General features: G+C 63.3%; 53 protein-coding genes, 1 other RNA gene and 1 pseudogene (2 of these 55 cut by a window edge). 37 read left to right on the top strand and 18 right to left on the bottom strand.

Going from position 1 to position 56,712, the window contains the following annotated elements:
* Positions 1 to 709, bottom strand: partial view of an amino acid deaminase gene (locus IHE30_RS01070; RefSeq protein WP_337688120.1) — the 5' portion only. Its footprint begins 575 nt before the window's first position; 709 of the gene's 1,284 nt are visible here — the first part of the coding sequence; it begins with the start codon at positions 707 to 709; its stop codon lies off the left edge, out of view.
* 136 nt (positions 710 to 845) lie between these two features.
* On the opposite strand from IHE30_RS01070, the gene IHE30_RS01065 reads away from it, so the two are divergent.
* From IHE30_RS01065 to IHE30_RS01055, 3 genes are read left to right on the top strand one after another with little or no spacing between them, the layout of a single operon-like run.
* On the top strand, positions 846 to 1,730 hold the full coding sequence (locus tag IHE30_RS01065) for a MurR/RpiR family transcriptional regulator (protein ID WP_337688119.1): 885 nt from the start codon (positions 846 to 848) through the stop codon (positions 1,728 to 1,730).
* Between the two features lie 3 nt (positions 1,731 to 1,733).
* Positions 1,734 to 3,212, top strand: coding sequence for an N-acyl-D-amino-acid deacylase family protein (locus IHE30_RS01060; protein WP_337688116.1), 1,479 nt, complete (start codon positions 1,734 to 1,736; stop codon positions 3,210 to 3,212).
* A gap of 47 nt (positions 3,213 to 3,259) precedes the next feature.
* Positions 3,260 to 3,646: a RidA family protein gene (locus IHE30_RS01055; protein WP_337688115.1), complete on the top strand. Its 387-nt coding sequence runs from the start codon at positions 3,260 to 3,262 to the stop codon at positions 3,644 to 3,646.
* 103 nt (positions 3,647 to 3,749) lie between these two features.
* Here IHE30_RS01055 and IHE30_RS01050 read toward each other — a convergent pair whose 3' ends face one another.
* Genes IHE30_RS01050 through ilvA form a run of 3 tightly spaced genes read right to left on the bottom strand, consistent with a single transcriptional unit; the run spans position 3,750 to position 6,663 of the window.
* On the bottom strand, positions 3,750 to 4,295 hold the full coding sequence (locus IHE30_RS01050) for a YaeQ family protein (protein ID WP_337688113.1): 546 nt from the start codon (positions 4,293 to 4,295) through the stop codon (positions 3,750 to 3,752).
* Positions 4,296 to 4,300: 5 nt separating this feature from the next.
* On the bottom strand, positions 4,301 to 5,125 hold the full coding sequence (gene queF, locus IHE30_RS01045) for an NADPH-dependent 7-cyano-7-deazaguanine reductase QueF (protein ID WP_337688112.1): 825 nt from the start codon (positions 5,123 to 5,125) through the stop codon (positions 4,301 to 4,303).
* Positions 5,126 to 5,139: 14 nt separating this feature from the next.
* Positions 5,140 to 6,663, bottom strand: coding sequence for a threonine ammonia-lyase, biosynthetic (ilvA, locus tag IHE30_RS01040; protein ID WP_337688111.1), 1,524 nt, complete (start codon positions 6,661 to 6,663; stop codon positions 5,140 to 5,142).
* 331 nt (positions 6,664 to 6,994) lie between these two features.
* On the opposite strand from ilvA, the gene IHE30_RS01035 reads away from it, so the two are divergent.
* From IHE30_RS01035 to IHE30_RS00950, 18 genes are all read left to right on the top strand, one after another.
* Positions 6,995 to 8,497 (top strand): beta-1,3-glucanase family protein, encoded by a 1,503-nt coding sequence (locus tag IHE30_RS01035; protein WP_337688110.1) that lies wholly within the window; start codon positions 6,995 to 6,997, stop codon positions 8,495 to 8,497.
* 366 nt (positions 8,498 to 8,863) lie between these two features.
* Positions 8,864 to 12,937, top strand: a complete 4,074-nt coding sequence (locus tag IHE30_RS01030; RefSeq protein ID WP_337688109.1) for an FAD/FMN-binding oxidoreductase — start codon at positions 8,864 to 8,866, stop codon at positions 12,935 to 12,937.
* Complete coding sequence (locus tag IHE30_RS01025; protein ID WP_337688108.1) at positions 12,934 to 13,413, top strand: HIT family protein; 480 nt, start codon at positions 12,934 to 12,936, stop codon at positions 13,411 to 13,413. The genes IHE30_RS01030 and IHE30_RS01025 overlap by 4 nt, the downstream gene beginning before the upstream one ends.
* An 18-nt stretch (positions 13,414 to 13,431) precedes the next feature.
* Positions 13,432 to 13,848 (top strand): DUF971 domain-containing protein, encoded by a 417-nt coding sequence (locus IHE30_RS01020; RefSeq protein ID WP_337688107.1) that lies wholly within the window; start codon positions 13,432 to 13,434, stop codon positions 13,846 to 13,848.
* Positions 13,849 to 13,907: 59 nt separating this feature from the next.
* Entirely contained in the window at positions 13,908 to 14,639 is a 732-nt protein-coding gene (gene ubiE / locus IHE30_RS01015) for a bifunctional demethylmenaquinone methyltransferase/2-methoxy-6-polyprenyl-1,4-benzoquinol methylase UbiE (protein ID WP_337688106.1), read from the top strand.
* 94 nt (positions 14,640 to 14,733) lie between these two features.
* Positions 14,734 to 15,708, top strand: coding sequence for a Tim44 domain-containing protein (locus IHE30_RS01010; protein ID WP_337688376.1), 975 nt, complete (start codon positions 14,734 to 14,736; stop codon positions 15,706 to 15,708).
* Positions 15,709 to 15,811: 103 nt separating this feature from the next.
* Positions 15,812 to 16,573 carry a ubiquinone biosynthesis accessory factor UbiJ gene (locus tag IHE30_RS01005; protein WP_337688104.1) on the top strand — a complete coding sequence of 254 codons (762 nt, stop codon included), beginning with the start codon at positions 15,812 to 15,814 and terminating at the stop codon, positions 16,571 to 16,573.
* An 11-nt stretch (positions 16,574 to 16,584) separates the two neighbouring features.
* The gene (gene ubiB / locus IHE30_RS01000; RefSeq protein WP_337688102.1) at positions 16,585 to 18,162 is read left to right on the top strand and encodes a ubiquinone biosynthesis regulatory protein kinase UbiB; all 1,578 of its coding nucleotides are present in this window, start codon (positions 16,585 to 16,587) and stop codon (positions 18,160 to 18,162) included.
* Between the two features lie 158 nt (positions 18,163 to 18,320).
* Positions 18,321 to 18,689: an FmdB family zinc ribbon protein gene (locus IHE30_RS00995; protein ID WP_337688099.1), complete on the top strand. Its 369-nt coding sequence runs from the start codon at positions 18,321 to 18,323 to the stop codon at positions 18,687 to 18,689.
* Between the two features lie 10 nt (positions 18,690 to 18,699).
* On the top strand, positions 18,700 to 19,368 hold the full coding sequence (locus tag IHE30_RS00990; RefSeq protein ID WP_337688097.1) for a DUF502 domain-containing protein: 669 nt from the start codon (positions 18,700 to 18,702) through the stop codon (positions 19,366 to 19,368).
* Positions 19,369 to 19,446: 78 nt separating this feature from the next.
* Positions 19,447 to 21,249 (top strand): aspartate--tRNA ligase, encoded by a 1,803-nt coding sequence (gene aspS, locus IHE30_RS00985; RefSeq protein WP_337688096.1) that lies wholly within the window; start codon positions 19,447 to 19,449, stop codon positions 21,247 to 21,249.
* A 24-nt stretch (positions 21,250 to 21,273) separates the two neighbouring features.
* On the top strand, positions 21,274 to 21,744 hold the full coding sequence (gene nudB / locus IHE30_RS00980; protein ID WP_337688094.1) for a dihydroneopterin triphosphate diphosphatase: 471 nt from the start codon (positions 21,274 to 21,276) through the stop codon (positions 21,742 to 21,744).
* Positions 21,745 to 21,757: 13 nt separating this feature from the next.
* Positions 21,758 to 23,098: a phospholipase D-like domain-containing protein gene (locus IHE30_RS00975; RefSeq protein WP_443193563.1), complete on the top strand. Its 1,341-nt coding sequence runs from the start codon at positions 21,758 to 21,760 to the stop codon at positions 23,096 to 23,098.
* A 374-nt stretch (positions 23,099 to 23,472) separates the two neighbouring features.
* A complete protein-coding gene (locus tag IHE30_RS00970; protein WP_337688373.1) occupies positions 23,473 to 24,075 on the top strand; it encodes a TetR/AcrR family transcriptional regulator in 603 nt (200 codons plus the stop codon).
* Between the two features lie 55 nt (positions 24,076 to 24,130).
* A complete protein-coding gene (locus IHE30_RS00965; protein WP_337688092.1) occupies positions 24,131 to 25,918 on the top strand; it encodes an acyl-CoA dehydrogenase C-terminal domain-containing protein in 1,788 nt (595 codons plus the stop codon).
* Between the two features lie 47 nt (positions 25,919 to 25,965).
* Complete coding sequence (locus IHE30_RS00960) at positions 25,966 to 28,404, top strand: 3-hydroxyacyl-CoA dehydrogenase/enoyl-CoA hydratase family protein (protein ID WP_337688090.1); 2,439 nt, start codon at positions 25,966 to 25,968, stop codon at positions 28,402 to 28,404.
* Positions 28,405 to 28,428: 24 nt separating this feature from the next.
* Positions 28,429 to 29,628 carry an acetyl-CoA C-acyltransferase gene (locus tag IHE30_RS00955; RefSeq protein ID WP_337688088.1) on the top strand — a complete coding sequence of 400 codons (1,200 nt, stop codon included), beginning with the start codon at positions 28,429 to 28,431 and terminating at the stop codon, positions 29,626 to 29,628.
* Positions 29,629 to 29,787: 159 nt separating this feature from the next.
* Positions 29,788 to 30,552: an enoyl-CoA hydratase gene (locus IHE30_RS00950; RefSeq protein ID WP_337688085.1), complete on the top strand. Its 765-nt coding sequence runs from the start codon at positions 29,788 to 29,790 to the stop codon at positions 30,550 to 30,552.
* Positions 30,553 to 30,631: 79 nt separating this feature from the next.
* Here IHE30_RS00950 and fdhD read toward each other — a convergent pair whose 3' ends face one another.
* A complete protein-coding gene (fdhD, locus tag IHE30_RS00945; protein ID WP_337688083.1) occupies positions 30,632 to 31,639 on the bottom strand; it encodes a formate dehydrogenase accessory sulfurtransferase FdhD in 1,008 nt (335 codons plus the stop codon).
* A 126-nt stretch (positions 31,640 to 31,765) separates the two neighbouring features.
* On the opposite strand from fdhD, the gene IHE30_RS00940 reads away from it, so the two are divergent.
* The gene (locus tag IHE30_RS00940) at positions 31,766 to 32,239 is read left to right on the top strand and encodes a nitrate reductase associated protein (protein ID WP_337688372.1); all 474 of its coding nucleotides are present in this window, start codon (positions 31,766 to 31,768) and stop codon (positions 32,237 to 32,239) included.
* A 49-nt stretch (positions 32,240 to 32,288) separates the two neighbouring features.
* Here IHE30_RS00940 and IHE30_RS00935 read toward each other — a convergent pair whose 3' ends face one another.
* Complete coding sequence (locus IHE30_RS00935; protein ID WP_337688081.1) at positions 32,289 to 32,690, bottom strand: acyl-CoA thioesterase; 402 nt, start codon at positions 32,688 to 32,690, stop codon at positions 32,289 to 32,291.
* Between IHE30_RS00935 and IHE30_RS00930 the strand changes: the two genes are divergently transcribed.
* The 7 genes from IHE30_RS00930 to IHE30_RS00900 all read left to right on the top strand — a co-directional run bounded on the left by IHE30_RS00930 (position 32,689) and on the right by IHE30_RS00900 (position 39,013).
* Positions 32,689 to 32,925, top strand: coding sequence for a hypothetical protein (locus IHE30_RS00930; RefSeq protein WP_337688079.1), 237 nt, complete (start codon positions 32,689 to 32,691; stop codon positions 32,923 to 32,925). The genes IHE30_RS00935 and IHE30_RS00930 overlap by 2 nt on opposite strands.
* Positions 32,926 to 33,046: 121 nt before the next feature.
* Entirely contained in the window at positions 33,047 to 33,997 is a 951-nt protein-coding gene (locus IHE30_RS00925; protein WP_337688077.1) for a LysR family transcriptional regulator, read from the top strand.
* Between the two features lie 314 nt (positions 33,998 to 34,311).
* Complete coding sequence (locus tag IHE30_RS00920) at positions 34,312 to 35,631, top strand: Glu/Leu/Phe/Val family dehydrogenase (protein WP_337688075.1); 1,320 nt, start codon at positions 34,312 to 34,314, stop codon at positions 35,629 to 35,631.
* Between the two features lie 250 nt (positions 35,632 to 35,881).
* Positions 35,882 to 36,775 (top strand): glutamate/aspartate ABC transporter substrate-binding protein, encoded by an 894-nt coding sequence (locus tag IHE30_RS00915; RefSeq protein ID WP_337688074.1) that lies wholly within the window; start codon positions 35,882 to 35,884, stop codon positions 36,773 to 36,775.
* Between the two features lie 98 nt (positions 36,776 to 36,873).
* Positions 36,874 to 37,614, top strand: a complete 741-nt coding sequence (locus IHE30_RS00910; RefSeq protein ID WP_337688072.1) for an amino acid ABC transporter permease — start codon at positions 36,874 to 36,876, stop codon at positions 37,612 to 37,614.
* Positions 37,614 to 38,291: a glutamate/aspartate ABC transporter permease GltK gene (gene gltK / locus IHE30_RS00905; RefSeq protein WP_337688070.1), complete on the top strand. Its 678-nt coding sequence runs from the start codon at positions 37,614 to 37,616 to the stop codon at positions 38,289 to 38,291. The genes IHE30_RS00910 and gltK overlap by 1 nt, the downstream gene beginning before the upstream one ends.
* A complete protein-coding gene (locus tag IHE30_RS00900; protein ID WP_337688067.1) occupies positions 38,288 to 39,013 on the top strand; it encodes an amino acid ABC transporter ATP-binding protein in 726 nt (241 codons plus the stop codon). Before gltK ends, IHE30_RS00900 begins: the two co-directional genes overlap by 4 nt.
* A gap of 64 nt (positions 39,014 to 39,077) precedes the next feature.
* Here the strand turns inward: IHE30_RS00900 and IHE30_RS00895 are convergent, their stop codons facing one another.
* Complete coding sequence (locus IHE30_RS00895) at positions 39,078 to 40,160, bottom strand: hypothetical protein (protein ID WP_337688065.1); 1,083 nt, start codon at positions 40,158 to 40,160, stop codon at positions 39,078 to 39,080.
* A 470-nt stretch (positions 40,161 to 40,630) separates the two neighbouring features.
* A pseudogene (locus IHE30_RS00890) lies at positions 40,631 to 40,771 on the bottom strand (class II glutamine amidotransferase); the annotation flags it as partial.
* Positions 40,772 to 40,955: 184 nt separating this feature from the next.
* Between IHE30_RS00890 and pyrC the strand changes: the two are divergent.
* From pyrC to rnpB, 3 genes are all read left to right on the top strand, one after another.
* Positions 40,956 to 42,056, top strand: a complete 1,101-nt coding sequence (gene pyrC, locus IHE30_RS00885) for a dihydroorotase (protein WP_337688370.1) — start codon at positions 40,956 to 40,958, stop codon at positions 42,054 to 42,056.
* 14 nt (positions 42,057 to 42,070) lie between these two features.
* Positions 42,071 to 42,970 carry a DUF3025 domain-containing protein gene (locus IHE30_RS00880; protein ID WP_337688064.1) on the top strand — a complete coding sequence of 300 codons (900 nt, stop codon included), beginning with the start codon at positions 42,071 to 42,073 and terminating at the stop codon, positions 42,968 to 42,970.
* A gap of 14 nt (positions 42,971 to 42,984) precedes the next feature.
* Positions 42,985 to 43,391: RNase P RNA component class A (gene rnpB / locus IHE30_RS00875), an RNA gene on the top strand.
* 16 nt (positions 43,392 to 43,407) lie between these two features.
* On the opposite strand, the gene IHE30_RS00870 is transcribed toward rnpB, so the two are convergent.
* Positions 43,408 to 43,830, bottom strand: coding sequence for an OsmC family protein (locus IHE30_RS00870; RefSeq protein ID WP_337688369.1), 423 nt, complete (start codon positions 43,828 to 43,830; stop codon positions 43,408 to 43,410).
* Between the two features lie 638 nt (positions 43,831 to 44,468).
* Here IHE30_RS00870 and rplM point away from each other — a divergent pair.
* The 3 genes from rplM (at position 44,469) to erpA (ending at position 45,876) form a co-directional block, all read left to right on the top strand.
* Positions 44,469 to 44,897, top strand: coding sequence for a 50S ribosomal protein L13 (rplM, locus tag IHE30_RS00865; protein ID WP_013436283.1), 429 nt, complete (start codon positions 44,469 to 44,471; stop codon positions 44,895 to 44,897).
* 12 nt (positions 44,898 to 44,909) lie between these two features.
* A complete protein-coding gene (gene rpsI / locus IHE30_RS00860) occupies positions 44,910 to 45,302 on the top strand; it encodes a 30S ribosomal protein S9 (RefSeq protein WP_013436282.1) in 393 nt (130 codons plus the stop codon).
* Between the two features lie 208 nt (positions 45,303 to 45,510).
* Positions 45,511 to 45,876 carry an iron-sulfur cluster insertion protein ErpA gene (gene erpA, locus IHE30_RS00855; RefSeq protein ID WP_041753846.1) on the top strand — a complete coding sequence of 122 codons (366 nt, stop codon included), beginning with the start codon at positions 45,511 to 45,513 and terminating at the stop codon, positions 45,874 to 45,876.
* Positions 45,877 to 46,028: 152 nt separating this feature from the next.
* Here erpA and IHE30_RS00850 read toward each other — a convergent pair whose 3' ends face one another.
* Together IHE30_RS00850 and IHE30_RS00845 are read right to left on the bottom strand one after the other, a co-directional pair.
* Entirely contained in the window at positions 46,029 to 47,198 is a 1,170-nt protein-coding gene (locus IHE30_RS00850; RefSeq protein WP_337688367.1) for an anhydro-N-acetylmuramic acid kinase, read from the bottom strand.
* Positions 47,199 to 47,391: 193 nt separating this feature from the next.
* Positions 47,392 to 48,645 (bottom strand): M23 family metallopeptidase, encoded by a 1,254-nt coding sequence (locus tag IHE30_RS00845; RefSeq protein WP_337688058.1) that lies wholly within the window; start codon positions 48,643 to 48,645, stop codon positions 47,392 to 47,394.
* 138 nt (positions 48,646 to 48,783) lie between these two features.
* On the opposite strand from IHE30_RS00845, the gene tyrS reads away from it, so the two are divergent.
* Positions 48,784 to 50,028: a tyrosine--tRNA ligase gene (tyrS, locus tag IHE30_RS00840; RefSeq protein ID WP_337688366.1), complete on the top strand. Its 1,245-nt coding sequence runs from the start codon at positions 48,784 to 48,786 to the stop codon at positions 50,026 to 50,028.
* Between the two features lie 46 nt (positions 50,029 to 50,074).
* Positions 50,075 to 50,536, top strand: coding sequence for a D-aminoacyl-tRNA deacylase (dtd, locus tag IHE30_RS00835; protein ID WP_337688057.1), 462 nt, complete (start codon positions 50,075 to 50,077; stop codon positions 50,534 to 50,536).
* 130 nt (positions 50,537 to 50,666) lie between these two features.
* Here dtd and ruvB read toward each other — a convergent pair whose 3' ends face one another.
* From ruvB to IHE30_RS00800, 7 genes are all read right to left on the bottom strand, one after another.
* Complete coding sequence (gene ruvB, locus IHE30_RS00830; protein WP_337688055.1) at positions 50,667 to 51,728, bottom strand: Holliday junction branch migration DNA helicase RuvB; 1,062 nt, start codon at positions 51,726 to 51,728, stop codon at positions 50,667 to 50,669.
* A 64-nt stretch (positions 51,729 to 51,792) separates the two neighbouring features.
* Complete coding sequence (gene ruvA, locus IHE30_RS00825; RefSeq protein ID WP_337688053.1) at positions 51,793 to 52,374, bottom strand: Holliday junction branch migration protein RuvA; 582 nt, start codon at positions 52,372 to 52,374, stop codon at positions 51,793 to 51,795.
* A 61-nt stretch (positions 52,375 to 52,435) separates the two neighbouring features.
* Positions 52,436 to 52,978: a crossover junction endodeoxyribonuclease RuvC gene (ruvC, locus tag IHE30_RS00820; protein ID WP_337688051.1), complete on the bottom strand. Its 543-nt coding sequence runs from the start codon at positions 52,976 to 52,978 to the stop codon at positions 52,436 to 52,438.
* Between the two features lie 105 nt (positions 52,979 to 53,083).
* Positions 53,084 to 54,649 carry a bifunctional phosphoribosylaminoimidazolecarboxamide formyltransferase/IMP cyclohydrolase gene (gene purH, locus IHE30_RS00815; RefSeq protein ID WP_337688050.1) on the bottom strand — a complete coding sequence of 522 codons (1,566 nt, stop codon included), beginning with the start codon at positions 54,647 to 54,649 and terminating at the stop codon, positions 53,084 to 53,086.
* A gap of 68 nt (positions 54,650 to 54,717) precedes the next feature.
* On the bottom strand, positions 54,718 to 54,951 hold the full coding sequence (locus IHE30_RS00810; RefSeq protein ID WP_013436270.1) for a Fis family transcriptional regulator: 234 nt from the start codon (positions 54,949 to 54,951) through the stop codon (positions 54,718 to 54,720).
* Positions 54,948 to 56,012, bottom strand: a complete 1,065-nt coding sequence (gene dusB / locus IHE30_RS00805; protein ID WP_337688048.1) for a tRNA dihydrouridine synthase DusB — start codon at positions 56,010 to 56,012, stop codon at positions 54,948 to 54,950. The genes IHE30_RS00810 and dusB overlap by 4 nt, the downstream gene beginning before the upstream one ends.
* A gap of 147 nt (positions 56,013 to 56,159) precedes the next feature.
* Positions 56,160 to 56,712 carry the 3' end of a UbiH/UbiF/VisC/COQ6 family ubiquinone biosynthesis hydroxylase gene (locus IHE30_RS00800; RefSeq protein ID WP_337688047.1) on the bottom strand. It continues 728 nt past the right edge of the window, so only the last 553 of its 1,281 coding nucleotides appear in the window; its start codon lies off the right edge, out of view — the gene reads right to left on this strand; its stop codon occupies positions 56,160 to 56,162.

Raw genomic sequence — 56,712 nt, 5'->3', positions numbered from 1 at the left:
GCTGCGTCAGCAGTTCGCGCGCGAGCGTGACCGCTTCACGCAGCAGCGTGCGCACGGCGGATTCATCGGATAGTACGCCCTCATAGAGTCCGATGCCCGCTAACGCCAGGCTGGTGGGCCACCTTGCCAATGCGGCGAGCACCGCATCGCGCTGTGCAGCGTCGCGCACGCCAGTGCGTCCGCCCGCCACGCCAAGCTCTATCAGCACGTTCAGCGGACGGCGCGCATGCTGGAAAAACGCGCCGAGTTGGTCGACGCCCTCGGCCGAGTCGACTAGGCAGTAGAACTCGAAGTCCGGATCGGTCAGCAACTCGGCAATGATCGCCATGTTGCGCTTGCCCACCAACTGGTTGGCCATCAATACCCGGGCGACGCCGCCATGATAGGCGGCGCGCGTCTGATGGGCGGTGGCCAGCGTGATACCCCATGCGCCGCCGTCCAACTGCATGCGGAACAACTGTGGCGCCATCGTCGTCTTGCCGTGCGGCGCGAGCTTCACCTGATATTGATCGACGAATTGCTGCATCCAAGCGAGGTTGTGCCGGACGCGTTCACGGTACAGCACCGCCGCCGGCAAGCTGACGTCTTCGGCCAACAGGTTCCACGCCAGTCGCGCCGCGTCGCGCAGCGGCACACTCGCGCTTGACAGCACGCCCAATCCCTTGGACAACGGGTCGATCGTCGCTTGCAGATAATTTGTAACTTTCATCGGGATACGGGCTCCGTGGGTGGCGTTATCACGATCGGGGTGCTGGCAACGATAAGCCAAAAATACGGGGGTTGACCTGGATAGTGTACAAAAAGTACGATGAGAGCGACATGTTAATTAGTAACAAGCCATCGCGATGAGCCAAACCGAGCCGCCGGTATTCGATGTCGTTGCGCGGATCGCCCAGCGCCTGCCCGCGTTGCGCGACGCCGAGCGCAAGGTCGCGGCCCTGATTTTGGATGACCTGTGCGGCTCGACGCGGGCCAGCATCGGCGAGTTGGCCCGGCGCGCCGGCGTCAGCGTTGCGACGGTGACGCGCTTTGCGAGAGCTGTCGGCTGCCGCGACGTTCGCGAGTTGAAGTGGCGACTGGCCTCGGCCGGTGCCGTGGGCGAGCGCTTCTTATGCGAAAGGCGCGGTGGCGCGCACGGCTCGCTCGCGGCACGTATTTTTGACGAGATCCGCGCCACATTGGTGGCCAATGTCCCGTTGCTGGATGCTGCACCGGTGGCACAGGCGGTCGATGCGTTGCTGGCTGCGCGCATGATCTATGTGTTCGGCATGGGCGGCGGCTCCACCGTGCTCGCCGACGAGTTGCGCTTCAGGCTGGTGCGGCTAGGGCGGCCTGTTGCTACCTACCAGGATGCAGCGTTGCAGCGGATGGTGGCCAGCACGCTGTCGGCCGATACGGCGGTGGTGGCGCTGTCGGCGACGGGGCAATTGCCCGAGATCGTTGCCAGCTGCCAGATCGCGCGCGAGTATGGCGCCAGCGTGGTGGCGATCACCGCGCCCGCGTCGCCGCTGGCCGGTATGGCACAGACAGTGATACCGCTGATCGCGCAAGAAACCGATTTCATTTACAAGCCGTCGGCGTCGCGCTACGCGATGATGATGGCTTTGGACGTGCTCGTCACCGAGCTGGCCGTGCGGCAAAGCGATGTGAGCCGCGAACTATTGCGGCGTACTAAGTATGCGCTCGACATGCATCGCGGCGGTAGCGAGCGGCAACCTCTGGGAGACTGAACCATGCACTCACGTCCCGAAGCGGCCGATACGTTGATCATTGGCGCACAGCTATATGACGGCACGGGCGCCGCGCCGCTGCCGCGCGACGTCGCGTTGCGCGACGGCCGCATTGTCGCAATCGGTCGCTTGACGAATTGGCTGGCTGAGGACGTGGTCGATGCCGGCGGTCATGCGCTTGCGCCGGGTTTTATCGATGTGCATGCGCATGACGATACGCATGTGATCGAGGCGCCGCACATGTTGCCCAAGCTATCGCAGGGCATCACGACGGTCATCGTAGGCAACTGCGGGATCAGCGCATCGCCGGTGGTGCTGCGCGGGGAGCCGCCCGATCCGATGAATCTGCTGGGCAAGCGCGATGCGTTTGTCTATCCGCGCTTTGCCGACTATGTGGACGCGGTGAACGCGGCCCGGCCTGCTGTCAATGTCGCCGCGCTCGTCGGTCATACTGCGTTGCGCAGCAATCAGATGGATCGTCTCGACCGCGCCGCCACGCGCGACGAAATCGACGCGATGCGCGTACAACTGAGCGAGGCGCTCGCCGCAGGAGCGCTTGGCCTTAGCACGGGGCTGGCCTATGGCTCGGCGGTGTGCGCACCGACCGACGAGGTGATGGCGTTGGCCGAGCCGCTGGCAGCCGCGCGCGCCGTGTACACGACACACATGCGCACCGAATTCGACGCGATCCTGGACGCGATGGACGAGGCGTACCGGATCGGCCGGCACGCACGCGTGCCAGTCGTGATTTCGCACCTAAAGTGCGCGGGGCCGTCGAACTGGGGGCGCAGTACCGAGGTGCTCGCGTCGCTGAACCGCGCCCGCGCGTGCCAGCCGGTTGGCTGCGACTGCTATCCGTACAGCCGCAGCTCGTCCACGCTGGACGTGAAACAGGCAAGTGGTGACATCGACATCACGATCACCTGGTCGGCGCCACACCCGGAGGCAGCCGGCAAGCTGCTTAGGCAAATCGCCGCGCAGTGGGGCGTGTCCGATGCGCAGGCGGCGCAGCGCCTGCAGCCGGCCGGCGCCGTGTACCACAACATGAGCGATGAGGACGTGCGGCGAATCCTGTCGCATCCCGCGACGATGGTCGGCTCGGACGGCCTGCCGAATGATCCGCTACCGCATCCGCGGTTGTGGGGCGCGTTTGCGCGGGTGCTCGGCCATTATGTCCGGCACGAGCGACTGCTGCCGCTTGAGGAAGCGATCCGCAAGATGACGAGCCTGTCTGCGCGGCGCTTTGGGCTGGATCGGCGCGGCGAGATCCGTGTCGGCTATCACGCCGATCTCGTGCTCTTCGACCCGGAGACCGTGCGCGATGTCGCGAGCTTCGACGAGCCACGTCGGCCGGCGCAAGGCATCGATGCCGTGTGGGTCAATGGCGTGCTTGCGTATCGCGACGGCACGCCGAGCGGTGCACGCGCCGGGGGCTTTGTCGCGCGCGGCCAGCCCGCTGGCTACGACGCCGAGCCGTATTGATTGTCGCGCGCAACCCATTAATCCGCAGCCATTGAGGAGCAATTGCAATGAAACGATACGGAATTGAAGGCGGCCAGGGAACCGGCGGCCAGCGCATGCCGTTTGCCCGGGCCGTCGAGGCGGACGGTTGGCTCTATGTGTCCGGCCAGACCCCGATGGACAACGGGGAGGTCATCAACGGCGGCATCGTCGAGCAATCGCACAAGGCGATCCAGAACCTGCTCGCGATTTTGCAGGAGGCTGGCTATGGCACCGAGCACGTCGTGCGTTGCAGCGTATGGCTGGACGATCCGCGCGACTTTGCATCGTTCAACAAGGTGTTTCGCGAGTATTTCGGCGAGCACCCGCCAGCGCGCGCGTGCGTCGTCTCGAGCATGGTGATCGACTGCCGGGTCGAGATCGACTGCGTCGCATACAAGACGCCCGGCCGGTGACCGCAGGCGCCGGCAAGGCTCCGCCACGGGACCCGGTATCCGGCGCGCGCAACGATGCGTCGCGGCCCGGCTCAGTGCCGCCGCTTGCTACAGACTGCGTGTCTTAGGCGGGCAGCCAGCGCGCCATCTCGGCCTGTACCGGCTGATGGACAGCGCTGCCCAGCCATGCGTCGCCGTCCTGGACCGTGCATTGCAGCCGCATTGTGCGCTCGGCCAGCGTTGCGAGTGCCGGTGCGACGCCTTCAGCGAGGCTCAATACGGTGACATTGCGCAGTCGCGCGACCTTGCCCTGGATCGCGTCCCACCAGATCCGGGACGTGCGTCCAGCATATGCCAGCACAACCACATCGTCTGCCCGCGCGCTCGCTTTGGCGATGCGCCGCTCGTCCGGCTGGCCGACTTCGATCCATCGTTGCACTGCGCCAGTCAAGTCCTTTTGCCACAGGTCCGGCTCGTCGGTATCGGACAGCCCCTTGCAAAACTCGAGCCGTTCGTGCGCATACAGCGCGAACGCCAGCAGGCGCACCATCATCCGTTCATCGGTTTCGGACGGATGTCGGGCCAGCGTCAGCGAATGGTCCGCATAGTAATGACGGTCCATGTCGGCGATCTGCAGCTCGGCTTTGTAGATCGTTGATTTGAGCGCCATCGGTCTTATTGGCGCGCGGTTCGCGCGTTGTCCGGCAACGGCAGGTTGAAATTGGTGCGCCACGGGTTGATGTCCAACCCGCCGCGTCGCGTATAGCGTGCGTAGACCGCCAGTTTGATCGGCTTGCACACGCGTTGGAGGTCGATGAAGATGCGCTCCACGCATTGCTCGTGAAACCCGGTGTGGTTGCGGTACGACACGATGTAGCGCAACAGGCCGGCGTGGTCGATTGGCGGGCCGACGTACCGGATCTGGATGCTGCCCCAATCCGGCTGCCCGGTCACCGGGCAATTGGACTTGAGCAGATTCGAACACACCGTTTCATCGACCGGCGCCTGGCGAGTGTCCGCGCTCAGCAGTGACGGGTCGGGCGTATAGATATCCGTGTCTAAGTCCAACCGGTCCAGCGACGTTCCCGCAAGCTCGTCCAGCACCAGCGTCGCGAACTCAGCCGGCGGCGTGAGCCGTACCGACACGTTCGCGCCCACGCACGCGCAGACGTCGCGGTGGATTGTCTCGCGCAACGTGTCGATCGACGCAATACGCGTCTGCGCGAACGATCCCAGGTACAACTTGAACGATTTAGATTCAATAATGTTGGGCGATTCCGCCGGCACGTGGAACGTGGCCAGCGCGATCTGTGGCTTGCCGCGCTCGTTTAGCCAGGATAGCTCGTACGCGTTCCAGATATCGGTGCCGAAGAACGGTAGCACTGCCGGCACGCCGATCGCGTCGCGGCTTTGCCGGCGCTCGATCGGAAACAGCAGCGTCGGGTCATACTGCTGGGCATAGCCCACCGGCTTGCCCAAAAAGGATTGGTCGGGTGTCATGTTGCGGCTTGGGCTTAAGCGAGGAATAATTGATACGCCGGGTTGGCCGTTTCGTCCCAATGAGGATACCCCAGCACCGCCAGGAACTGCTGGAACTGGGCATCTTCGTTTATCGGCACTTGCAGGCCTACCAGGATCGAGCTGTAGTCGGCGCCGCCATTGCGGTAATGAAACAGGCTGATATTCCAGTCGGGCGCCATCGACGACAGGAACTTCATCAGCGCGCCCGGACGCTCTGGGAACGCGAAACGGTATAGGCGCTCATCGCGGGCTAGCGGTGAGTGGCCGCCGACCATGTACCGCACGTGCTGCTTGGACAACTCGTCGTTGGTCAGGTTGACGATGGCAAAGCCATGCTTCTCGAAGGTCTGGGCAATCAGCTGCGACTCGTCGCGACGCTGGATCTGCACGCCGACGAAAATGTGCGCCTGTTCAGCGTCGGCGACCCGATAGTTGAACTCGGTGACGTTGCGCGCGCCGATCAACTCGCAGAAGCGCCTGAAGCTGCCGCGCTCCTCAGGGATGGTCGCCGCGAACACCGCTTCGCGTGCCTCGCCCACCTCGGCGCGTTCCGCAACGAAACGCATCCGGTCGAAGTTCATGTTCGCGCCCGAGGTGATCGCGACAAACGTGCGGCCCTCCAGCTTTTCGCGCTCGGCATAGACTTTGGCACCGGCCACGGCCAGCGCGCCGGCCGGCTCCAACACGCTGCGCGTGTCCTGAAAAACGTCCTTGATCGCCGCGCACAGCGCGTCGGTATCCACGGTCACGAAACCGTCGACGTATTGCTGCACGAGCCGAAACGTCTCTTCGCCGACGAGCTTGACCGCCGTGCCGTCGCTGAACAAGCCGACTTCGCTGAGCGTGACGCGCTCGCCTTTTGCAATCGAGCGCGCCATCGCGCATGAATCGTCGGTTTGTACGCCGATAATCTTGATCTCCGGGCGAAGCGCCTTGACATATGCCGCGACGCCGGCGATTAGGCCACCGCCGCCGATCGGCACGAAGATCGCGTCGATCGGCCCCTGATGCTGGCGCAGGATTTCCATTGCGACGGTGCCCTGGCCGGCGATCACGTCCGGATCGTCGAACGGATGGATAAATGTCAGCCCGTGCTGCTGCTGGATCTGAAGCGCATGCGTGTAGGTATCAGAATACGATTCGCCGTGCAGCACGACCTCCACCGTCGGGCCACCGTGTGCGCGCACCGCATCAATCTTGACCTGCGGTGCTGTAACCGGCATTGCGATGACCGCCTTGCAGCCGAGCCGGGCCGCCGAATAGGCGACCCCTTGTGCATGGTTGCCGGCCGACGCGGTCACCACGCCGCGCGCTAGGGCGTCGCGTGGCAATTGCGCCATCCTGTTGTATGCGCCGCGCAACTTAAACGAGAAGACGGGCTGGTTGTCCTCGCGCTTCAGATAAATCGCATTCTGAACGCGAGCCGACAGATTGCGTGCGTGTTCGAGTTCAGTTTCCCGCGCCACGTCGTAGACCCGGGCGGTCAGGATTTTCTTTAGATAATCGGGCGAGGGCATGGCAGTTCTGCAAATGGCGTGGATTGAAAATGGCGGGAAAAAAACCAATCATAGCGCCATCCGGCGTGGCGTTCGTGCGTCGGCGTGCATTGAGTGTCGCAACGGCCGATTGGAGCGCCGTGACGTGGCTTCGTGCCAATGCGCCGTTACTTGATCGGACAATGTCGAGCGCACAGCCGCAATGGGCTAGCGTGGCGCGGCCCGAATGCACTACAAGATGCAGGTGGCGCGGCGGGCCGCATCCGGCGGCGCGGCCGCCCGGAATGCACCAATATCACGGGGTCGAATGTTTTTTTCCTTCAGAGGACAGCGTCGGAAAACCAGCACTCGGATGGGTAGCGCGACTGGCCGCGTCGATCGCAAGCGCCGTTCCGTCATGAGGCTCGGTGCGCTAGCCGCGTCGGTTGGCGTGGGTGTCGCCACGACCGCGCTGGTCGGTGGCAATACGCGCTTTGGTGGCTCGGGCAGCGGCGGGAACGCCCGCTTGCCGGTATCAATCAAAGACGCGGCGCACGACACGGGCACCGCATCGATGACCACGGTGCTGCTGGTGTTTCCCGACCATTTTTCGTTTCGGCCCGATGAGATATTCGTTGCCGTGCTGGGCCACGCGCCATGGGCGCCAGACGTATTCGGCTATGTTGACCCGGTGCACGGCACGTTTCATCCGACGGGAAACGCAGCCGATTTCCAGCTCGACAGCGCGACGATGACGTTCAGCGTGGCGGCATTGCGGCGCCACGGCGGCCAGCCACTGACGCTGACCATCCCACCACTGGCCAGCGGCCGCGTGTATTTCGCGTTCGGACGCGGATTTGACGCGATGCCGTCATTCGGCGCGGGCGGGCCATCCAATGGCGCGGACAATCCAGTGCTGTATGACAAGTTCGAGCTGCATACCGCCGATCACCCGAACTTCCACCTGACCAATGACGATTTCTGGTCCGTGCCCTTCACGATCTCAGCCATCGACGCGAACACTGGGACTCGGCGCGTGGTAGGTTATCCACACCGGCGCGCCGACATGATCGCCGCGTTCGATTCGATACCGGTGCCCGACGAGGCGGAGCCGTTCGGCAACCCGAGCATCTTCAAGGCGCTGCGGGTGAGCGCGAGCGATGGCCGGCTCACGCGGATACTGTCGCCCAAGCAGGCCAGGTTCGCCGACTGGGGGGGAGATGATGCCACGCGGCTGGCCGCGGCGCAGCGCTTCACGCACTTCTGGGATCGTTACGTGAACGAGTTGTGCTGGCGGCCGAATCGCCGCTTTTCCTTCTACGGCAAAGATCTGGCCGACAGGCAGGTGTTCTACGGCCGCGTCGAGCCCGACGGTATGACGCTGTCACTGTTCACCGATGCGGCGTACACAGTGCCGTACCGCGTTCCGACGCTGCCGCGGCCCAGCGCGCGCTGGGGGCAGCCTGACTATTCCCCGGCCGGTGGCGATCCGTCGCTGTTTCATAATACGGATTCGTCTGCTGGCCCGATTGACTGGGGATTCCTGCTGGCGGGCAATGGCGGTGCACAGACCGGCGACGGCGCGCATTGGGCCAGCGATCCAGCGGCAATCGCCATCGCGATGTCGATCTGTCGTGGCGTCATGCACTTGGACGATGGTTGCGTGTCATGGATCGATCCGGCGCGGTTCTACAACGGCACGGGCAATGGCATGGGTACGCCGCGCATGCCGATCTTCTGGTACGCGAAGTTGCTGCACGCGTTTGGCATCGATGCCCGGGCGTACGCGTTCTCCTACGATGACGTGTACGGGGCCGATCCGGCCGTATATTTTGGCGGTCGTCCCGAGTTGATCGTGCAATTCGGCCAGATGTGAGGCATCCGGTGCGGCCGCCCGCACTGACAACGCGCCGCCTGCGGTTGCAGTACAATCCGGGTCTGAAATCAGGATCGAACAATGCATTGGCAGACCCGAACCGCTTTTTCGACCGTTGAGCCGCGCTGCAACTGGCCTGCGCCGTTGGCCATCGATCGGCTCGCGCGTAGCTCGCGATCGTGCCGCTGCCGGTGACACCGGCGAAGCCTCGCGCCGTCCATGCTGGTCCACAGGACCTCGTGGCGACAGAACAGGCGCCCGTCAGGCTTCCCACCCCCAGACCTTGCAGACAACAGCGCGTCACCGCGCCGTCGGCGTTTAAGTCCCGCGACAGCCTGGACGCGCCGGCCAACTGAATGGCAGAACATGAACGCACCTCAAGCCTTCGATCCTCATGGCGCGGCTGCCGCCGTCGCGCTGGATACCGAGCCGCGCTTGCGCGAGATTCCCTACAATTACACGTCGTTTTCCGACCGTGAGATCGTCATCCGCCTGCTTGGCGACGATGCGTGGCCCACGCTGGACGAGTTGCGTGCCGAGCGGCGCACCGGACGTTCGGCACGGATGCTGTACGAAGTACTCGGCGACATCTGGGTTGTGCGCCGCAATCCGTACTTGCAGGACGATCTGTTGGACAACCCGAAGCGCCGCGCGATGTTGATCGACGCGCTGAACCATCGGCTCAACGAGATCGATAAGCGCCGGCATGCCGATCTGCGTGAGCGCGGCAACGACGCGGGCCATGAACGCGCGGCCCGGGTCGGCTCGCTGGTCACGGCCGCGCGCGGCGCGGTGGACGCGTTCGCGGCGCAGTTCGAGCAGATCGCCGCGCTGCGACGTCGTGCGACGCGCGAGCTGCGGCGCTGGACCGAAAAAGACAACATCCGCTTCGACGGGCTCGCGCGCGTGTCGCATGTGACCGATGCGACCGATTGGCGCGTCGAGTATCCGTTCGTTGTGCTGACGCCGGACACCGAAGCGGAAATCGCTGGCTTGGTGAAGGCGTGCTTTGAATTGGGCCTGACGGTGATTCCGCGCGGCGGCGGCACGGGCTATACCGGTGGAGCGGTGCCGCTGACACCGTTTTCCGCCGTCATCAATACTGAGAAGCTCGAGCAACTTGGCCCGGTCGAGCTGACCGAACTGCCAGGCGTGCCAGGCAAGGTCGCGACGATCTTCTCTGGAGCCGGCGTCGTAACGCGGCGCGTCACGCAGGCCGCCGAACAGGCCGGGTATGTGTTTGCCGTGGATCCGACCTCGCTCGACGCATCGTGCATCGGCGGTAACATCGCGATGAACGCCGGCGGCAAGAAGGCCGTGCTGTGGGGGACTGCGCTGGACAATCTCGCGTGGTGGCGGATGGTCGATCCGGATGGCAACTGGCTCGAGGTCACGCGCGTCGGCCATAACTTGGGCAAGATCCACGACGTACCGAGCGCCACTTTCGAGCTGCGCTGGTATGACGGCAGCGCGGCGCCCGGCGAAAAACTGCTGCGCAGCGAGACGCTGACCATCGAGGGCCGGCGCTTTCGCAAGGCGGGTCTGGGCAAGGATGTGACCGACAAGTTCCTCGCGGGTCTGCCCGGCGTGCAGAAAGAAGGCTGCGACGGACTGATCACATCGGCGCGTTGGGTGCTGCACAAGATGCCGGCTCATACGCGCACCGTCTGCTTGGAGTTCTTCGGCCAGGCGCGCGATGCGATCCCGAGCATCGTCGAGATCAAGGCGTTCCTGTTCGCGACTGCGAAGGCGGGCGGCGCCATCCTGGCCGGGCTGGAGCACTTGGACGAGCGCTATCTGCGCGCCGTCGGCTACGCGACCAAGTCCAAGCGCAACATATTGCCGAAAATGGTGTTGATCGGCGACATCGTCGGTGACGATGCGGACCGGGTCGCCGAGGCGACATCGGAAGTCGTGCGCATGGCCAACGGCAAGAGCGGCGAGGGGTTTGTTGCGGTCTCGGCCGAGGCGCGCAAGCGCTTCTGGCTGGACCGGTCACGCACGGCGGCGATCGCCAAGCATACCAACGCGTTCAAGATCAACGAAGACGTCGTGATTCCGCTGAACCGGATGGGCGAGTACACCGACGGCATCGAGCGGATCAACATCGAGCTATCGCTGAAGAACAAGCTGCAACTGGTGGATGCGCTCGAGGCGTTCTTCGCCGCGGGCAATCTGCCGCTGGGCAAGAGCGATGACGCGAACGAGATTCCCAGCGCGGAGTGGCTGGAGGACCGGGTCGCGCAGGCGCTGGCGTTGCTGCGCCAGGTCCGCGCCCGTTGGCAGTATGTGCGCGACCATCTCGACGTGCCGCTCGCGCAGGCGCGCCAGCGGCTGCTCGAGCTGGGCTGCGAGGCGTTGGCCGAAAAATTTGCGGACCGGCTCGATGTGCAGCCCGACGCGAGTGTGTTCGATCTCGCGCAGGATCGCACGATCCGGATCTCGTGGAAGCGGGAGATCCGCGCCGAATTGCGGCAGATCTTCAACGGGGGGGCGTTCAAGCCGATCCTGGACGAGGCGCAGGCAGTACACAAGCGGGTGCTGCGCGGCCGCGTATTCGTCGCATTGCACATGCATGCCGGCGATGGCAACGTGCATACGAATATCCCGGTGAACTCGGATAACTACGCGATGCTGCAAGACGCGCACAAGGCCGTGGCGCGGATTATGGCACTGGCCCGATCACTGGATGGCGTGATCTCTGGCGAGCACGGCATCGGCATTACGAAGCTGGAGTTCCTGACCGACGCGGAGATCGCCGAATTTCGCGCGTATAAGCAGAAGATTGACCCGCAAGGCCGCTTCAACAAGGGCAAGCTGCTGGATGGCGCGGATCTGCGCAATGCGTATACGCCGAGTTTCGGGTTAATGGGCTACGAGTCGCTGATCATGCAGCAGTCCGATATCGGCGCGATCGCCGATTCGGTCAAGGATTGCCTGCGCTGCGGCAAATGCAAGCCGGTGTGCGCGACGCACGTGCCGCGCGCGAACCTACTGTATAGCCCGCGCAACAAGATCCTGGCGACCTCGCTGCTGATCGAGGCGTTCCTGTACGAGGAGCAGACGCGGCGCGGCGTGTCGATCAAGCATTGGGACGAGTTCAATGACGTCGCGGACCACTGCACCGTATGCCATAAGTGCGTGACGCCGTGCCCGGTCAAGATCGACTTCGGCGACGTGACGATGAACATGCGCAACCTGCTGCGCAAGATGGGCAAGAAACACTTCAATCCCGGGCAGGCTGTGGGCATGTTCTTCCTGAACGCGACCCATCCACAGACGATCCATGCCGCGCGCGTGGTGATGATGGACATCGGCTATAAGGTGCAGCGCGTGGCCAGTGACGTGCTCAAGGCGCTCGGACGCAAGCAGACGCAGCGCCCGCCGGCGACCACAGGCCGCCCCAGGGCGGTCGAACAGGTGATCCACTTCGTGAACAAGAAGATGCCGGGCAATCTGCCGAAGAAGACGGCGCGCGCGTTGCTCGATATCGAGGACAACAAGGTGGTGCCGATCATCCGCAATCCGAAGACCACAACCGTGGACACGGAGGCGGTGTTTTACTTCCCCGGTTGCGGCTCGGAACGTTTGTTCTCGCAGGTCGGGTTGGCCACGCAGGCGATGCTGTGGGAGGCTGGCGTGCAGACCGTGCTGCCACCAGGATACCTGTGCTGTGGCTACCCGCAACGCGGTGCCGGGCAGTACGACAAGGCCGAGAAGATCGTCACGGACAACCGCGTGCTGTTCCACCGGGTGGCGAACACGTTGAACTATCTGGACATCAAGACGGTCGTCGTCTCGTGCGGGACCTGCTACGACCAGCTCGCCGGCTATGAATTCGACAAGATATTCCCCGGCTGCCGCATCATTGATATTCATGAGTTCCTGTTGGAGAAGGGACTCAAGCTGGATGGCGTGTCCGGAGTGCGCTATATGTATCACGACCCGTGCCATACGCCGATCAAGACCGTGGACCCGGTGAAGCTGGTCAACGAACTGGTCGGTAGCCAGAAGCAGGGCTACCAGATTGAGAAGAACGATCGCTGCTGCGGCGAATCGGGCACACTCGCGGTCACGCGTCCGGACGTGTCCACGCAAGTGCGCTTTCGCAAGGAGGAGGAAATCCGCAAGGGGGCGGCCAGATTGCGCGGCATTCCGATTGCGGCAGCGCCACTCGGCACCGGCGCGCCAGCCGATGTGCTCGCCGGGCCCGTAACGGGCGGTGGTGCGCACGCGCCGCGCGCCGCGTTCGACGGCGATGTGAAGATCCTGACCAGCTGCCCGTCATGCCTGCAGGGATTGTCACGCTATAACGAAGATGCCGACATCGAGGCGGACTACATCGTTGTGGAGATGGCGCGCCATATGCTCGGTGAGAACTGGATGGCCGACTATGTGCAACGGGCGAACAGCGGCGGCATTGAACGGGTGCTCGTATGAACGTGGACACGACTGGGTCAGCCGATGCCGCGTCGCACGACGCTGCATCGTGCGTGTTTTGCGCGCGGCAGGAAGGTGCCGTATGGTGGAGCGATGCATGGCTGCGGGTAATCGAGGCGCGCGATGAGCCGGACTATCCGGGATTTTGCCGGCTCGTGTGGAACACGCACGTCACTGAGTTCGGCGAGCTGTCGGATGGCGAGCGTGAGCACCTGATGCGTGCGCTGGCCGCGGTCGAGCGGGCATTGCGCGCGACGTTGCATCCGGACAAGATTAATATCGCGAGCCTGGGCAACATGGTCGCTCACCAGCACTGGCACGTGATCCCGCGCTTTGCCGACGATCCGCACTTTCCGGCACCCGTGTGGGCCGCCCGGCGCCGCGAGCCGTGCGCGCGGCGGCATGCCGAACGCGTTGCGGCGGCGGCAGGCGTCGGTGCCGCGGTGCGCGACGCGTTGCAGCGCGAATTGGGCTGAACCGAAACGGAGTCGTCGATGGCAGGTTTGTCTCCCGATACGCCGGTGCCGACCGGCGTCGTTGTTCATTCGGCATCGCGCGTGCTGGAGCTGCGCTATGCGGACGGTGCATGCTATAGGCTGCCTTTTGAGTACCTGCGGGTGTGGTCCCCCTCGGCCGAGGTGCGCGGGCACGGCCCGGGCCAGGAAACGCTGCAGACCGGCAAGCGCGACGTGACGATCGTGTCAATTGAGCCAGTCGGCCACTACGCGTTGCAGCCGACGTTCTCCGACGGGCACAATTCCGGCATCTATTCGTGGGATCTGCTGTACGATCTCGCGACCCGGCAGGCCGAATACTGGCAAGCCTATCTTGACAAGCTGGCGGCCGCCGGCGTGGACCGCGACGCGCCGATGGGCGAGACGTCGCACGCGCGCGACGGCCACCGCCATTGACTCCTCTACATGCATTACTGCGGCGCATGCCGCGCTCTTTCACGCAAGGAACCGCCGCCATGACGAAGACCCATTTCGGTTATCAGACCGTCGATGAGAGCGAGAAGGCGCATAAGGTCGCCGGAGTGTTTCATTCCGTGGCCTCTCGCTATGATGTGATGAACGACCTGATGTCGGGCGGACTGCACCGCGTGTGGAAGGCCTTCACCATTGCTCAGGCCGGGGTGCGTCCGGGCTACCGCGTGCTGGATCTGGCTGGCGGCACGGGCGATCTGGCCAAGGCGTTTGCCCGACAGGCCGGACCGTCCGGGCAGGTATGGCATACCGACATCAACGAGTCGATGCTGCGCGTGGGACGCGACCGCTTGCTCGATCAGGGTGTCATCACGCCGACGCTATTGTGCGATGCGGAAAAAATTCCGTTTCCTGACCATTACTTTGACGTAGTGAGTGTCGCGTTCGGGCTGCGCAACATGACCCGCAAGGAAGTCGCGCTTGCCGAGATGCGCCGCGTGCTCAAGCCGGGCGGCCGGCTGTTGGTACTGGAATTCTCCAAAGTGTGGCAACCGCTGAAAAAATTCTACGATGTGTATTCATTCAAGGTGCTGCCGTGGCTCGGCGAGAAAGTGGCGCGCGATCCCGACAGCTATCGGTACCTGGCCGAGTCGATTCGGCTGCACCCGGATCAGGACACGTTGAAAACGATGATGGAACAAGCTGGACTAGACGCCGTCAAATATTACAATCTGTCAGGTGGCGTCGTTGCACTGCATGCCGCCACTAAATACTAGCGACCGTCCAGGAGATCAGATGTCGGCCCAGTCACGTTTTTCCAGTCATTCCTCCCATGTGCCCTCTACCGGCGCAACGCGGCTCGTCAAGCGCATGAGCCGTCGGTTCGGCGCGATTGCGGCAGCCGGCCTGTTGGCCGTCGGCTCGCTCAGCGCATTCGATGCCGACGCAAAGCGCATGGGCGGCGGCCGCTCGATCGGCAAGCAGTCGCAGATCACGCGACAGGCGACGCCGCCCGCGCAGCCGAACGCGCCGCGGCAGGGCACGCCGTCGCAGGGCGCGCAGGCGGCCCGCGGGCAAACCCCGACGCCCGCGGCGGCCCAGCCCAAGCGTAATTGGATGGGGCCACTCGCGGGATTGGCCGCCGGCTTTGGGCTGGCGGCGTTGTTGTCCCATTTTGGGCTCGGTGGTGCGTTGGCCAGCGTACTGAGCAACGTGATCCTAATTGCCCTAGTTGCGCTCGTCGGGTTGTGGTTGTTCCGCAAGTTCACGAATCGCCATGCACGGCCTGCTGCCGCTTATGCGCACGGTGGCGGCTTCGAGTCGCCGTCTGGCGCGTCACTGCGGCAATATGACGCATCGGCCGCCACACCGTCGCAGGTGCCCGCCGCCGGCAGCCTAGGCCAGGCGGGTGTCGTGCCCGATGGTCGGGCCCACATTGCCGCGGATTCCAGTGTACTGGACGTCCCCGCGGTGCCAGCCGGCTTTGACACCGATGCATTCATGCGCCAGGCCAAGGTGGCGTTCGTGCGGCTGCAGGCGGCCTGGGACGCCGGCAATCTCGACGACATCCGCGAGTTCACGACGCCCGAAATGTTTGCCGAGATTAAGCTGGACTTCGATTCGCGCCACGGTGAAAACCGCACCGACGTGGTGCAGTTGAATGCCGATCTGGTCGGTGTCGAGGACCGGGGTGGCAGCGAGTACGTGGCGTCGGTGCGCTTCCATGGTCTGTTGCGCGAGACCCAGGGTGCTGCGGCCGAGCCGTTCGCCGAAATGTGGAACTTGAGCCGCAACGTGCGTAGCGGCGAAGGCTGGATGCTGGCCGGCATCCAGCAACTGTCCTAACGATTCGGCTGCGCGGAATCGGGCGGCGCAGGCAAGCGCCGCAACGGACGTTACAATAACAGCCCGCGCGAGCGCCGCTTGCGCGGGCTTTCTTTCTGCCCCGATGACCATTGCCGCCAAGTCCTTCGTTGCCGTTGTCAACCATTTACTGATCCGCGAAACGTGGGCGCGCGAGCGCCTGCTCCCGTACGCGGGGAAAACCGCGCGGTTGGTGTTGCCTCCGGTCGTGCTCGAGTTGGCCGTGCAGGGCGATGGCACGGTCGCCGTGCTGCAGCGCTCGACCGCCGGCGCCGCTGCGCCGGCACCGGCGCCTGGCGGGTCGCGCAACGTGCGGACCGAGGCGCCGCACGCGGCGCGGGACGACGCGTCGACGCCGCACGTGCCCATGCCCCCGCCGGTCGACGTGACGATCACGGTGCCGCCGTCGGCGTTATCCTTGTTCGCTGCCGGTGGGCAGGCGGCGATCCTGAAGCACGTGCGGATCGAGGGTGACGCGGAATTCGCGGCGACGATCGCAAAGCTCGCGGAGCATTTGCGCTGGGATGCCGAAGAAGATCTCGCGCGTCTGGTCGGTGATGTGCCCGCGCACCGCATTGCGTCGGTGGCGCGGGCCGTCTCGGCCTACGCGCGCCGCGCTGGGCGGAGCTGGGTCGGTTCGCTGACCGAATACCTGCTGGACGAGGATCCGCAACTGGTCCGACACGTACGATTCGAGCAATTCAGCGATGAGCTTGCGCGTGCGCGCGACATGCTTGCCCGAGTCGAGAAGCGCATCGAGCGCGTCGAACGCGGCGTCGCGACGCGCCCGAGCGGCGCCACGTTATCCCCGGGGGCACACTCCCGTTCGGCTGACGACCTGCACTAATCCGGCCGCCCATGCGAATCCTACGCTTTTTCAAAATACTATTTACAGTCTATCGCTTCGGGCTCGACGAGGTGATGCTGGGGCACATTGCCGACTGGCGCGTGAAGCTGCTGGTGCGCGTGATGACGTTCGGCCGTCCGATCCGGATTCCGCGCGCGCAGCGGTTGCGCCTGGCGCTGGAAAGCCTCGGGCCAATCTTCGTGAAGTTCGGCCAGGTCCTGTCCACCCGGCGCGACCTGTTGCCGGTGGATATTGCGACCGAGCTGGCGAAGCTGCAGGACCAGGTTCCACCATTCGATTCTGCGGTGGCGATCGCGTTGATCGAGAAGTCGCTGGGCAAGCCGGTCGATGCGCTGTTCGACGAGTTTGAGCGGGTGCCGGTGGCCAGCGCTTCGATCGCGCAGGTGCACTTCGCGCGCTTGAGGAGCGGCGCGCACGCCGGCAAGCCCGTGGCGATCAAGGTGCTGCGCCCAGGTATGCTGCCGGTGATCGACTCCGATCTCGCGCTGTTGCGCGACATCGCGCGCTGGACCGAGCGGCTGTGGGCTGACGGCAAGCGGCTGCGGCCCCGCGAGGTGGTCGCGGAGTTCGACAAGTACCTGCACGACGAGTTGGATCTGATGCGTGAAGCGGCGAATGCGAGTCAGCTGCGCCGCAACTTTGCCGGACTGGATCTGCTGTTGGTGCCAGAGATGTACTGGGAATATTGCACATCGACGGTGATTGTGATGGAGCGGATGATTGGCGTGCCGATCAGCCAGGTGGACACGCTGCGCTTGGCCGGCGTCGACATCCCGAAGTTGGCGCGCCAAGGCGTGGAAATCTTCTTCACACAGGTGTTTCGCGACGGGTTCTTCCATGCGGACATGCACCCCGGCAACATCCAGGTGAGCTTGGACCCGGACCATTTCGGCCGTTATATCGCGCTGGACTTCGGGATCATCGGCGCGTTATCGGATTTCGACAAGAACTATCTGGCGCAGAATTTCCTTGCGTTTTTCAAACGCGACTACCACCGGGTCGCGACGTTGCACCTGGAATCCGGATGGGTGCCGCCGCACACGCGGGTCGAGGAGCTGGAGAGCGCGATCCGTGCGGTGTGTGAGCCGTACTTTGACCGCGCACTGAAGGACATTTCGCTCGGGCAGGTGCTGATGCGACTGTTTTCGACGTCGCGGCGCTTCAACGTCGAGATCCAGCCGCAATTGGTGCTGCTGCAAAAGACGATGCTGAACGTCGAAGGCCTGGGTCGCGCGCTTGATCCGGAACTCGATCTGTGGAAGACGGCCAAGCCGTATCTCGAGCGCTGGATGAACGACCAGATTGGTTGGCGCGGTTGGGTCGAACGGCTAAAGATCGAATCGCCGCAGTGGAGCAAGACGCTGCCGCAGGTACCGCGCCTGGTCCATCATTTGCTGTCTCGACATCATGATCAGCCGCCGCGTGCGACCGAGGATCTAATGCGGCGAATACTGGCCGAGCAGCGACGGACCAACCGTTTGCTGCAAGGGCTGCTGGTATTTGGGGTGGGGGTCGGCGCCGGCACGTTGCTGGCCCACTTCTGGTTGGCGTCCGTAGGCGGCTGCTGAGCCCGTCGTTCGAGTGGGTGGACGAGCGCCCGGTCAGCGGCTCGCTGTCGGTGTTCGGTCAGCATGAGCGCTGGATGAGCTGGCGCCAGCGTGCGTAAGACGCGACCATTTCCGGCTATAATTCAAGGCTTTGCGAGATCCTTGAGGGGGATAGGGCGATGCCGATCTATGCATATCGTTGCGAGTCCTGCGGCTTTGAGAAAGACGTGTTGCAAAAACTCAGCGATGCACCGCTGAGCCAGTGTCCCGAGTGCGGCCGCGAGACGTTCCGCAAGCAGGTCACCGCGGCGGGGTTCCAGTTGAAGGGCTCCGGCTGGTACGTGACCGATTTCCGTGGCGGCAGTAAGCCGGGCGGCAATAATCAGTCCGGAGGTGGGGAAGGCGACGCGAAGGCGGCGCCCGTCGCGAAGGAGGCGGGCAGCGCGGACGGCGCGGCTAGTGCTGGTGCATCCACCGCCGGTGCGGCCACCGCGCCGGCTGCGACAGGTAGCGCGGCGCCGTCGTCCAACGCGGGCACGTCTGCCTGAGCATCGATCCATGAAAATCAAGACGACCAAGAAGAAGCTGAAGAACGTATTCCTGACCGGGCTGCTGGTGCTTGTGCCGCTGGCGATCACCCTGTGGGTGCTGGGGCTGATCATCGGCACGATGGACCAGACGCTGCTGTTGCTGCCTGAGGCGTGGCAGCCGGAGCGCGTGTTCGGCTTCCGTCTGCCCGGCCTGGGTGCGGTGCTGACGCTTGCGTTCGTTTTCGTGGTCGGCCTCTTGACTCAAAACTTGATCGGGCAGACGCTCGTCAACTGGTGGGAAAAGCTGCTGGCCCATATTCCCGTCGTGGGTCCGTTGTACACGAGTGTCAAGCAGGTGTCTGATACGCTGTTGTCATCCAGCGGCAATGCGTTTCGCAAGGCGTTGCTAATTGAATATCCGCGCAAGGGCTCGTACACGATTGGTTTTCTGACCGGGATCCCGGGCGGCGACGTTGCCAACCACTTGAATGGCGAACATGTCAGCGTCTATGTGCCAACCACGCCGAACCCCACGTCGGGCTTCTTCCTCATGGTGCCGAAAAACGAGGTGGTGGAGCTGGACATGACGGTGGACGCCGCGCTGAAGTACATCGTGTCAATGGGCGTGGTGGCCCCGGTCGCGTCGCCGGTGCCGGCCGTCGCGCCGTCACGCCGCCCCATCGAGCCGCTGCTCTGATTATTGCGGGCGTAGCCCGCGCGCCGGCATGAGGCCGGTCGCGCCGCCGCCCATCTTTACGAACGAAAGACGAACATCATGTCGATGAGATCTGAATATTGTGGTCGGGTGACTGAAAAACTGCTGGGCCAATCGGTGTCGCTTTGCGGCTGGGTGCATCGGCGCCGCGACCATGGCGGTGTCATCTTCATCGACTTGCGCGACTGCGAGGGATTGGTGCAAGTGGTGTGCGACCCGGACCGGGCGGACATGTTCAAGACCGCCGAAGGGGTGCGGCATGAGTTTTGTGTGCGTGTGGTCGGCATCGTGCGGGCGCGCCCGGAAGGCACCCTCAACGCGAACCTGACCAGTGGCCAGATCGAGGTGTTGTGCCATGAGCTGACGGTACTCAACGTATCGGTGACGCCACCGTTCCAACTGGACGATGAGAACCTGTCGGAGACCACGCGTCTGACGCATCGCGTGCTGGACCTGCGCCGGCCGCAGATGCAGTACAACCTGCGCCTGCGCTACCGTGTCGCGATGGAGTCGCGCAAGTACCTGGACGAGCAGGGGTTCATCGACATCGAGACGCCGATGCTCACGAAGAGCACGCCGGAAGGCGCACGCGACTACCTGGTGCCGTCGCGCGTGAACGCAGGGATGTTCTTCGCGTTGCCGCAGTCGCCGCAGCTGTTCAAGCAACTGCTGATGGTGGCCAACTTTGACCGGTATTATCAAATCACGAAATGCTTCCGCGACGAGGACCTGCGTGCGGATCGGCAGCCGGAGTTCACGCAGATCGACTGCGAGACGTCGTTCCTAAACGAGCAGGAGATCCGCGACCTATTCGAGGCGATGATTCGCCATGTGTTCAAGGCGACGATCGACGTCGAGCTTGCCGATCCATTCCCGGTCATGCAGCATGCGGAAGCGATGCGCCGCTTCGGCTCGGACAAGCCCGACCTGCGCGTGAAGCTAGAATTCACTGAGTTGACCGACGTGATGAAGGACGTCGATTTCAAGGTGTTCAGCACGCCGGCGAACACGAAGGACGGCCGTGTGGCTGCACTGCGCGTGCCCAACGGAGCGGAGCTGACGCGTGGCGATATCGACGGCTATACGGACTTCGTGCGCATCTATGGCGCAAAGGGTTTGGCGTGGATCAAGGTCAACGAGGTGGCCAAGGGGCGCGATGGCTTGCAAAGCCCGATCGTGAAGAACTTGCATGAGGCGTGCATTGCGGCGATTCTCGAGCGCACCGGCGCGCAGGACGGCGACATCATTTTCTTCGGCGCGGATCGCGCCAAGGTGGTCAACGACAGTCTCGGCGCGCTGCGGCTGAAAATCGGCCACTCGGCATTCGGCCATGGTGCCGGACTGGTCGAGCAGGGTTGGAAGCCGCTGTGGGTCATCGATTTCCCAATGTTCGAGTACGACGACGAGGACAATCGCTGGGTTGCCGCGCATCACCCGTTCACCAGCCCGAAGGACGAACACCTCGAATATTTGGAGGTCGATCCAGGGCGGTGCCTTGCAAAAGCGTACGACATGGTACTCAACGGCTGGGAAATTGGCGGCGGTTCGGTGCGGATCCATCGCGAAGACGTGCAAAGCAAGGTGTTCCGCGCGTTGAAGATCGGTCCGGAGGAGGCGCGTGCGAAGTTTGGCTTCTTGCTCGACGCGTTGCAATACGGCGCGCCGCCGCACGGTGGCATTGCATTCGGCCTGGATCGGATCGTCACAATGATGGCCGGCGCGGATTCGATTCGCGACGTGATCGCGTTCCCGAAGACCCAGCGTGCGCAGTGCCTGCTCACGCAAGCGCCGAGCGAGGTGGATGAGCGTCAATTGCGCGACCTGCATATCCGGCTGCGCAACGCTGAGCCGGCGAACGCGTAGTACGGCGCGCGACGCAGGTTGCCGATGTCCCGGCTGTTTAAGATCCCGGAGTCGGTGCTGGTGGTCATTCACACCGCCACGCTGGACGTGCTGGTCATCGAACGCGCCGATTGCCCCGGTTTCTGGCAATCGGTGACCGGTTCGAAGGACACGCCGGACGAGCCGCTTGCGCTGACCGCGGCACGCGAAGTATTCGAGGAGACCGGCATCACGGTCGGCACGGCGCAGGTGCCGGCCGACGCGCTGCTTGATTGGCGCTATGCGATCGATTACGAGATCTACCCGCAATGGCGCCATCGCTATGCACCCGGCGTGAAGCGCAATATCGAGCACTGGTTTAGTCTCTGCGTGCCGCAATCCATCGATATCACGCTGGCACCGCGCGAGCACGTCGCTTATGCGTGGCTGCCCTACCGGGACGCCGCGGCGCGTTGTTTTTCGGCATCCAATCGCGACGCGATCCTGCAGTTGCCGGAGCGATTCACTGCCAGTTGAGCGGAGCGCGGCAATGGTGGCCATCTTCAAACGTCTGGTTCAGCTTCGACAGACGATGCTGGGCGGCCATCGTAAGCCTCGGTTGCGCTTTACCGCTGGCAATGACGTGCGGATCTTTGCATCCGGCACCGCGCTGTTCGATGCGTTGATCGAGCGGATTGACGCGGCTGAACACGCGGTCGCGCTCGAGACGTATATTTTCCGTGACGATCCCTGCGGCGCGCGCGTCAGCGCGGCGCTGGCGCGTGCCGTCGCAAGGGGTGTGCACGTGCGGGTGATCACCGACGGCATCGGCACCCCGCGCAGTGAATTGCTACGTGCATGGCACGATGCCGGCATCGAGCACCGTATCTACAATCCGGGCGTCTTCAGTGTCCGCTTCGGATTTTCCCGCACCCATCGCAAGCTGGCTGTCGTTGATCGGCGCTATGGTTTTTGCGGCGGACACAACGTCGTAGACGACCGGCTGGAGGCGGGCCACCCGTTGCCGTTTGCCCGATGGGACTATTCGGCCGAGGTGAGGGGTCCCGCCGTCGTGGATTTGGTCGAGGCGTTTGACCTGCAATGGCGACGTATCCAGCAAGCCCGGATTCCACTGCCGCCGGCGGTGCCGGACGAACGTCCGGCGCACGCGCATGGGCCGGGCAGTGCCCCAGCAGCCGATGCCGCGGCGGCCCGCCGCTCAACTGCCGCTGGCCGCACCCACCCCGGCGACACTACGCCACGTACCGCCCGGGTGCGCCGCCGCGCGCTCGGGGCGCTTGGCACGCCGGCGGACGTACCGCAGGTCGCATTCGTCGCGCGCGATAACGTCAATAATCGGCGCGCGATCGAGCGTGCCTATCGGCTGGCGATTCGGCAGGCGCGGGACGAGATTCTGGTGGCCAATCCGTATTTCGTGCCCGGCCGCCGGATGCGCCGCGAGTTGGTCCGCGCAGCACGCCGTGGCGTGCGGGTGTCACTGGTGATTGGACGCAACGAATTTGTCGCACTGGACTACGCGGTGCCGTTTCTCTATCAGTCGTTGCTGCGCGTGGGTATCCGGATTGCCGAATATGACCGTACGATGCTGCATGGTAAGGTCGCGGTGGTCGATGGCGTTTGGGGCACGATCGGATCATCCAACCTCGATGCGCTGTCGCTGGTGCTCAACCATGAAGCCAACCTAGTGTTGTTCCGGCATCCCGAGGTGGCCGGCATACGCGCGGCCATCCTCGAGGCGATGGCGCAAGCGCGCGCTATCGACCCGCAGCGTTACGCATCGCGGCCGTGGCTGGTGCGGGTGGCGAACTGGATCGCGTACAACGGATATTGGCTCGCCATGAAACTGCTCACCATCGGCAGCTACGATTGACGATGCAATAATTTAGATCAAGTTCGGCCTCGATTGATGCTGAACGGCTGAGCCGGCGGCATGGCTGTATACGAGCATAGTCCGTCTTGATTGCGCCGCAAGACTGGCCGTTCTTGATCCGGCTCGCAAAATCACTTGAAATGGCGCACATGCGGGTTCGACGGTGCGTCACGCAGCACCCCAAACGCGCGGGACCGGAGCACGGGCATCGAATCACCTCATCGCGTGGATGACTGGTCATCGTGCTGTACAGCACGGTCGTGCTTGTTAGAAACTCATTTCTAATAAATAGCTTGTTTCCACGGGCGGCCGCCCATAATAATAGTACGGCCGTTCTATTTTGTGGGGCAATGAACGGACGGTAAAAAATGGCGATGCGAAAAGGTGAACAAACCCGTGCGGCGATCCTGGATGCGGCGTTGGACTTGGCGAGCCGGGACGGGCTCGAGGGGTTGACGATCGGTCTGTTGGCCGAACGCATGCAGATGAGCAAGAGCGGTGTATTCGCACACTTCGGTTCGCGCGAGGATTTGCAGGTTGAGGTGATCCGGGAGTACCACCGGCGCTTTGAACAGGAAGTGTTCTTCCCGGCGATCCGGGAGCCGCGCGGGTTGCCGCGCCTCAAGGCGCTGGTCGGCCGATGGATGGAGAAGCGGATTCAGGAAGTTACCACGGGTTGTATCTACATCAGTGGCGCCGTCGAGTACGATGATCGAGCCGCCAGCGCCGTGCGCGAGGAACTCGCACGCAGCGTCAGTACCTGGCGTGGCACGCTGATCCGCGCCATCTCGCAAGCCAAGCATGAAGGGCATCTGCGTGCAGACACCGACCCGCGGCTGATGCTGTTCGAGTTGTACAGCGTGACCCTCGGGCTGCACCACGATGCGCGTTTTTTGCGCTTGCCGGATGCGGTCGAGGTCGCGTGGCGGGTACTCGACAAGGTTTTTGTGTCGTATCAAAGCGACGCTGGTCGCTGACGCGGGCAGATCACCCCCGCGCATCGCCGGTGCCTTAGTCAAAACGGAGAGAGTCATGGGACAGTACGCTGCACCGTTGCGCGACATGCAATTCGTCTTGCACGAATTGCTGAACGTCGAAGCCGAACTGAAGCAACTGCCTAAGCACGCGGATCTGGATGCCGATACGATCAATGCGGTGCTGCAAGAGGCGGGCAAGTTCTGCTCCGAGGTCCTGTTTCCGTTGAACCAGGTTGGCGACCAGCAGGGTTGCACGTATGTCGGCGACGGCGTGGTGACCACGCCCGAGGGCTTCAAGCAAGCGTACCAGCAGTATGTCGAGGCCGGCTGGCCGGCGTTGGGCTGCGATCCGGCCTATGGCGGCCAGGGCTTGCCCGCGTTTGTGAACAACGCGCTGTACGAGATGCTCAACTCGGCGAACCAGGCATGGACCATGTATCCTGGCCTGTCGCACGGCGCGTACGAATGCCTGCGCGCGCACGGCACGCCGGAGCTTCAACAGCGGTATCTGCCAAAGCTGGTATCCGGTCAGTGGACCGGCACGATGTGCTTGACCGAGCCGCATTGCGGCACCGACCTTGGGATCCTGCGCACGCGGGCCGAACCCAACGGCGACGGTTCGTACTCGATTACCGGCACAAAGATCTTTATTTCGAGCGGCGAGCACGACCTCGCCGACAACATCGTCCACCTGGTGCTCGCGCGGTTGCCGGACGCGCCGGCGGGGACTAAGGGCATTTCATTGTTCATCGTGCCCAAGTTTATCCCGGACGACAACGGCGAGCCTGGGCAGCGCAACGGCGTCAAGTGTGGCTCGATCGAGCATAAGATGGGCATCCATGGCAATGCGACGTGCGTAATCAACCTGGATGATGCCAAGGGCTGGCTGGTCGGCGAGCCGAACAAGGGCTTGAATGCAATGTTCGTGATGATGAATACGGCGCGGCTCGGCGTGGGCATGCAAGGCTTGGGGCTGACCGAGGTCGCGTATCAGAACTCGCTCGCCTACGCGAGGCAGCGGCTACAGATGCGCTCGCTCAGCGGCCCCAAGGCGCCGGACAAGGCGGCCGACCCGATCATTGTGCATCCGGATGTGCGACGCATGTTGTTGACGCAGAAGGCTTACGTCGAGGCGGGTCGTGCGTTCACGTACTGGGCGGCCCTGCAGATTGACAAGGAGCTGTCGCACGAGGACGAGACGGTGCGCCGGGACGCGGCCGACCTGGTTGCGTTGCTCACGCCGGTCATTAAGGCGTTCCTGACCGACAACGCGTTCGAGGCGACCAACCACGCCATGCAGGTGTTTGGCGGCCATGGCTATATCGCTGAGTGGGGCATGGAGCAATATGTGCGCGATGCGCGTATCAACATGATCTACGAAGGTACCAACACGATTCAGTCGCTGGACCTACTGGGGCGCAAGGTGCTCGGTGACATGGGCGCGAAGCTCAAGAAGTTTGGCAAGCTCGTGCAGGATTTTGTCGAGGCCGAGGGCCTCAACCCCGACATGCAGGCGTTCATCAATCCGCTGGCGGACATCGGTGAGAAGGTACAGAAGCTGACGATGGAAATCGGCATGAAGGCGATGCAGAACCCGGACGAGGTGGGCGCCGCGGCGGTACCGTACCTGCGCACGATCGGGCATTTGGTGTTTTCGTACTTCTGGGCGCGCATGGCCCGTCTGGCGCTGGACAAGCAGGGTAGCGGCGACCCATTCTACCGGTCCAAGCTCGCGACCGCGCGGTTCTATTTCGCGAAGCTGTTGCCCGAGACGGCCTTCACGATACGCGCCGCGCGTGCCGGAGCCCAGCCGCTGACCGAGATCGACGAAGCGCTGTTCTAACGGATGGAAGCAGCCTCTATGTGAGCAGGCTCTAATTGGAGAGACACGTGAGCAATCTGATCATTCGTAAGGTGGCGGTGCTGGGCGCTGGCGTGATGGGCGCGCAGATCGCGGCGCACCTGATCAACGCGAGAGTGCCGGTGCTGCTGTTCGACCTGCCCGCGAAGGCGGGACCCAAGAACGGCATCGCGCTTAACGCGATCGAGCACCTGAAAAAGCTGTCGCCGGCGCCGCTTGGCGTGAAGGACGATGCCGCGCATCTCGTCGCCGCTAACTACGAGGACGACCTGGACAAGCTGCGCGAGTGCGATCTGGTGATCGAGGCGATCGCTGAGCGCATGGACTGGAAACACGATCTGTACAAGAAGGTGTCGCCGTATATCGGCGAGCAGGCGATCTTCGCGACCAATACGTCGGGGCTGTCGATTACCCAGCTCTCGGAAGGCTTCTCCGATGATCTGAAAGCGCGCTTTTGCGGCGTGCACTTTTTCAATCCACCGCGGTATATGCATCTGGTCGAGCTGATTCCGACCGAGCATACGCGCCCGGAGATACTCGACCAACTCGAGACCGTGCTGACTAGCGTGGTCGGCAAGGGCGTGGTGCGCGCCAAGGACACACCAAACTTCATTGCGAACCGCGTCGGCATCTTCTCGATCCTCGCGGTGATCACTGAGGCAGCCAAGTTCGGACTGCGCTTTGACGAGGTCGATGACCTAACCGGCTCACGGCTCGGCCGCGCAAAGTCGGCCACATTCCGTACCGCCGACGTGGTCGGCCTGGATACGATGGCGCACGTCATCAAGACGATGCAGGACAACCTAACCGGCGATCCGTTCTTCCCGGTCTACCAGACGCCGCCGGTGCTTGCCGCGCTGGTGGGCAAGGGCGCGCTCGGACAAAAGAGCGGCGCGGGGTTCTATAAGAAGGAAGGCAAGGCCATTAAGGTGCTGAACGCACAGACCGGCGAGTACGTGGACAGTGGCGCCAAGGCCGACGAGCTTGTCGCGCGCATCCTGAAGCGTGCGCCCGCCGAGCGGTTGAAGCTGTTGCGCGAGTCCACGCACCCACAGGCGCAATTCCTGTGGTCGATCTTCCGTGATGTGTACCACTACATTGCCGTGCACCTCGAATCGATCGCCGATAACGCGCGCGACCTCGACCTGGCGATCCGCTGGGGCTTCGGCTGGACTGAGGGACCGTTCGAAGGATGGCAGGCCGCCGGCTGGAAGCAGGTTGCCGAATGGGTCCAGGAAGACATCCGCGCCGGCAAGGCATTGGCCGACGTGGCGCTGCCGGCATGGGTGCTGGAGGGCCCGGTTGGGGAACAAGGCGGCGTGCATACCGCACAGGGCGCGTGGTCGCCAGCGCGGCGCACGTTCGTGCCGCGCAGCACGTTGCCGGTCTACCGCAAGCAGGTGTTCCGTGCCCCGCTGGTTGGTGAGGCCAGCAACGATCCGCGCACGTATGGCAAGACGGTGTTCGAGACCGACGCGGTGCGCGCATGGGTCGACGAGCGGACCGGTGAGGACGATGTGCTGATTCTGTCGTTCAAGTCGAAGATGAATACGATCGGGCTGAGCGTGATCGATGGAATCACGCAGGCAATTGATGTGGCTGAGCAGCAATACAAGGCGCTGGTGATCTGGCAGCCGACGTCGCTGAAGCTCGGCGCGCCGGGCGGCCCGTTCTCCGCGGGCGCGAATCTCGAGGAAGCGATGCCTGCGTTTATGATGGGTGGCGCCAAGGGCATCGAGCCATTCGTACAAAAATTTCAGCAGGGCATGCTGCGCGTGAAGTACGCGAATGTACCGGTGGTATCGGCCGCATCGGGCATTGCGCTGGGGGGCGGCTGTGAACTGCTGTTGCATAGTGCCAAGCGCGTCGCTCACGTGGAGACCTATATCGGGCTAGTCGAGGTCGGCGTGGGGCTGGTGCCGGCCGGCGGCGGGCTCAAGGAGGCGGCGCTGCGCGCGGCTCAGGCCGCAGCCGACGCAGGGGCGACGACGGGCAATTTGCTGCAGTTCCTGCAAAAGCCCTTTGAGGCGGCAGCCATGGCGAAGGTGTCGTCGTCCGCGCACGAGGCGCGCACGCTCGGCTATCTAAAGCCGTCGGACACGATTGTCTTGAATGTGCACGAATTGCTCGACACCGCAAAGCACGAAGCGCGCATGCTGGCGGCGGCTGGCTATCGCCCCCCGTTGCCGGCCAACGCGATCCCGGTGGCGGGACGCTCGGCGATTTCAACGATCAAGGCGTCGCTGGTTAACATGCGCGACGGGCGCTTTATCAGCGAACACGATTTCCTGATCGCCAGCCGCATCGCTGAAACGATCTGCGGTGGGGACGTCGAAGCGGGCAGTACCGTTGATGAGGCGTGGTTGCTCGCGCTCGAGCGCCGGGCGTTCGTTGCGCTGCTCGGCACGCAGAAGACGCAGGAACGGATCATGGGCATGCTGCAGACCGGCAAGCCGGTGCGTAACTAACGCGGCCCGACAAGGAGTCTGAAGATGAGCAAACAAGTGCAAGATGCCTACATCGTCGCGGCCAGCCGCACGCCGGTCGGCAAGGCGCCGCGCGGTGCTTTCCGCAATACGCGCCCTGACGAGTTGCTGACTCACGCGATCCGCTCGGCTCTCGCGCAGGTGCCGGCGCTCGATACGAAGCTGATCGAGGATGCCATCGTCGGCTGTGCGATCCCGGAGGCGGAGCAGGGCCTGAACGTCGCGCGCATCGGCGCGCTGCTGGCGGGCCTGCCGTCCAGTGTTGGCGGTGTCACGGTGAACCGCTTTTGCGCGTCCGGCGTGACCGCGCTGGCGATAGCGGCCGACCGCATCCGGGTCGGCGAAGCGGATGTGATGCTCGCCGGCGGCTGCGAGTCGATGAGCATGGTGCCGATGATGGGCAACAAGCCATCGTTGTCACCGCATATCTTCGATGCCAACGAGCATATCGGCATTGCCTATGGAATGGGGCTGACCGCCGAGCGCGTGGCGCAGCGCTGGGAAGTGTCGCGCGAGGTGCAGGACGAATTTTCGCTGCGTTCGCACCAAAAGGCGTTGGCCGCTCAGCAGGCGGGCGAATTTGCCGACGAGATTGCGCCATACACGGTGACGGACCGCGTGCCGGATCTGGCGAGCGGCCAGATCGTCGTGAACGCGCGTGAGATCGCGCTGGACGAGGGGCCCCGTGCCGACACGACGCTGGAAGGGCTTAGCAAGCTCAAGACCGTGTTCGCGAACAAGGGCACGGTGACGGCCGGTAACAGCTCGCAGACTTCGGATGGCGCCGGTGCACTGATCGTGGTGTCGGAAAAGATCCTTAAGCAATTCAACCTTACACCGCTGGCGCGCTTCGTGAGCTTTGCGGTGCGTGGCGTGCCGCCGGAGATCATGGGCATCGGCCCGAAGGAAGCCATTCCGGCCGCGCTGAAGTCCGCCGGCCTGGCGTTGCAGGACATCGACTGGATTGAATTGAACGAGGCGTTTGCCGCGCAGGCGCTGGCGGTGATCGGGGAGCTGGGGCTTGACCAGACCAAGGTGAACCCGCTGGGCGGCGCGATTGCATTGGGCCACCCGCTGGGCGCCACGGGGGCGATCCGCGCCGCCACGCTCGTGCACGGGCTGCGTCGTCGCAAGCAGAAGTACGGCATGGTGACGATGTGCGTCGGGACCGGCATGGGTGCCGCCGGTATCCTCGAGCGGGTATAACGCGCCGATGCGTCGGGACGCATACCTGTCGCGACGCATCGACGGCTCGCGGGCAGCGCTTGGCGAGCCGTTTTTTATTCGCCGCTCGCGCGACGGCTCATCCCGGGTTGCCCTACCCGCGTGCCGCGTGCGATCGGTCAACCGAGGAGACATCGGACGATGGATCTCGTAATTGGACGTGCGCGCGGCGTGTTGACCCTCCAGTTGAACCGGCCGGACAAGAAAAATGCGATGACGGCCGCGATGTACCAGTCGATGGCCGACGCGTTCGCGCAGGCCCGCAATGATGCGTCGGTGCGCGCGATCTTGATTCGTGGCCATGATGGGGTGTTTTGCGCAGGCAATGACCTAGAGGACTTTATGCAGCGGCCACTGTCCGGGCCGGATGCTCCGGTGCTCCAGTTCCTGCAGCAGATCAGTACGACGGCTAAGCCGATCGTTGCCGCGGTGTCGGGCCCGGCGGTCGGCATCGGCACGACGCTGCTGCTGCATTGCGACCTGGTCTACGCGGCCGACAACGCGCGCTTCTCGCTGCCGTTCACGCAACTCGGGCTGTGCCCCGAGGCGGCGTCAAGCCTGTTGCTGCCGCGGCTGGCCGGCTACCAGCGCGCCGCGCAGACGCTGCTGCTTGGCGAGCCATTCGATGCGCATGAGGCCCAAGCGATTGGCATCGTGAGCCGGGTGTTGCCGCTCGCGCAGTTGCATGCATTCGCGCTGGCGCAGGCGGCGAAGCTTGTGGCGCTGCCCGCGTCGTCGCTGCGCGTGACCAAGATGCTGCTCAAGCAGGACGCACAGGCACAGGTCGCGCAGCGCATTGCCGAGGAGGCGGAGCAATTCGACCGGATGTTGCACTCACCGCAGGCGCGCGAAGCGCTGAGCGCATTCTTGCAAAAGCGCAAGCCGGACTTCGCGCCATTCGAGTGATTGCCACGTCGGACAAACATCGGACGACGGGCTGTGCTGTCGCACGGCGCCGCCACGGCTCGCCGCCGGCCGTCCTCATCTAGCGGGGCAGTGCCGGCGCACTGTACTCGACGTAGCCGGACTCGCGACAAAAACTGACCAGTCGGATGCCGGCTTGGGCCGCGATTGACACGGCGAGCGCGGTCGGCGCGGAGATCGTCGCCACCATCGGCACGCTCACGCGCGCGCATTTGCGCACCAGTTCATAGCTGGCTCGGCTCGACAGGAACACAAAGCCGTCGCGCATGTCCTCGCGCGCGAGCACGAGTTGTCCGATCAGCTTGTCCAGCGCATTGTGCCTGCCGACATCTTCGAACGCATAGCGGATCGTGCCGTGGGCATTGCACCAGGCGGCTGCGTGCACACCGCCGCATGCTTGCATGAGCGGCTGGTGCGCCGGCAATTCCCGCACCGCGCGCGCGAGCGCATCCGCGGCCAGACGCTGCAGGAAACCAGTATGCTCGATGTGCTCCGGCTCCAGGTCGAGCAATTGCACGCTCTCAATGCCGCACACGCCGCAACCGGTTCGTCCGGCCAGGGCGCGGCGCTTGTCCTTCAGCGACGCGAACGCGTGCTGCACCAACGTGAGCTGTACCTGCGCGTAGCCCTCGTCGTGCATCAGCACCTCAATGTCATGGATTTCGCTGCCTGACGATACGATCCCCTCGGTCAACGCAAAGCCGACCGCGAACAGGTCCAGGTCCCGCGGCGTGCACATCATGACAGCGTGCGAGATCCCGTTAAATACTAGTGCCACCGGTACTTCGTCGGCGACAACATCATGCTCTACCTGACGCCCGCCGGCTGCCGTGCGCAGGATGGGGCGCTCCAGCAAGCCGGATTTTCCGGTATCGTCGTCGATGTGGACCCCGGTGTGGGGAATCGAGCCTGTATCGGTGTGGGTACTGGCGGTGCGGGTGCGGGTGTGGGTGCCGGTAGTATCAGTAGTGCCAGCAGCGGTATTGCTGGTGGCATTGGCATTGGCGCCGGCGTCTGTGCCGTGCGGGTGGGCAGCGCGCGGCTCGGTAGGCAGAGGCATAGGGAGCAATGAACGGATGACGATTCGATCGTCCTACAATACCTGAAACACGCGATGCCGGCTGCACGCGGTGCATCCGCGGGCGACCTGCCGATGCTCCGTGCCACTCATCGCCTTTTTCGGACGCTCATGACCATGCCGTTGCTCGATACTCCGCTATTGCTCGACTTCGAGGTTTCATCTTGTGAAAACCTCACGTATATCCCGCTGGCGGTCCGCTACAATCTGGACCGCTTTGGCGTGCGCATCTCGCTGGCGCAATGGCAGACGTTGCCCCACGCGGATCGTGAGCTATTGGCGCGCTTTCCGCTGGACGACGATCCACAGATCGAGCGCAGTTTCGACCAGGCGCTTGCCGAGATGCTGCGGACCCATCTTAACGCCGAGTCACCTATGCCGGCGCCGGACATGTCGTGCGCATGGCAGCGTACCGATGCGGTGCCCGACGCGTTGCTCAAGCAATGCTCACTGGCTGGGGTGACCCCGGTCAGTGTCGCCCGCTGGGCCACGCTGCCGCCGTTTCACCGATATGTGCTGGCCAAGCTGTCGCGAAAGCCGGTGGCGAACCACGATTTCATTCCTGCGATGAAGTCGTTCGGCCTAATCTGAGAAGCTATTGCGCACGTCCGGGCAATGTCGTTTAACGCAAATCGGGGTGTCAGTCGAGCGGTGGCAGTTCGCGCGGACGGCGCTGCAAATCGGTCGCGACATAGGTCAGCGTTGCTTCGGTAACCTTAACGGTCTCGCCGACCAGGCCCATGCGTTGCGCATAGACCGACACGTCGACGGTGATTGACGTGCGACCGGTGCGGATGATGTCTGTATAGAAGCTGAGCAGGTCGCCGACGAACACCGGCTGCTTGAAGACAAACGAATTGACTGCGACCGTGACGACGCGGCCGTTCGCGCGCCGCGATGCCGGGATCGCACCAGCGATGTCAACCTGAGCCATGATCCAGCCGCCGAACACGTCGCCATGCACGTTGGCATCGCGAGGCTGGGGCACGACGCGCAACGCCACCGGCTTATCATGGGGTAATTCAGTCAGGGACGTGGTCATGAGCGGTTCCTGCGTATCGGTGGGCCGGCCGGCGAGCCAGGCAGTTGTGGATGTCGATGCCAGGCCGGCGCATCGTGCGGCCTTCTGCGAGAGAGTAGAAGCCCATTATTTTACCGACAATCGATCCGCGATGCGTCGCCAAGCCGTCGATAGCTGCTGGTGCTTTTCTGGTTATGCTCATGACGACCGGCAGGTCGAACACGCCGATGCTTCCAGCCGCGCCGACGGGCGCTGAACGCTACAATGGAGGCTGCGCGCTGCGCCGTGGCCGTCTTCCGGTGTGTGGCGCAGCGCGATGTCGCGCGGCCCGACGCGTGGGCGCATCGCGGCGCGAGGATGGCTAACGGAGTCGTTGCATGGAACTGAAATGGCTGGAAGACTTTGTGTCGCTGGCCGAGACGCGAAGCTTCAGCCGCTCAGCCGAACTGCGGCATGTGACGCAGCCCGCGTTTTCGCGGCGCATCCAGGCGTTGGAAGCCTGGCTTGGCACCGAGCTGATCGACCGCTCGGTGTACCCAACGCGGCTCACGCAAGCCGGACAAGTGTTCTACGAGCAGGCGCTGACGATGCTGTCCCAGTTTCACGAAGCGCGCACCGTGTTGCGCGGCCACGGGCGAGCGCCAGCTGCGACGATCGAGTTCGCCGTGCCGCACACGCTGTCGTTGACCTTCTTTCCGCGCTGGCTGGACAGTATCGAGAAGCATACCGGGCGGGTCCATGTGCGGCTGCGCGCGCTGAACGTGCATGACGCGGTGCTGTCGCTGGTGGAGGGGGGCTGCGACCTGGTGATGGGCTATCATCACCCAAGTCATCCCGTTGCGCTGGATCCCGCACGCTACGACATGCTCGTGCTGGGAATCGAGCCGATCAGCCCGTTCGCCGCGACGACGCGCAGCGGCCGCGCGCGTTTCACGCTGCCAGGCACGAAGGAAGCACCGGTTCCTTACCTATCGTATACGCCGAATGCGTATTTAGGACGATTGACGGAGACGATCATTGGCACGGCGTCGGTCCCGCTATACCTGGATAAAGTGTACGAGACCGACATGGCCGAAGGGCTCAAGGCGATGACGCTGGCCGGCCACGGCGTCGCGTTCCTGCCGCATAGCGCGGTGGAGGACGCAGTGATGGCTGAGCGCCTCGTGCGGCTCGACCGTCCGATGCGGGGCGCGACTGCTGATCGATTTACGCTTGCAATGGAGATCCGGTTATATCGCGATAAGCTGGCGTCGCATAGCGACGAGGCCCGCGGCGAGTTGGTGGACACGGTGTGGCGCCTGGCGGCCGAGTTGGCTGCCGATGTGTAGTCGGCCGCTGGCGCGGGCATTGAACTGTGGCCGCTTGGCACAAGGCATGGGCACGGGTATCGACACGAGCACCGACACTGGTACTGGCACCGGCACCGATCCTGACGCCGGCACCGACACCCAAACCGAAAACCAACACCAACACCAACGGCGAGGCCGATCCGAAGACAGCGACGCCACAACGAGTTCTCTGACGCGCTGCGTGCGCCGCCGCACGTTATGCAAGAAAAGCATAGAGCATGATAATTCGGCATTGGATTTAGTCGTGCCGCTTTCTCACAATGGCGGCCAACTTGACCGAAGAGGACCTATTCATGTCCGCGCAGCAAACTGTTTCGAACGATTTACCGACGCCTTCCAAGCACGCTCTGCCGTCCTACTTACATGCCGATTCGCTGGGTCCGTGGGGCTCCTACCTGCAGCAAATCGATCGTGTTGCGCCGCACCTGGGCTCGCTTTCACGCTGGATCGAGACGCTCAAGCGCCCCAAGCGCATCTTGGTCGTTGATGTGCCAATCGAGATGGACGATGGCACGATCGCGCATTTTGAAGGCTACCGGGTTCAGCACAACACGTCGCGCGGGCCCGGCAAGGGCGGCGTGCGGTACCACCAGGACGTGACGCTGTCCGAGGTGATGGCGCTGTCCGCGTGGATGTCGATCAAGAATGCGGCGGTCAACGTGCCGTATGGCGGCGCAAAGGGCGGCATCCGTGTCGACCCGCGCAAGCTCTCGCGCGGCGAGCTTGAGCGGGTCACGCGCCGGTATACGAGTGAAATCGGTATTATCATCGGGCCGAACACCGACATTCCAGCGCCCGACGTCAACACCAATGAGCAGGTGATGGCGTGGATGATGGACACGTACTCGATGAACGTCGGCCAAACCGCGACGGGCGTGGTGACGGGCAAGCCGATCTCGCTGGGTGGATCGCTGGGCCGGCGCGAAGCGACCGGGCGCGGAGTGTTTACCGTCGGTTGCGAGGCGGCACGGCGCATCGGATTGGATATCGCGTCGGCGCGCGTCGCGGTGCAGGGGTTTGGCAACGTCGGCGGGATCGCCGCGAAGCTATTCGTCGAGGCGGGGGCGAAAGTGGTGGCGGTCCAGGACCACACCGGCACAATCTATAAGCCGTCCGGCATCGACGCGCATGCGTTGCTCGAGCATGTCGCGGCGCAAGGCGGCGTAGCCGGCTTTACCGGCGCAGAGCCGCTCGGCGACGATGATTTCTGGGGTATCGAGAGCGACATCCTGATTCCTGCTGCGCTCGAAGGCCAGATCAACGAGAAGAACGCCTCGCGGATCCGCACAAAGATCGTGGTCGAGGGGGCGAATGGTCCGACCACGCCGCTCGCCGACGATATCCTGCGTGAGAACAACGTGCTGGTGATCCCCGATGTGGTTGCCAATGCCGGCGGCGTCACGGTGTCCTACTTCGAATGGGTGCAGGACTTCTCCAGCTTCTTCTGGACCGAGGACGAGATCAACCATCGGCTGGAGCGCGTGATGCGCGAAGCGTTTGCCAGCGTTTGGCAGGTCGCGCAGGAAAATGACGTGTCCGTGCGCACCGCAGCCTATATCATCGCGTGCAAGCGCATTCTGATGGCGCGCGAGATGCGCGGCCTGTATCCGTGATCCATTGCTGAGTCTCTGAGTCCTATTGCTGCAATCTAGACAGACCGCGTGGCGCGAGCCCGCGGTCTGTCTTCGCATTGGCTGGGCGCGGCGCGATCATCGGCGGCGCAGTGGCGTCCTATCCGTGAGCCGGCGCGAAGCGATGTGCGGAGCAACGAACGCAAAAGCTCGTAGATTAGTACTTCAACTCATTACTTTCATAATAATGACTTTGCTACACTGACGCGAGTTTTCGCGAAGGAGATCGTGGATGAACATCAAGAAAGCCGCATTCACATTGGCTGCACTGGCTGCCCTGACCGGGGCCGCCCAGGCGCAGGAGACGGAGACGCTGAAGAAAATCAAGGATTCGGGCGTCATTGCGTTGGGGCACCGCGAGTCGTCGATTCCGTTCTCGTACTATGATGAGCAGCAGAACGTCGTGGGTTATTCGCAGGAGCTTGCGCTGAAGGTCGTCGAGGCGGTCAAGCATGAATTGAAGACGCCCGATCTGAAGGTCAAGCTGATTCCGATCACGTCGCAAAACCGCATCCCGCTCGTACAGAACGGTACGATCGACATCGAGTGCGGCTCGACCACCAACAACCTGGACCGGCAGAAGCAGGCTGTGTTCTCGAACACGATTTTCGTGGTGGGCACGCGGTTGATGACTAAGAAGGATTCAGGCATCAAGGACTTCGCTGACCTGAAGGGTAAGACGGTCGTGACCACGGCCGGCACGACGTCCGAACGGTTGCTGCGCAAGCTGAACCAGGACCATAACATGGACATGAGCATCATCAGCGCGAAGGACCATGGCGAGTCATTCTTGACGCTGTCGACCGGCCGTGCCGCCGCGTTTATGATGGATGACGCGCTGCTCGCCGGCGAACGCGCGAAGTCGAGCCATCCGGGCGACTTCGTGATCGTCGGCACCCCGCAATCGCACGAAGCGTACGGCTGCATGATGCGCAAGGGCGACCCGGCGTTTAAGAGGGTCGTCGATGCGGCGATCGCAAAGGTCGAGACATCGGGTGAAGCGGCGCAAATCTACAAGAAGTGGTTTGAGTCCCCGATCCCGCCGAAGGGGCTGAACCTGAACTTCCCGCTGTCTGCCGACATGAAGGCGCTGTTCAAGAACCCGAACGACAAGGCGATGGACTGATCCGCTCGGTCACATTGTTCACTGACAGGCGTGAATGAAACGGAAGGGATGCTGCCTTGCCTCCAGGCGCGCCTTCCGTTTCTTTTTGGAGTCGAATCATGGGTTATCACTGGAATTGGGGCATTTTCATGACCCCGGTTTCGACCGGCGAGCCAACGACCTATCTGGGCTGGCTGATCTCGGGGCTGTGGAATACGGTCGCGGTGTCGTTAGGCGCGTGGGTGATCGCGCTGCTTGTCGGCGCGCTGATGGGCGTGCTGCGCACCGTGCCGAACAAATGGCTGTCCGGCATTGGCACGGTCTACGTCGCGGTGTTCCGCAACATCCCACTGATTGTACAGTTCTTTATCTGGTACTTTGTGCTGCCGGAGATCCTGCCGCCATCGATCGGCACGTGGTTCAAGCAGTTGCCGCCGAATGCGCAATTCTTCTCGGCATCGATTCTGTGCCTCGGGCTGTTCACGGCGGCCCGCGTCTGCGAGCAAGTGCGCTCGGGCATCAATGCGTTGCCGCGCGGACAGCGTGCCGCGGGCTTGGCGCTGGGCTTCACGTTGCCGCAGACCTATCGCCATGTGATGCTGCCGGTCGCGTTCCGGATCATTGTGCCGCCGTTGACCTCCGAGTTTCTCAATATTTTTAAGAACTCCGCTGTGGCATCGACCATTGGCCTGCTGGACCTGTCGGCGCAAGCACGGCAACTGGTCGACTACACTGCGCAGGCCTATGAGTCGTTCATTGCGGTGACGCTCGCTTACGTGTTGATCAACCTAGTGGTAATGGGCTTCATGCGCTGGGTCGAGAAAAAGACCCGGTTGCCGGGCTACATCGGAGGCAAATGATGCATCAGTTCAACTGGTCAGGCATCCCGGACGCGCTGCCGACGTTGTGGACCGGCGCGGTGATCACGTTGCAGATCACCGTGCTGGCAATCGTCGTGGGTATCGTGTGGGGCACGCTGCTTGCGCTCATGCGGCTGTCGGGGTTCAAGCCACTCGAATGGTTCGCGCGCGGCTATGTGACCCTGTTTCGCTCGATTCCGCTGGTGATGGTGCTGTTGTGGTTCTTCCTGCTGGTGCCCCAGTTGCTGCAGCGGTTGCTGGACGTGTCGCCCGATGTTGATATCCGGCTCGTGTCGGCGATGGTCGCGTTCTCGTTGTTCGAGGCCGCGTATTACTCGGAGATCATCCGGGCCGGCATCCAGGCCGTGCCGCGTGGGCAGCTCAGCGCCGCCTCCGCGCTCGGCATGACCTACGGCCAAGGCATGCGGCTGATCGTGCTGCCGCAGGCGCTGCGCGCGATGATGCCGCTGTTGCTGACGCAGGCCATCGTGCTGTTCCAGGACACGTCGCTAGTCTATGTGATCAGCGTCGCGGATTTCTTCCGGACTGCGGCGAACGTCGGTGACCGGGACGGCACGATCGTCGAGATGGCGCTGTTCGCGGGCGCCGTGTATTTTGTGATTTGCGTGGTGGCGTCAAGCCTCGTCAAGGGTCTTCAGAAAAAGGTCGCAAGATGATTTCGATCAAGAATGTTTCGAAGTGGTACGGGTCCTTCCAGGTGCTGACGGATTGCTCGGCCGAGGTCAAGAAAGGCGAGGTGGTGGTCGTGTGCGGCCCGTCGGGCTCGGGCAAGTCGACGCTGATCAAAACGGTCAACGGACTGGAGCCTTTTCAGAAAGGCGAGATCACGATCAATGGGCAATCGGTCGGTGATCCTAAGACAAACTTGTCGAGGCTGCGTGCGAAAGTCGGGATGGTGTTCCAGCATTTTGAGCTGTTCCCACACTTGTCGATCACTGAAAACTTGACGCTTGCGCAAATCAAGGTGCTCGGGCGCTCGAAGGACGAGGCAAGCGCCAAGGGACTGAAGTTGCTCGATCGTGTCGGCCTGAAGGCGCATGCTGATAAGTATCCTGGGCAGTTGTCTGGCGGTCAGCAGCAGCGTGTGGCGATTGCGCGCGCCTTGTCAATGGACCCGATCGCGATGCTGTTTGACGAGCCGACTTCGGCGCTCGATCCGGAGATGATCAATGAGGTGCTGGACGTGATGGTCGAGCTAGCGCAGGAAGGCATGACGATGATGTGCGTGACGCATGAAATGGGCTTTGCAAAGAAGGTCGCGCACCGGGTCATCTTCATGGATCGGGGGGCGATCGTTGAGGATGATCGCAAGGAAGACTTCTTCGCGAATCCAAAATCGGATCGCGCGAAGGATTTCCTGGCCAAGATTTTGCATTGACCGTAGCGTCCCCGGCGGCATCTGCTGTCTGGGAAGCGGCCCGTCGCCAGCGGTGGGTCGCACGCTACGGCTTCGCCACGTATGGGGTCCGCTTGGCCGTGGCGTCTTGAGTGGGTTTGGGCGGATTCGATGATGCGAGCGCGACGAAATTGACGGCCGACGATTCGTTGAGCAGCCCTTGGACGCTAAGCAGCGATTTGCCCTGGCCGTCGATGACGCCCATTGTCGTTGACGATCCGCCATCGCATGCGATGGCATAACCCGGATCGCGGTTGAATGCCCCAATCCGGGTGAGCGCGATGGCTAGCTCGGCCATTCGCATGCCTGTCGAGCGGACGCCGCGTACGCCGCTATCGTCTCCGGCGATGACCATTCTGTACTGGTTCGTTTTCAGCGCGGTGGGTGAGGCCGCGGGCTGAGACGACGATGGAAAATCGATTGCGCTGCGTGCATTCGGGTGCGACGCGTGACCGAGTTCTCCAGGGCGGTTCAGTGGCGTGTTCTCGAATGCATATTTCGGATTGGCCGCCTTTTCCGCGAGAAACTTGTTTTCGTATTGACCCGTGGTTTCGTTAACCTGCGCCAGCAATGGCGCGAGGGTCACATAGGATCCGTTCGGAAAAGTTACCTTATGATAGTCGTCCTCATAGGCGTCTTGGGGTCGCACACCTTCGATTTGCTTGATTCCTTTGACTTTGGCGTCGCCGATCGGGGCGTTCGCTGCGTACGATTTGATACCGATCTCGTCTTCTCTGATGCCGGTGTGTCCGTAGAACCCTCCATTGATATACGCGATAGGGCCGGGCGGGTCGCGAGATAGCAGCTTGCTTTTCAAAGACTGGTTGGGGGACATCAATTGCCGCATTTCTTTATCTGACAGGGCGCTGACGACGTACGGTTGTTTGCCGCCGCCTGCCAGGTGTGGCACATATCTATCTGTGGGGATTGCGAGGTACTCAAGCCGTTTGGGGCCGTTCGATGTATCGATCCCTTCCATGCCGACACTGTCGAATACTTTGGCATCGCCCTGGATCTTCACGTGAACGATGCCCGTGCCCGGTATGGCGCGCACACTGACAGGCCGATTACCTAGACTAACCTGACGGACCGCTTCGCGGAACTTTGCAAGTGGCGAATCGGGAGGCACCGATAAGCCCGTCGATCGCTGAGCTGCTGCTGCGCGATTGCCGCTGGAGTCCGGTTTGCAGCCATCGGCTTGGGTGGGGTCGCTCGTCGATGAGGCGGGTGGCGCCGAACCGCGCCCGAGGACAGGGAAGCATTTCAGCATGGTGTGGGATAGCCTCCGTGGCGGACATGGAAAGCATAGACGCAAAGCCGGCTCGGCCCGCGCGATTGTACCGGCGCCGTCGCCATCTGATGAAGGATAGCTTGCAGGTGATGCGCGGCACCGCTAAGCGCGAAACGGGTAATGCCATACCGAATCAGTCAATTCGGTTCAAAGGGGGCTACCGGTAGCGGGCACGGAACGGGCAACGTTACGCTTGCGCTGCTGCGACGTCGTCCGTGGACTCGATGGTGAACTCGCTGTCCTCGGTGGTGTTCAACATGGACGCCACGGTGGCCTTGCACCGTGGCTCTTGCGCCTTAGCTGCCACGTCGGCAGGCCTTGTCTTCGAAGAACGCGATGCCGAAGCCATCGGCATGATGGTCGGTGACGCCGCCACGCGCCGCGAAGCCCGTGAACGAAAAGGTCACGTCCGTGAGCGCCGCGCAATTCATTCCGAGCAATTGGCGCATGATGCGAAAACGCGGTGCTGCGCGAGCGCGCTTAGCGCCCGCTACAATGATATTTTTGAAGAATATCACCGAGTCCGAGGCCGCCCAAGCTGAAATAGCGATGTATGCGTCGCTGCTTCGCCTTGACGCGTGAGCACGGACGAGCCTTCGCATGCGTGATGCGCATGCTCAACTGCCGATCGACATGAACCCGTCCCAGACCCATTCCACTGCAGCCGGCGCCGCCGCCTCGGGCACCGCCGCGCTGACTCTCGTCCGCCCCGATGATTGGCACTTGCACGTGCGTGACGGCGCGATGCTCGAAGCGGTGCTGCCGCATACCGCCCGGCAGTTCGGCCGCGCGATCATCATGCCGAATCTGAAGCCGCCGGTCACCACGACCGCCCAGGCTGGCGCTTATCGGCAGCGCATTCTTGCCGCGCGTCCCGTGCAGGGCCCTGGCGCCGCGTTCGAGCCGCTGATGACGTTGTACCTGACCGACAACACGTTACCGGACGAAATCCGGCGGGCCCGCGAAAGTGGCTTCGTGCACGGCGTGAAGCTGTATCCGGCCGGCGCAACGACCCATTCGGACGCCGGTGTCACGGATCTGCGCCACTGCACGGCTACGCTGGAGGCGTTGCAGCAGACCGGCCTGCCGCTGCTGGTCCACGGCGAGGTGACGGATCCGTCAATTGACGTGTTCGATCGCGAAAAGGTGTTCATCGACCGGGTGCTCGAGCCGTTGCGGCGTGATTTCCCAGCGCTCAAGGTGGTGTTCGAGCACATCACGACGCGTGACGCGGCGCAGTATGTGCGCGACGCGGATGCGGCGCCGGGCACGCTGGGTGCCACGATTACCGCTCACCACTTGCTGCTGAACCGCAATGCGATGCTGGTCGGCGGCATCCGCCCGCATTATTACTGCTTGCCGGTGCTCAAGCGGGAGGCGCACCGCGTGGCGCTCGTCGAGGCGGCTACCTCGGGTCATCCGCGCTTTTTTCTCGGTACCGATAGCGCGCCGCACCCGAAGAGCCTAAAGGAGCACGCGTGTGGCTGCGCCGGTTGCTACACGGCGCTGCATGCGCTGGAGCTGTACGCGCAGGCCTTTGATGAGGCCGGTGCCCTGGACCGGCTAGAAGGTTTTGCGAGCTTTCATGGTGCCGACTTCTATGGATTGCCGCGTGCCACCGACACGGTGACGCTCGAGCGCACAAGTTGGACGTTGCCCGAGGCCATCGACGCAGGCGGCATCAGCGTGGTGCCGCTCAAGGCCGGCGAAGCGCTCGGCTGGAAGCTGCGCTGACGCGCATGGCGGCCATGCCACCGCTGCGTGAGGCCGTAGCGCGAATCGACTGGTCGCGACCGTGGTTCGCGCCGTTCCGGGCCCATGGAATGCGCTGGCAACGGGTGCTCGATACGTATGGGGTCGGCGCGTGGCTCAGCACGATGACGCAGGATGCCCAAGCGGCGTCGCTGTGCATCGGCGCTGACCTGCCGCTGACCTTCGTGGCGCAACATTTGTTGCCGCCCGGCACGCGTTACGAAGCGCACATTGCTGCGACAGGTTGTGTGCCCACGCGCGACAATCTGCACGATTTTTTTAACGCGGCGAGTTGGCTTGCTTTCCCGCGAACCAAGCTCGCCACGATCGCCTGCGGCATGGCCGAGGCACGGTGGCAGGCAGGGGCACCCGTGGCAGGCAACGGCAGGGGGCCGGTACGCGATGCACTAGCCCACTTTGACGAAAACGGCGCGATCTTTGTGACTTCCGATGGCTCACTAGCCGAAGCGCTGCGCGCTTTCGACTGGCGCCGTCTGTTTGTCGACCATCGCCATGCGTGGTCTGCACGATGTGCTGTGTACGTGTACGGCCATGCGCTGCTGGAGAAGCTGCTCGCGCCGTATCGCGCCTGCACCGCGCACGCATGGGTCTGCCAAGTTGAGCCGGACTGGTTCGATGCGCCCACGGCGCAGCGCCAGGCCGACGTGGATGCCCGTGTTGCCACGGCACTCGTCGAAGGCAACGTCAGCGATGACCTACTGCGGCAAGTGCCGCGCGAGCGGGCCCAAAAGGGGGGGACACTGACGATCGCGCGGTTTTCGCCGCTGCCTGTGCTTGGCGTGCCGGGTTGGTGGGCGGCCAACGCCGATCCGCGGTTCTATGGGGACACGTCGGTGTTCCGCGTGGGCCGGCGCGGGTCGCGCCACCCATGCTAAAATGACAGTCACGCAAAGTAGGCCAGACAGCCGCGGCTGCCGTGCATTGCGCGGGGGCGAGGAAAGTCCGGACTCCACAGGGCAGGGTGATGGCTAACAGCCATCCGTGGCGACACGCGGAACAGGGCAACAGAAAGCAAACCGCCGATGGCCCGGCGCAAGCCGGGATCAGGTAAGGGTGAAACGGTGCGGTAAGAGCGCACCGCGGCTGCGGCGACGCAGTCCGGCACGGCAACCTCCACCCGGAGCAATTCCAAGTAGGCAGGCGCGCGCCGGTAACAAGGCGCAAGGACGGGCCCCGTCCTGACCTGCGGGTAGGAAGCTTGAGCGCGTCAGCAATGGCGCGCCTAGAGGAATGGCTGTCACGCGCGCCGGGTAACTGGCGCACGCACAGAATCCGGCTTACCGGCCTGCTTTGTCCCCTTTCGTGACACGCGCTACGCGTCAACGATCTCGAACGAGTGCGTGAGTTCCGCGCTCTTGGCCAACATGATCGAGGCGGAGCAATACTTGTCGTGTGACAGGTTGATCGCGCGCTCGACGGTCGCCGGGTTCAAGTTCCGGCCGCTTACCGTAAAATGGAAGTGGAGCTTCGTGAATACCTTCGGGTCTTGGCTTGCCCGCTCGGCTTTCAGCGTGACGTTGCAGTCGACAATGTCTTGGCGACTTTTTTTCAGAATCATCACGACGTCGTAAGCCGTGCAGCCCCCGGTGCCCAGCAACACCATTTCCATCGGTCGCGGGGCTAGGTTGCGGCCACCGCCTTCCGGTGCGCCATCCATCGCTACCATGTGGCCACTGCCTGTCTCGGCCACGAAAGCCATCCCGTCTTTGCCTAACCAGCTGACCTTGCATTCCATCGCGCGTTTCCAGACCTGAGCTTGCGTACATTGTAACGAACGCGCACGAGCGCTGTCGCGCGCCGCTGCCGCGTGAGCATCGCATCGGCCGACGCGAAGCAACGGGATCTCGCCATGGTGGATCGGGCCGGCTGCGGACGGCGGCGAAATCGCCATGGTTGATTCGGCGTCGCGAGGTGAAGCGCGCTCGCTGGTCGGGCCGCAGCGTCGGCGAGAGGTGATTAACTCATTGATACAAAAGGGGATGCCGCTCTTTGTGGTGTTATTGCGACATTTCGTATGATGGGGGTGAGTTTCACAATGTAGTTTTCATTGAGGCTTATCCGCATCATCCCTATAATGCTGTCTATTGGTCGACGCACACTTGCTCGACCCCCGCTTGTCTCCTCCACCTCCCTCCTTTGGTGGATTGAACCCGAACATTGATTCGGGTTTTTTTTCGCCATGATGTGGGCTGCGCTAGGGCTAAGTTAGGGCCCGGGTAGCGCCGCAGTAGCGCCCGGTCTGAAAACCCTTTATAATTCAGAGCTTTTCCGAAAATGCCCGCGGAAGAAGAATCAGGGAGAGCCTGCGCCGCGCCATGACGCGCATCCACAAGCAGGACCACAGAAGGGCAGAGCATCTCATTTGGATCGATCATGAAGACGTTTTCCGCCAAAGCCCACGAGGTGAAGCGCGAATGGTACGTGATTGACGCGACGGACAAGGTCCTCGGCCGTGTCGCCAGCGAAGTGGCACGCCGCCTTCGCGGCAAGCACAAGCCGGAGTTCACGCCGCACGTCGATACCGGCGATTTCATCATCGTCGTCAATGCTGGCAAGCTAAAGGTCACCGGCAACAAGACGACCGATAAGAAGTACTACCGTCACTCGGGCTATCCGGGCGGCATCTATGAAACGACTTTTGGCAAGATGCAGGAGCGTTTCCCGGGCCGTGCACTTGAGAAGGCTGTCAAGGGCATGCTGCCGAAGGGCCCGCTCGGCTACGCGATGATCAAGAAGCTGAAGGTCTACGCGGACGCGACGCACCCGCACACCGCGCAACAACCGAAGGCGCTCGAGATCTAAGGAGCCAGTCAGATGATCGGAAATTGGAACTACGGTACCGGCCGCCGCAAGAGTGCAGTGGCTCGCGTGTTTATCAAGGCTGGCAAGGGCGACATCGTCGTCAATGGCAAGCCCATCGCCGACTACTTTTCGCGCGAGACATCGCTGATGATCGTGCGTCAGCCGCTGGATCTGGTGAACCATGCGAACACGTTTGACATCAAGGTCAACGTGGTTGGTGGTGGCGAAACCGGCCAGGCTGGCGCCGTGCGTCACGGTATCACCCGTGCGTTGATCGACTACGATGCGACGTTGAAGCCGACGCTGTCGAGCGCTGGCTTCGTGACGCGCGATGCGCGTGAAGTCGAGCGTAAGAAGGTAGGTTTGCACAAGGCACGCCGTCGCAAGCAGTTCTCCAAGCGTTAAGCGCGCGCCGCGATGGAGCGCAGGCCAGGTTCACCTGCAGGCGCTGGCATCGTGCAAAAAACCGCGGATCAGCCGATCCGCGGTTTTTTCTTGGTGCGCCCAGCATGGGCGCACTTCTGCAGGGGCAAGTCCCTGTTGGTTTCAGGGCCTTCGGCACGATGTTCAGAACAGTCCTAGAATAGCGTTGAAGGCATTTTTGGAGAACTCGATGAACGCTTTGACCGACACCGCTGTGACCGAGATGCCGGCCCCGCTCGTCTTCACGGACGCAGCCGCCGACAAGGTCAAACAGCTGATCGATGAAGAAGGCAACCCGGAACTGAAGCTGCGCGTGTTCGTGCAAGGCGGCGGCTGTTCGGGATTTCAATACGGCTTTACGTTCGACGAAGAAGTCAATGAGGACGACACCGTGATGGACAAGAACGGCGTTCGGCTGTTGATCGACTCGATGAGTTATCAGTACCTGCTAGGCGCGGAAATCGACTACAAGGACGATTTGAACGGCGCGCAATTCGTGATCAAGAACCCGAACGCGACCACCACCTGCGGTTGCGGCTCGTCGTTCTCGGTGTAAGCGTACGCTTACCGAAAGGTAAGCGCATCGTTACCGAAATCAGTCGGCCGGCCCTTCACGAGTCGGCTCACTACGGGGGCGGATCAGCCCCGTTGTCATTTATCCCCCGCCGCTGACGCGTGCCGCCGTGGGCCGCGTGCGAACGGCACGGCTTAGCGCGGATACAGCGCGCCGAGCACGCGGTCGCCCGCGGCACCGGTGACGGTTGGCAGGTTGCCAGGCAGGCGTGCGACATGGCGCATCGCCAGCCACGCGAATGCCAGTGCCTCAACTTGATGTGCGGCAATGCCGAGGGCATCCGTGGTTTCGACGCGAGCGTCCGCCGTGCCAGCGCGCTGCAGCGCAGTTTGCAACGCCGCCAGCAGGACGGCATTGCGTGCGCCACCACCGCATACATAGACGGCCCGGCACCCGCCTGCCTGATGTTTGATGTCATGCGCGACGGTCTGAGCCGTCAACGCGACCAGCGTCGCTTGCACGTCGTGCGGCGCCATGTCGGCAAACGACGTGAGCCGGCGTTGCAGCCATAACGCGTTGAACAAGTCCCGGCCGGTGCTTTTCGGGGGCGGCGCGCTGAAAAACGGCTCGTCGAGCAACGCGCGCAACAACGCGTCGTTGACCTGTCCGCGGGCGGCAAATCGACCATTTTCGTCGAACGGTGTGCCCAAATGGCGTTGTGCCCAGTGATCAAGCAACGCGTTCGCCGGGCCGCAGTCGAAGCCGCGGACTGGTCCGCGCGGATCCAGAATCGTAATGTTGCTGATGCCTCCGAGATTGCACACTACGCGGGTCTCGTGCTCGTGCGCGAACATCGCCGCATGAAACGCCGGCGCGAGCGGGGCGCCATGGCCGCCCGCCGCCACGTCGCGCGCGCGGAAATCGGCGACGACGTCGATACCGGTCAGCTCCGCCAGCAACGCCGGATTGTTGATCTGCCGCGTATAGCCGAGTTCGGGGCGGTGCCTGATCGTCTGTCCGTGCACGCCGATGGCGCGCACGTGTCTAGCTGATACCTGTGCGCTGGTTTGCAGCGTGTGGCAGCACGCCGCATAGTGCGTCGCCAGCGCGTTGGCGGCACGGGCTTCGCGGTGCACTTCGTTATCCGCTGGAGCCTGCAACGCGAACAAGGCATCGCGCCACTCGGACGGCAAGCTGATGAAGGCCTCGGCACGGACCTGGGGCCGGCCTTGCGTAAAGTCGACGATCACGCCGTCGATACCATCCATGCTCGTACCTGACATCAGGCCGATATATAGCCCGTCGGCATCATGCGCCTGTCGTGAGCGAGTGTGGCCGCCGTCGTGTTCGGCGCTGAGTTGTATCACCTAAAGCTCCCGATGGCATTGAGCGGTGCGTCGGCCCGATGACCAGCGTGCATGATCGACGCGGCACGCCACGGCTGCATTGCAGCCATGGCGATGCACCGCAAGGTGGCATGACGTTGGCCATGGCGATGCGCCGCACGGCGGCATGACGTTCGCCATTGTGATGCGCCGCACGACAGCAGGATGTCCGTCATTGTGATGCGACGCGCGGCGGCAGGACGTCGCCGTCGATCGATAGATTCGCCGAGTATTGCTCGAACGCGTGTAGCGTGGCACCACGCAATGACGCGGGTTGACTGACCGATGCCGCGAGCGGATTCACATGGCGGCCCTGGTGCCGCACCTCATAGTGCAGGTGCGGGCCGGTTGCCCAGCCGGTGCTGCCGACATAGCCGATCACGTCGCCGCGCGCGATTTTTGCACCGATTCTCAGTTTCGGCGCAGTTCGCGACAGGTGGGCATACACGGTCTCATAGTGCCGAGCATGGCGCACCACGATCATCTTGCCATACCCGTGCCGCCAACCCGAGAATGTGACAGTTCCAGCCCCGCTTGCCCGTACCGGCGTGCCGCGCGGCGCGGCCCAATCTACGCCGTTGTGGAACGCACGGCGTCCGGAAATCGGATGCACGCGCTCGCCGAAGCGTGACGACAGTCGGGCACTGGCAACGGGACGCGGATCGAGCCCGCGTTGCAGCGAGTGCCCGTTGGCGGCATAGAAGCCGCCGTCGCGCTTGCCCGGTGGACGGTACCAAATGGCGCGAACGGGCGCGGTACTGACAGCATAGACCTCGAGGACGAGGATGCGTCGGGTACGGGATGACTCGCCCTGGGCTGTGCCCAGCAGCGCGCGGTAGCGCTGTCCGCGCAATGGGCCGGCCAATGCGCGCATGGTCGGCAGCGCGTCGAGTGCTGCGTCGATCGAGCTGCTCAGTACGCCTGCTTGCCGCATCGCGCTGGCGAATCGGCTGTCGAGCGCGCCAAAGAGCACGCGCTCGGATTGGCCGGCAGCCCGGTCTGGCTCGTCCAGCCGCAGTGGGCTGGCACCTGACAGCGCACCGGCCGCTTGTGGCGAATGTTCCGCGGCGGATGTCCCGATGGTAGCGCTGGCGAAGGGCGCAGAAGCAGCTAGCGCGGCGGCCACGTAATCGCCATACGGGCCCAGCGCCGTGCTGCGCCAACTGATGGCGCGCAGCATGCTGCTGTTGACCTGGGCTTGCGTGGCCGCTGAGCGTGCCGACGTGTATGCCGAATGTGCCGGTATCGCGAGTGCAGATACCACGGCGGGCGCGTACGGGATCGTGCGTGCGATCATGACGCTCAGGTTCACGGACGCGGCGGCGATCGGGTGAATGATCGCCTGCTGGCGCCGCACGACAAATTGACGCAGCGATACGGTGCCGCTGCGCGCGAGTGCAAAAACCTGCCGGAAGCAGTACCACATCACGTAAAATCCAGTTCTTGCACGAGAAAAGCGACGGCCTTGAGGGTGGTTCGAGGTAGGGTTGCGAGGTGCGGCGCGTGACGAGCGCTGCCGTGCCGCTCGTGATTCGATGACAGTTTCGTGAAAAGTTCCCGCCTGATGAGTACCGAGTCCAGCGTTGCCGTGCCGTCCCTGCCCATTACCGATGAAGTCCGTGCCGCGCTGACGATAGCACGCCGTGGCTGCGACGAGTTACTGATTGAGGACGAGTTTGCGCAGAAGTTGGCAAGGAGCGCGCAAACCGGCAAGCCATTGCGCATCAAGCTCGGGCTCGACCCGACCGCACCGGACATCCACATCGGACATACCGTGGTGCTCAACAAGATGCGCCAGTTGCAGGACCTGGGCCATACCGTTATTTTTTTGATCGGCGACTTCACGTCGTTGATCGGTGATCCGTCGGGGCGCAACCAGACACGCCCGCCGCTTACCCGCGAACAAATCGAGGCTAATGCGAAGACTTATTTTGAGCAGGCCGCGCTGGTGCTCGATCGTGAAAAGACCGAGATCCGCTACAACAGCGAATGGTCAATGCCGCTGGGCGCCGACGGCATGATCAAGCTTGCGTCGCGCTACACCGTGGCGCGGATGCTCGAGCGCGACGACTTCACCAAACGGTTCCAGAGCGGCGTGCCGATCTCGATTCATGAATTCCTATATCCACTGATGCAGGGATACGACTCGGTTGCGCTGCAATCGGATCTTGAGTTGGGCGGCACCGATCAGAAGTTCAATCTGCTGGTGGGCCGTGAGTTGCAGAAGCAGTATGGCCAGGAGCCGCAGTGCATTCTGACGATGCCGCTGCTCGAAGGACTGGACGGCGTTGATAAGATGTCCAAGTCCAAGAACAACTATGTCGGCATCAGCGAGAAGCCGTCCGACATGTTCGGCAAGCTGATGAGCATCTCGGACATGCTGATGTGGCGTTACTTTGAGTTGCTCTCGTTTCGCAGCCTCGAGGAGATTGCAGACTTCAAGCGGCAGGTGCAGGCTGGCCGCAACCCGCGCGAGCTGAAAGTGCTGCTCGCGCAGGAAATCGTCGCTCGTTTCCACTCGCAGACCGAGGCGCAGCGCGCGCTGGAGGATTTCAATCATCGTGCGAAGGGCGGGGTGCCGGACGATATTCCGGAGATGGCGTTGAGTGGCGCGCCGCTGCCGATTGGACAATTGCTGAAGCAAGCTGGCCTGGTGCCGTCCACCAGCGAGGCATGGCGCAACATCGAGCAGTCCGGCGTGAAGATTGATGGCACGACGATCACCGACAAAGGGTTGAAGCTCGACGCGGGCGTGTATGTCGTGCAGGTCGGCAAGCGGCGCTTTGCGCGCGTGACGCTGTGCGCTTAGTGCAACGGGTAACCCGACCACAGCCGAGTCCTAGCGAGGACTTGCGGTGATCGCATTGATTCAGCGGGTCGCGCGAGCCAGCGTGCAAGTCGATGCGCAGGTGAGGGGTGCGATTGGCTCCGGGCTACTCGCGCTCGTCTGCGCGGAACGCGGCGACTGCGAGGCCACGGCGGACAAGCTGCTCAGCAAGCTGCTTGGCTATCGCGTATTCAGCGATACACAGGGCCGGATGAACCTGTCCGTGCGCAACATTGACGGTGCCGGCGGTGCGGGCGGCCTGTTGATCGTGTCGCAGTTCACGCTGGCGGCTGATACGAGTAGCGGCTTGCGTCCCAGCTTCACCCCCGCCGCGCCACCAGACGAAGGCAAGCGGTTGTACGACTATTTCGTCGCCCGTGCGCGGCAGCAGCACCCCATCGTCCAGACCGGTGAATTTGGCGCCGCGATGCAGGTATCGCTGGTCAACGATGGCCCGGTGACCTTCTGGCTGCGCGTGCCGGCCGTATGACTCGAGTGATCGAGCACGCCGGCGAGCGCAAAGTCTTGGCCGCTCGTGAGCTGACGCCGGCCGCCACGCGCTGGCGCAGTCGGCTCGATACGCCGTCGGCCAGCCTGCGGAGGCGCATCGCGCAAATCGGCTATTCGCCGCTGGTGCTCCACAAGTCGCGGATCGGTCCCGCATCCGGCGCCGCAAGGCCGAAGTGACGATAGGCGAGCAGCGTCGCGACGCGTCCGCGCGGCGTGCGCTGCAAATAGCCTTGCTGGATCAGATAAGGCTCGATCACGTCTTCGATTGTGTCGCGCTCCTCGCCGATCGCGGCGGCCAAGTTGTCTAGGCCCACCGGGCCGCCATCGAACTTGTGCAGGATCGCCTCCAGCAGTTTGCGATCCATCAGATCGAAGCCGACCGGGTCGACATCGAGCATCGCCAGCGCCGCATCGGCCGTCGTCGCCGTGATGCGGCCGTCGGACTTGACCTCGGCATAGTCTCGCACGCGACGCAGCAACCGGTTTGCGATCCGTGGCGTGCCGCGCGAACGCCGCGCGATCTCCAGCGCGCCTTCGGATTCGATCTGCGCGCCAAGCAGGTGGGCCGAACGCTGGACGATTCGCGCCAATTCGCCCGCGGTATAGAATTCGAGCCGGGCGACGATGCCAAAGCGGTCCCGCAACGGGTTGGTCAGCATGCCGGCGCGGGTAGTGGCCCCCACCAGCGTGAACGGGTGCAGGTCCAGCTTGACGCTGCGCGCGGCTGGTCCCTCGCCGATCATGATATCGATCTGGTAGTCTTCGAGCGCCGGGTACAGGATTTCCTCGACAACCGGCGACAACCGGTGGATCTCGTCGATGAACAGTACGTCGTTCGCCTCGAGATTGGTCAGCAGCGCAGCCAGGTCGCCGGCCCGTTCGAGCACCGGTCCGGACGTCTGGCGCAGGTTGACGCCCATCTCCCGTGCGACGATGTGCGCGAGCGTGGTCTTGCCCAGCCCCGGGGGGCCGAACAGCAACACGTGGTCGAGCGCTTCCGAGCGGCGCTTTGCCGCTTCAATGAAGATCTCGAGCTGCCCGCGAACCTTTTCCTGCCCCACATATTCGTCCAGCAGCCGCGGGCGCAGCGCCCGCTCGAGCGCTTCCTCGTTGGGCGACGCGGGGGTCGCTGCAATGACGCGCTCCGAGCCGAGTTTGTCCGTTTCGATCATGGGCTGATTGTACCGCGATGCCGCCGGCATGCCAGTTGCCACGCCGTGCTGCGTCCTGTGAGTTTCATGCCTTCGACAATGCCTTCAGAGCAAACTTGATGCCGTCCGACACACCGGTGCCGGCCGGCACATTCTTGATCGCGGCAAGCGCTTCTTTCTCGGAATAGCCGAGCGAGAGCAGGGCATGCAGAATGTCCGGCGCATGGTCGGACGATGACGCAGCCGAGGCGGCCGCGCCGATGTCGGCGCCCAGTTTGCCTTTTAACTCGAGCAACAGTCGCTCGGCGGTTTTCTTGCCGATGCCCGGCACCCGCGTCAGGCGGACGGTATCCTGCTGCGTCACTGTCTGCGCAAGATCGCTTACGCTCATCCCGGAGAGCACCGCGAGCGCCATGCGCGCGCCGATGCCGCTGATCTTCAGCAGTTCGCGAAACGTCTGCCGCTCCTGCTGCGTGAGAAAACCATACAGCAGGTGAGCGTCCTCGCGCACGATCAGTTGGGTCAGCAACGTGACTGTGTCGCCAGTGCCTGGAAGGTTGTAGAACGTGCTCATCGGCACGTCGACCTCGTAGCCGATGCCGTTGCAATCGACCAGCAGATGTGGCGGGTTTTTCTCGAGCAGGATGCCCGCAATGCGACCGATCATGACGAATCAATGTAGGGTGGATGCGCGAGTGTAGCGTATCGCGGCATGGACACTGCGCTGGTCAGCCGATCAGCCGGCCACGTCGCACGCGATAGCCTTTCTTCGTCAATGCCGGCGCGAGCGTGCCGAGCGTGTTGATCGCCGCGCCGCTGTTCGCGTGGCAGATCGCCATGCCGAGCGCGTCGGCGGCGTCGGTGCCGGGCAAGCCGCTCAAGTTCAGCAGCCGGACCACCATCTGCTGCATTTGGTCTTTGGTCGCGCGCCCGTAGCCGACCACCGCTTGCTTGAGTTGCAGCGCGGTGTATTCGGCCACCGGTATGCAGCCCGATACGAGTGCGCAAATTGCCGCGCCGCGCGCCTGCCCCAACAGCAGCGTCGACTGCGGATTGACGTTGACGAATACTTTCTCGATCGCGGCCTGATCCGGGCTGTGCTCGCGGATCAGTGTTGCCACGCCGTCGAAGATCGTGCCCAGGCGGCTCGGCAGATCGGCGTTTGCGGTACGGATCACGCCGCTGGTCACGTAGGTGAGCGCGTGTCCGTGCTTATCGATGACGCCAAAGCCGGTGACGCGCAAGCCCGGGTCGATGCCAAGGATTCTCATCGCGTCACTATAACCGACTGGCGTTGCCCCGATGCGGCTGTGCACTGCACCGTCCACCTTGAGACGATCGGCCGCACCGGCGTCGACATGGAAGCGCCCACGGCGTCAGTGACGGAAATGCCGCGTACCGGTGACGACCATCGCGACATTGTGCTCGTCGGCGGCCGCGATCACCTCGTCGTCGCGCATCGAGCCGCCGGGCTGAATCACGCAGGTTGCACCGGCCGCGACGACCACGTCGAGCCCGTCGCGGAACGGGAAGAACGCATCGGAGGCGACCGCCGAGCCGGTCAACGACAGCTTCGCGTTTTGCGCCTTGATGCCGGCGATGCGAGCCGAATCGACGCGGCTCATCTGGCCCGCGCCAACACCCAGCGTCATGCCGTTCGCGCAAAACACGATCGCATTGGACTTGACGAATTTCGCGACGCGCCAGGCGAACAACAGGTCGTCCATTTCCTTAGGCGTCGGATGCCGTTTTGTGACCACGCGTAACTCGTGCGGCTGCACGTTCTTCATGTCCGGCGACTGCACCAGCAAGCCGCCGCCGACGCGCTTCAGATCGTACGCATTGGCTGCGTTGCCCAGCGGCACCTGCAGCACGCGCACGTTCTGCTTCGCAGCGAAGACCTGTCGCGCCGCGTCGGTCAACGACGGCGCGAGCAGCACTTCGACGAACTGCTTGGCGACTGCTTGCGCAGCCGCTTCGTCGACTTCGCGATTGAACGCGATGATGCCGCCGAATGCGGAAGTCGGGTCGGTCTGCAACGCCTTGGCGTACGCGTCGGCCGGCGTCGTCGCCACGGCCACGCCGCATGGGTTCGCATGCTTGATAATCACGCATGCCGGCGCGTCGAATGTCTTCACGCATTCCCATGCCGCGTCGGCATCGGCGATGTTGTTGTACGACAGCGCCTTGCCCTGCAGTTGCCGGTAGTTGGCCAGCGAGCCTTCGGCAGATTGCAGGTCGCGATAGAACGCTGCGCTCTGGTGCGGGTTCTCGCCGTAGCGCAGGTCCTGCACCTTGGTGAAGGCCAAATTCAGCGTGGCCGGGTACGCGCTGCGTGTTGTGTGCTGCAGGTCCTCGCCGAGGCTGGTCAGGTAGTTCGTGATCGCGCCGTCGTATTGCGCGGTATGCGCGAACACCTTGGTCGCGAGCCGGAAGTTGGTCGCGTAGCTGACCGTGTTGCCGTTCGCGCGCATTTCGTCGAGCACCGTCGCATAGTCGGCCGGATCGACGACCACCGTCACGTCGCGGTGGTTCTTCGCCGCCGAGCGCAGCATCGTCGGGCCGCCGATGTCAATGTTCTCAATGGCCTCGTTAAGCGGGCATTTCTCCTTCGCGACAGTTTGCACGAACGGATAGAGATTGACGACGAGCATGTCGATCGTCGGGATCCCATGCTGCTCGAGCGCAGCCATGTGCGCGGGCACGTCGCGCCGCGCGAGAATGCCGCCATGGACCTTCGGATGCAGCGTCTTTACGCGGCCGTCGAGCATTTCCGGAAAGCCGGTGTAGTCGGCCACCTCGGTGACTGGCAGGCCCGCGTCGGCGAGTAGCTTGGCCGTGCCGCCTGTGGACAGCAGGGTGACGCCAAGCTCATGCAGGCTTTTGGCGAAATCGACAATGCCTGCCTTGTCGGAAACGGAAATGAGCGCTTGCTTGATCATGATGAAAAAAGAACCCGAAGCTGCGCTTGCGCGCGAATGACAAATGTGCGCCAGGCACGGGCGCTGCGCTACAGCAGGCCATGCTCCTGCAGTTTCTTGCGCAGCGTGTTGCGGTTGATGCCGAGATATTCGGCTGCCAGAGACTGGTTGCCCCGCGCCTGCTCAAGGACGATTTCCAGCATCGGTTTCTCGACGCAGGACATCACCATTTCATAGACGTCATGTGGGCGGGATCCGTCCAGATCGCGGAAATACATGCCGAGACTGTCGCGGACGCATTGTTCGATGTTGTGCTTGCTCATGCTGCTAATCGGTCGGTGTCGGGTGGCGTGTCGTGCTTGCTGGATTCGTCGTCGACGTAGACGAGGCGCTCCGATTGCGCCTTTTGGGCGTCGAAGAACGCGTTGACCGCCGCCAGTTGTTCCCGGGTGGAATCCAGCGTGTTCATTCGATGCCGGAATGCGTTGGCGCCGGAAAGGCCGCGAGTGTACCAGCCGATGTGCTTGCGTGCGGTGCGCACCCCGGTAAATTCGCCATAAAATGCGTAATGGTCTTGCAGGTGCTCGTTCATCCACTGCTGGACCTCGTCGATCCGTGGCGGTGGCAGCACCTCTGCGGTGGCTAGAAAGTGCCCGATTTCGCGAAACAGCCAGGGCCGGCCTTGCGCCGCGCGGCCGATCATGATCGCGTCCGCGCCGGTCATCGACAGCACGTCACGCGCCTTGTGCGGCGTCGTGATATCGCCGTTGGCGACTACCGGGATGCGCACCGATGCCTTGACCGCGGCGATCGTGTCGTACTCGGCCTGACCCCGATACAAATCCGCGCGCGTGCGCCCGTGCACGGTGAGCATCGAGATGCCGGCCTGCTCGGCGAGCCGCGCGATCGTTAGCGCATTGCGGTGTTCGCGATCCCAGCCGGTGCGGATCTTCAGGGTGACGGGGACGGCATCCGGCCCGGTGCCGACTGCACGCACGACTGCCTCGAGAATGCGTGCCACCAGCGCCTCGTTCTGCAGCAGCGCGGAGCCTGCCGCGACGTTGCAGACCTTCTTGGCCGGGCAGCCCATGTTGATGTCGATGATCTGCGCGCCATGCGCGACATTGTATTGCGCGGCCTGCGCCAGCATCGCCGGATCGGCGCCGGCGATCTGCACGGCGATCGGCTCGACCTCGCCGTCGTGATTGGCACGGCGCATCGTCTTTTCGCTTTTCCACAGCTGCGCGTTGGACGCGACCATCTCCGACACCGCGTAACCGGCCCCCATTCGCTTGCACAACTGGCGAAACGGGCGGTCCGTCACGCCGGCCATCGGGGCGACGAACAGATTGTTGCGCAGTACATGTTTGCCGATTACAGGCATCGGAAAGGGCGACGCGCCGCTACCCGGCTGGGCGCGGCGCGATCCGAAAGACGTTGGAAAGGGGCGTATTTTAGCGTTAACCGACGGCGAGCCCCGAGCGCCGTGAAAGTTCAATGCGTGCCACTGCCGTCATCAGCTTGGCTTCACTTAACGCCGCTGCCCGAACATCATCTGCCGCGCGAGCGCTGTCTTGACCGGGGGCACCAGGTCCAGCGCGCCGAGTGCCAGCCCGCGCAGCGCCGCTAGCGGCGCGAAGTCAGCGGTGAAGGCGCGTGCCAGCACGTCGGTCGCGGCGATGGTCACGCGCCGGTCCAGCGCACGGTGTGCGGCGAAGGCACGCAGCGCGGCTGGCTCGGGCCCGTGGTGCGCGAGTGCGTCGAGCAGCGCGTGCGCGTCGCGCAGCCCGAGGTTCAGCCCTTGTCCGGCGACCGGATGCAGTGTTTGCGCCGCATTGCCAATCGATGCAAGGCGGCGATCGGTCAACGTGGTCAGCGCATGGAGTCCAAGGGGGAAGGCTGCGCGCGCGCCAACCTGCTCGAAGCGGCCCATCCTGTCGCCGAATGCCCATTGCAACTCGGCTAGCCACTGTGCGTCGGACAGCGCCATGCGCCGCGCGGCCTGGGTCGGATCGCAGCACCAGACCAGCGCATAGTCTGCCTGCCGTGGGCCGCCGAGCGGCAACAGCGCAAGAGGCCCTTCG

It is taken from the genome of Mycetohabitans sp. B46 (assembly GCF_037389205.1).
Taxonomy (GTDB): domain Bacteria; phylum Pseudomonadota; class Gammaproteobacteria; order Burkholderiales; family Burkholderiaceae; genus Mycetohabitans.
Note: the sequence above shows the minus strand (reverse complement) of the source record. Positions and strands in the feature narration are given on the sequence as shown.

Bases quoted from the DNA above. Each gene is read 5' to 3' on its own strand.
- IHE30_RS01065 (WP_337688119.1), top strand. From the start codon at position 846: ATGAGCCAAACCGAGCCGCCGGTATTCGATGTCGTTGCGCGGATCGCC.
- IHE30_RS01060 (WP_337688116.1), top strand. From the start codon at position 1,734: ATGCACTCACGTCCCGAAGCGGCCGATACGTTGATCATTGGCGCACAG.
- IHE30_RS01055 (WP_337688115.1), top strand. From the start codon at position 3,260: ATGAAACGATACGGAATTGAAGGCGGCCAGGGAACCGGCGGCCAGCGC.
- IHE30_RS01050 (WP_337688113.1), bottom strand. From the start codon at position 4,295: ATGGCGCTCAAATCAACGATCTACAAAGCCGAGCTGCAGATCGCCGAC.
- queF (WP_337688112.1), bottom strand. From the start codon at position 5,125: ATGACACCCGACCAATCCTTTTTGGGCAAGCCGGTGGGCTATGCCCAG.
- ilvA (WP_337688111.1), bottom strand. From the start codon at position 6,663: ATGCCCTCGCCCGATTATCTAAAGAAAATCCTGACCGCCCGGGTCTAC.
- IHE30_RS01035 (WP_337688110.1), top strand. From the start codon at position 6,995: ATGGGTAGCGCGACTGGCCGCGTCGATCGCAAGCGCCGTTCCGTCATG.
- IHE30_RS01030 (WP_337688109.1), top strand. From the start codon at position 8,864: ATGAACGCACCTCAAGCCTTCGATCCTCATGGCGCGGCTGCCGCCGTC.
- IHE30_RS01025 (WP_337688108.1), top strand. From the start codon at position 12,934: ATGAACGTGGACACGACTGGGTCAGCCGATGCCGCGTCGCACGACGCT.
- IHE30_RS01020 (WP_337688107.1), top strand. From the start codon at position 13,432: ATGGCAGGTTTGTCTCCCGATACGCCGGTGCCGACCGGCGTCGTTGTT.
- ubiE (WP_337688106.1), top strand. From the start codon at position 13,908: ATGACGAAGACCCATTTCGGTTATCAGACCGTCGATGAGAGCGAGAAG.
- IHE30_RS01010 (WP_337688376.1), top strand. From the start codon at position 14,734: ATGAGCCGTCGGTTCGGCGCGATTGCGGCAGCCGGCCTGTTGGCCGTC.
- IHE30_RS01005 (WP_337688104.1), top strand. From the start codon at position 15,812: ATGACCATTGCCGCCAAGTCCTTCGTTGCCGTTGTCAACCATTTACTG.
- ubiB (WP_337688102.1), top strand. From the start codon at position 16,585: ATGCGAATCCTACGCTTTTTCAAAATACTATTTACAGTCTATCGCTTC.
- IHE30_RS00995 (WP_337688099.1), top strand. From the start codon at position 18,321: ATGCCGATCTATGCATATCGTTGCGAGTCCTGCGGCTTTGAGAAAGAC.
- IHE30_RS00990 (WP_337688097.1), top strand. From the start codon at position 18,700: ATGAAAATCAAGACGACCAAGAAGAAGCTGAAGAACGTATTCCTGACC.
- aspS (WP_337688096.1), top strand. From the start codon at position 19,447: ATGTCGATGAGATCTGAATATTGTGGTCGGGTGACTGAAAAACTGCTG.
- nudB (WP_337688094.1), top strand. From the start codon at position 21,274: ATGTCCCGGCTGTTTAAGATCCCGGAGTCGGTGCTGGTGGTCATTCAC.
- IHE30_RS00975 (WP_443193563.1), top strand. From the start codon at position 21,758: ATGGTGGCCATCTTCAAACGTCTGGTTCAGCTTCGACAGACGATGCTG.
- IHE30_RS00970 (WP_337688373.1), top strand. From the start codon at position 23,473: ATGCGAAAAGGTGAACAAACCCGTGCGGCGATCCTGGATGCGGCGTTG.
- IHE30_RS00965 (WP_337688092.1), top strand. From the start codon at position 24,131: ATGGGACAGTACGCTGCACCGTTGCGCGACATGCAATTCGTCTTGCAC.
- IHE30_RS00955 (WP_337688088.1), top strand. From the start codon at position 28,429: ATGAGCAAACAAGTGCAAGATGCCTACATCGTCGCGGCCAGCCGCACG.
- IHE30_RS00950 (WP_337688085.1), top strand. From the start codon at position 29,788: ATGGATCTCGTAATTGGACGTGCGCGCGGCGTGTTGACCCTCCAGTTG.
- IHE30_RS00940 (WP_337688372.1), top strand. From the start codon at position 31,766: ATGCCGTTGCTCGATACTCCGCTATTGCTCGACTTCGAGGTTTCATCT.
- IHE30_RS00930 (WP_337688079.1), top strand. From the start codon at position 32,689: ATGAGCGGTTCCTGCGTATCGGTGGGCCGGCCGGCGAGCCAGGCAGTT.
- IHE30_RS00935 (WP_337688081.1), bottom strand. From the start codon at position 32,690: ATGACCACGTCCCTGACTGAATTACCCCATGATAAGCCGGTGGCGTTG.
- IHE30_RS00925 (WP_337688077.1), top strand. From the start codon at position 33,047: ATGGAACTGAAATGGCTGGAAGACTTTGTGTCGCTGGCCGAGACGCGA.
- IHE30_RS00920 (WP_337688075.1), top strand. From the start codon at position 34,312: ATGTCCGCGCAGCAAACTGTTTCGAACGATTTACCGACGCCTTCCAAG.
- IHE30_RS00915 (WP_337688074.1), top strand. From the start codon at position 35,882: ATGAACATCAAGAAAGCCGCATTCACATTGGCTGCACTGGCTGCCCTG.
- IHE30_RS00910 (WP_337688072.1), top strand. From the start codon at position 36,874: ATGGGTTATCACTGGAATTGGGGCATTTTCATGACCCCGGTTTCGACC.
- gltK (WP_337688070.1), top strand. From the start codon at position 37,614: ATGCATCAGTTCAACTGGTCAGGCATCCCGGACGCGCTGCCGACGTTG.
- IHE30_RS00900 (WP_337688067.1), top strand. From the start codon at position 38,288: ATGATTTCGATCAAGAATGTTTCGAAGTGGTACGGGTCCTTCCAGGTG.
- pyrC (WP_337688370.1), top strand. From the start codon at position 40,956: ATGAACCCGTCCCAGACCCATTCCACTGCAGCCGGCGCCGCCGCCTCG.
- IHE30_RS00880 (WP_337688064.1), top strand. From the start codon at position 42,071: ATGCCACCGCTGCGTGAGGCCGTAGCGCGAATCGACTGGTCGCGACCG.
- IHE30_RS00870 (WP_337688369.1), bottom strand. From the start codon at position 43,830: ATGGAATGCAAGGTCAGCTGGTTAGGCAAAGACGGGATGGCTTTCGTG.
- rplM (WP_013436283.1), top strand. From the start codon at position 44,469: ATGAAGACGTTTTCCGCCAAAGCCCACGAGGTGAAGCGCGAATGGTAC.
- rpsI (WP_013436282.1), top strand. From the start codon at position 44,910: ATGATCGGAAATTGGAACTACGGTACCGGCCGCCGCAAGAGTGCAGTG.
- erpA (WP_041753846.1), top strand. From the start codon at position 45,511: ATGAACGCTTTGACCGACACCGCTGTGACCGAGATGCCGGCCCCGCTC.
- IHE30_RS00845 (WP_337688058.1), bottom strand. From the start codon at position 48,645: ATGTGGTACTGCTTCCGGCAGGTTTTTGCACTCGCGCGCAGCGGCACC.
- tyrS (WP_337688366.1), top strand. From the start codon at position 48,784: ATGAGTACCGAGTCCAGCGTTGCCGTGCCGTCCCTGCCCATTACCGAT.
- ruvB (WP_337688055.1), bottom strand. From the start codon at position 51,728: ATGATCGAAACGGACAAACTCGGCTCGGAGCGCGTCATTGCAGCGACC.
- ruvA (WP_337688053.1), bottom strand. From the start codon at position 52,374: ATGATCGGTCGCATTGCGGGCATCCTGCTCGAGAAAAACCCGCCACAT.
- ruvC (WP_337688051.1), bottom strand. From the start codon at position 52,978: ATGAGAATCCTTGGCATCGACCCGGGCTTGCGCGTCACCGGCTTTGGC.
- purH (WP_337688050.1), bottom strand. From the start codon at position 54,649: ATGATCAAGCAAGCGCTCATTTCCGTTTCCGACAAGGCAGGCATTGTC.
- IHE30_RS00810 (WP_013436270.1), bottom strand. From the start codon at position 54,951: ATGAGCAAGCACAACATCGAACAATGCGTCCGCGACAGTCTCGGCATG.
- dusB (WP_337688048.1), bottom strand. From the start codon at position 56,012: ATGCCTGTAATCGGCAAACATGTACTGCGCAACAATCTGTTCGTCGCC.